This window comes from Quyinboa ferrireducens (genome assembly GCF_042436675.1).
Classification (GTDB): Bacteria; Bacteroidota; Bacteroidia; order Bacteroidales; family UBA5342; genus JBHJHP01.
Genome location: NZ_JBHMVA010000009.1, coordinates 115,344 through 173,014, shown reverse-complemented (window position 1 = coordinate 173,014; position 57,671 = coordinate 115,344). Strand labels below are relative to the sequence as shown.

General features: G+C 39.8%; 45 protein-coding genes. 19 read left to right on the top strand and 26 right to left on the bottom strand.

Annotated elements, in window-relative coordinates:
• The first annotated feature begins 245 nt into the window (after positions 1–245).
• The 4 genes from ACE01N_RS13560 to ACE01N_RS13545 all read left to right on the top strand — a co-directional run bounded on the left by ACE01N_RS13560 (position 246) and on the right by ACE01N_RS13545 (position 7,459).
• Entirely contained in the window at positions 246–812 is a 567-nt protein-coding gene (locus tag ACE01N_RS13560; protein WP_380589917.1) for a magnetosome magnetite crystal formation protein family, read from the top strand.
• Positions 813–884: 72 nt separating this feature from the next.
• Positions 885–2,132, top strand: coding sequence for a S41 family peptidase (locus tag ACE01N_RS13555; protein ID WP_380589914.1), 1,248 nt, complete (start codon positions 885–887; stop codon positions 2,130–2,132).
• A gap of 124 nt (positions 2,133–2,256) precedes the next feature.
• Positions 2,257–3,297: a tetratricopeptide repeat protein gene (locus tag ACE01N_RS13550; RefSeq protein WP_380589912.1), complete on the top strand. Its 1,041-nt coding sequence runs from the start codon at positions 2,257–2,259 to the stop codon at positions 3,295–3,297.
• Positions 3,298–3,415: 118 nt separating this feature from the next.
• Positions 3,416–7,459: an FG-GAP-like repeat-containing protein gene (locus ACE01N_RS13545; RefSeq protein ID WP_380589909.1), complete on the top strand. Its 4,044-nt coding sequence runs from the start codon at positions 3,416–3,418 to the stop codon at positions 7,457–7,459.
• A gap of 13 nt (positions 7,460–7,472) precedes the next feature.
• Here ACE01N_RS13545 and ACE01N_RS13540 read toward each other — a convergent pair whose 3' ends face one another.
• Positions 7,473–8,030 (bottom strand): ClpP family protease, encoded by a 558-nt coding sequence (locus ACE01N_RS13540; protein WP_380589906.1) that lies wholly within the window; start codon positions 8,028–8,030, stop codon positions 7,473–7,475.
• Positions 8,031–8,099: 69 nt separating this feature from the next.
• Positions 8,100–9,200: a pectate lyase gene (gene pelA, locus ACE01N_RS13535; protein ID WP_380589903.1), complete on the bottom strand. Its 1,101-nt coding sequence runs from the start codon at positions 9,198–9,200 to the stop codon at positions 8,100–8,102.
• Between the two features lie 280 nt (positions 9,201–9,480).
• Here pelA and ACE01N_RS13530 point away from each other — a divergent pair, with 280 nt between their 5' ends.
• From ACE01N_RS13530 to ACE01N_RS13505, 6 genes are all read left to right on the top strand, one after another.
• Positions 9,481–10,554: a hypothetical protein gene (locus ACE01N_RS13530; protein WP_380589900.1), complete on the top strand. Its 1,074-nt coding sequence runs from the start codon at positions 9,481–9,483 to the stop codon at positions 10,552–10,554.
• A 50-nt stretch (positions 10,555–10,604) separates the two neighbouring features.
• Complete coding sequence (locus tag ACE01N_RS13525; protein WP_380589897.1) at positions 10,605–12,383, top strand: aminopeptidase P family protein; 1,779 nt, start codon at positions 10,605–10,607, stop codon at positions 12,381–12,383.
• Entirely contained in the window at positions 12,353–13,507 is a 1,155-nt protein-coding gene (locus ACE01N_RS13520) for a glycosyltransferase family protein (protein ID WP_380589894.1), read from the top strand. Before ACE01N_RS13525 ends, ACE01N_RS13520 begins: the two co-directional genes overlap by 31 nt.
• A gap of 202 nt (positions 13,508–13,709) precedes the next feature.
• Positions 13,710–14,180: a macro domain-containing protein gene (locus tag ACE01N_RS13515; protein ID WP_380589891.1), complete on the top strand. Its 471-nt coding sequence runs from the start codon at positions 13,710–13,712 to the stop codon at positions 14,178–14,180.
• Between the two features lie 81 nt (positions 14,181–14,261).
• Entirely contained in the window at positions 14,262–14,891 is a 630-nt protein-coding gene (locus ACE01N_RS13510) for a hypothetical protein (RefSeq protein ID WP_380589888.1), read from the top strand.
• Positions 14,892–14,899: 8 nt separating this feature from the next.
• Positions 14,900–15,463 (top strand): GNAT family N-acetyltransferase, encoded by a 564-nt coding sequence (locus tag ACE01N_RS13505; protein ID WP_380589885.1) that lies wholly within the window; start codon positions 14,900–14,902, stop codon positions 15,461–15,463.
• Positions 15,464–15,474: 11 nt separating this feature from the next.
• Here the strand turns inward: ACE01N_RS13505 and ACE01N_RS13500 are convergent, their stop codons facing one another.
• A complete protein-coding gene (locus tag ACE01N_RS13500; protein WP_380589882.1) occupies positions 15,475–16,896 on the bottom strand; it encodes a glycoside hydrolase family 88 protein in 1,422 nt (473 codons plus the stop codon).
• A 345-nt stretch (positions 16,897–17,241) separates the two neighbouring features.
• Between ACE01N_RS13500 and ACE01N_RS13495 the strand changes: the two genes are divergently transcribed.
• Positions 17,242–19,260 (top strand): family 43 glycosylhydrolase, encoded by a 2,019-nt coding sequence (locus ACE01N_RS13495; RefSeq protein ID WP_380589879.1) that lies wholly within the window; start codon positions 17,242–17,244, stop codon positions 19,258–19,260.
• A 150-nt stretch (positions 19,261–19,410) separates the two neighbouring features.
• The gene (locus ACE01N_RS13490; RefSeq protein ID WP_380589876.1) at positions 19,411–20,808 is read left to right on the top strand and encodes a T9SS type A sorting domain-containing protein; all 1,398 of its coding nucleotides are present in this window, start codon (positions 19,411–19,413) and stop codon (positions 20,806–20,808) included.
• A gap of 24 nt (positions 20,809–20,832) precedes the next feature.
• Here ACE01N_RS13490 and ACE01N_RS13485 read toward each other — a convergent pair whose 3' ends face one another.
• Positions 20,833–21,144 (bottom strand): hypothetical protein, encoded by a 312-nt coding sequence (locus ACE01N_RS13485; RefSeq protein ID WP_380589873.1) that lies wholly within the window; start codon positions 21,142–21,144, stop codon positions 20,833–20,835.
• A gap of 434 nt (positions 21,145–21,578) precedes the next feature.
• Positions 21,579–23,612 (bottom strand): methionine--tRNA ligase, encoded by a 2,034-nt coding sequence (metG, locus tag ACE01N_RS13480; RefSeq protein WP_380589870.1) that lies wholly within the window; start codon positions 23,610–23,612, stop codon positions 21,579–21,581.
• Positions 23,613–23,794: 182 nt separating this feature from the next.
• On the opposite strand from metG, the gene ACE01N_RS13475 reads away from it, so the two are divergent.
• The 3 genes from ACE01N_RS13475 to ACE01N_RS13465 all read left to right on the top strand — a co-directional run bounded on the left by ACE01N_RS13475 (position 23,795) and on the right by ACE01N_RS13465 (position 27,634).
• A complete protein-coding gene (locus tag ACE01N_RS13475; RefSeq protein WP_380589867.1) occupies positions 23,795–24,520 on the top strand; it encodes an SOS response-associated peptidase in 726 nt (241 codons plus the stop codon).
• A 172-nt stretch (positions 24,521–24,692) separates the two neighbouring features.
• Positions 24,693–25,427, top strand: a complete 735-nt coding sequence (locus ACE01N_RS13470; RefSeq protein WP_380589864.1) for a DUF3667 domain-containing protein — start codon at positions 24,693–24,695, stop codon at positions 25,425–25,427.
• A gap of 914 nt (positions 25,428–26,341) precedes the next feature.
• Positions 26,342–27,634, top strand: coding sequence for a serine hydrolase domain-containing protein (locus tag ACE01N_RS13465; RefSeq protein ID WP_380589861.1), 1,293 nt, complete (start codon positions 26,342–26,344; stop codon positions 27,632–27,634).
• A gap of 559 nt (positions 27,635–28,193) precedes the next feature.
• Here the strand turns inward: ACE01N_RS13465 and hemH are convergent.
• The 11 genes from hemH to ACE01N_RS13410 form a co-directional block, all read right to left on the bottom strand.
• Positions 28,194–29,201: a ferrochelatase gene (gene hemH, locus ACE01N_RS13460; protein ID WP_380589858.1), complete on the bottom strand. Its 1,008-nt coding sequence runs from the start codon at positions 29,199–29,201 to the stop codon at positions 28,194–28,196.
• Positions 29,202–29,691: 490 nt separating this feature from the next.
• Positions 29,692–30,630: an oxygen-dependent coproporphyrinogen oxidase gene (gene hemF, locus ACE01N_RS13455; protein WP_380589855.1), complete on the bottom strand. Its 939-nt coding sequence runs from the start codon at positions 30,628–30,630 to the stop codon at positions 29,692–29,694.
• A gap of 41 nt (positions 30,631–30,671) precedes the next feature.
• Entirely contained in the window at positions 30,672–32,042 is a 1,371-nt protein-coding gene (gene hemG, locus ACE01N_RS13450) for a protoporphyrinogen oxidase (RefSeq protein WP_380589850.1), read from the bottom strand.
• A 1-nt stretch (position 32,043) separates the two neighbouring features.
• The gene (gene hemN / locus ACE01N_RS13445) at positions 32,044–33,423 is read right to left on the bottom strand and encodes an oxygen-independent coproporphyrinogen III oxidase (RefSeq protein WP_380589845.1); all 1,380 of its coding nucleotides are present in this window, start codon (positions 33,421–33,423) and stop codon (positions 32,044–32,046) included.
• A gap of 3 nt (positions 33,424–33,426) precedes the next feature.
• Positions 33,427–34,458 (bottom strand): uroporphyrinogen decarboxylase, encoded by a 1,032-nt coding sequence (hemE, locus tag ACE01N_RS13440; RefSeq protein ID WP_380589839.1) that lies wholly within the window; start codon positions 34,456–34,458, stop codon positions 33,427–33,429.
• A gap of 5 nt (positions 34,459–34,463) precedes the next feature.
• Positions 34,464–35,759 carry a glutamate-1-semialdehyde 2,1-aminomutase gene (hemL, locus tag ACE01N_RS13435; protein WP_380589833.1) on the bottom strand — a complete coding sequence of 432 codons (1,296 nt, stop codon included), beginning with the start codon at positions 35,757–35,759 and terminating at the stop codon, positions 34,464–34,466.
• A 26-nt stretch (positions 35,760–35,785) separates the two neighbouring features.
• A complete protein-coding gene (gene hemB / locus ACE01N_RS13430; RefSeq protein ID WP_375727364.1) occupies positions 35,786–36,754 on the bottom strand; it encodes a porphobilinogen synthase in 969 nt (322 codons plus the stop codon).
• 4 nt (positions 36,755–36,758) lie between these two features.
• Positions 36,759–37,550 carry a uroporphyrinogen-III synthase gene (locus ACE01N_RS13425; protein WP_380589825.1) on the bottom strand — a complete coding sequence of 264 codons (792 nt, stop codon included), beginning with the start codon at positions 37,548–37,550 and terminating at the stop codon, positions 36,759–36,761.
• The gene (hemC, locus tag ACE01N_RS13420) at positions 37,543–38,475 is read right to left on the bottom strand and encodes a hydroxymethylbilane synthase (RefSeq protein ID WP_380589822.1); all 933 of its coding nucleotides are present in this window, start codon (positions 38,473–38,475) and stop codon (positions 37,543–37,545) included. The genes ACE01N_RS13425 and hemC overlap by 8 nt, the downstream gene beginning before the upstream one ends.
• An 11-nt stretch (positions 38,476–38,486) precedes the next feature.
• Positions 38,487–39,734 carry a glutamyl-tRNA reductase gene (gene hemA, locus ACE01N_RS13415; RefSeq protein ID WP_380589819.1) on the bottom strand — a complete coding sequence of 416 codons (1,248 nt, stop codon included), beginning with the start codon at positions 39,732–39,734 and terminating at the stop codon, positions 38,487–38,489.
• Between the two features lie 105 nt (positions 39,735–39,839).
• A complete protein-coding gene (locus tag ACE01N_RS13410) occupies positions 39,840–40,190 on the bottom strand; it encodes a hypothetical protein (protein ID WP_380589816.1) in 351 nt (116 codons plus the stop codon).
• Positions 40,191–40,952: 762 nt separating this feature from the next.
• Here ACE01N_RS13410 and ACE01N_RS13405 point away from each other — a divergent pair.
• The 3 genes from ACE01N_RS13405 to ACE01N_RS13395 are packed head-to-tail and all read left to right on the top strand — an operon-like array spanning position 40,953 to position 48,958.
• Entirely contained in the window at positions 40,953–46,136 is a 5,184-nt protein-coding gene (locus ACE01N_RS13405) for a TIR domain-containing protein (protein WP_380589813.1), read from the top strand.
• Positions 46,137–46,175: 39 nt separating this feature from the next.
• Entirely contained in the window at positions 46,176–48,512 is a 2,337-nt protein-coding gene (locus tag ACE01N_RS13400) for a RyR domain-containing protein (protein ID WP_380589810.1), read from the top strand.
• Positions 48,513–48,526: 14 nt separating this feature from the next.
• Complete coding sequence (locus ACE01N_RS13395) at positions 48,527–48,958, top strand: lysozyme inhibitor LprI family protein (protein ID WP_380589807.1); 432 nt, start codon at positions 48,527–48,529, stop codon at positions 48,956–48,958.
• A 13-nt stretch (positions 48,959–48,971) separates the two neighbouring features.
• Here the strand turns inward: ACE01N_RS13395 and ACE01N_RS13390 are convergent, their stop codons facing one another.
• Positions 48,972–49,721 carry an endo alpha-1,4 polygalactosaminidase gene (locus ACE01N_RS13390; protein ID WP_380589804.1) on the bottom strand — a complete coding sequence of 250 codons (750 nt, stop codon included), beginning with the start codon at positions 49,719–49,721 and terminating at the stop codon, positions 48,972–48,974.
• A gap of 44 nt (positions 49,722–49,765) precedes the next feature.
• Complete coding sequence (locus ACE01N_RS13385) at positions 49,766–49,957, bottom strand: hypothetical protein (RefSeq protein ID WP_380589801.1); 192 nt, start codon at positions 49,955–49,957, stop codon at positions 49,766–49,768.
• 199 nt (positions 49,958–50,156) lie between these two features.
• Here ACE01N_RS13385 and ACE01N_RS13380 point away from each other — a divergent pair, with 199 nt between their 5' ends.
• Positions 50,157–52,223, top strand: a complete 2,067-nt coding sequence (locus ACE01N_RS13380) for a DUF6055 domain-containing protein (RefSeq protein ID WP_380589798.1) — start codon at positions 50,157–50,159, stop codon at positions 52,221–52,223.
• Between the two features lie 89 nt (positions 52,224–52,312).
• On the opposite strand, the gene ACE01N_RS13375 is transcribed toward ACE01N_RS13380, so the two are convergent.
• From ACE01N_RS13375 to ACE01N_RS13340, 8 genes are all read right to left on the bottom strand, one after another.
• Positions 52,313–52,741 (bottom strand): DUF3788 family protein, encoded by a 429-nt coding sequence (locus ACE01N_RS13375; protein WP_380589795.1) that lies wholly within the window; start codon positions 52,739–52,741, stop codon positions 52,313–52,315.
• 98 nt (positions 52,742–52,839) lie between these two features.
• Positions 52,840–53,136 (bottom strand): DUF1905 domain-containing protein, encoded by a 297-nt coding sequence (locus ACE01N_RS13370; protein WP_380589792.1) that lies wholly within the window; start codon positions 53,134–53,136, stop codon positions 52,840–52,842.
• Between the two features lie 71 nt (positions 53,137–53,207).
• Entirely contained in the window at positions 53,208–53,780 is a 573-nt protein-coding gene (locus ACE01N_RS13365; RefSeq protein WP_380589789.1) for a GNAT family N-acetyltransferase, read from the bottom strand.
• 67 nt (positions 53,781–53,847) lie between these two features.
• Positions 53,848–54,288 (bottom strand): GNAT family N-acetyltransferase, encoded by a 441-nt coding sequence (locus tag ACE01N_RS13360; RefSeq protein WP_380589786.1) that lies wholly within the window; start codon positions 54,286–54,288, stop codon positions 53,848–53,850.
• Between the two features lie 117 nt (positions 54,289–54,405).
• Positions 54,406–54,627 carry a DUF5652 family protein gene (locus ACE01N_RS13355; RefSeq protein WP_380589783.1) on the bottom strand — a complete coding sequence of 74 codons (222 nt, stop codon included), beginning with the start codon at positions 54,625–54,627 and terminating at the stop codon, positions 54,406–54,408.
• A 282-nt stretch (positions 54,628–54,909) separates the two neighbouring features.
• A complete protein-coding gene (locus ACE01N_RS13350) occupies positions 54,910–55,476 on the bottom strand; it encodes an FMN-binding protein (RefSeq protein WP_380589780.1) in 567 nt (188 codons plus the stop codon).
• Positions 55,477–55,484: 8 nt separating this feature from the next.
• Entirely contained in the window at positions 55,485–56,684 is a 1,200-nt protein-coding gene (locus ACE01N_RS13345; RefSeq protein ID WP_380589777.1) for a hypothetical protein, read from the bottom strand.
• 492 nt (positions 56,685–57,176) lie between these two features.
• Entirely contained in the window at positions 57,177–57,365 is a 189-nt protein-coding gene (locus tag ACE01N_RS13340) for a ferredoxin (protein ID WP_380589774.1), read from the bottom strand.
• Between the last annotated feature and the right edge of the window lie 306 nt (positions 57,366–57,671).

Below are 57,671 nucleotides of genomic sequence, written 5' to 3'. Positions count from 1 at the left end.
AAACCCAACAGATTCTATTATTTTTACTGAATACATATAAGTCTAACACCTTGTAAATATAGTATTTGATGCTTACTTTTGATAGTACACAAAATACTAAAACCATAATTATGAACCTGTTAGTCTTTATTACGAATATGAATTTCAGAATACAGGCACAAATGCCATAAAAATGTCATGCTTAAACCGTAACAGTTTAAACATTACCGTTATAATTTTGAAACCATATTTAAAAAGGAATTTCGGTGGAAACAATTGGCTCAAAAATTTCAGAAATAAGAAAACAAAAAGGATTATCCCAGGAAGAACTATCTGACAATGCAAATATTAACCTGAGAACACTTCAGCGTATAGAAAAGGGAATAAATCAACCACGGGGAAATACATTAAAAAACATATGTACGGTTTTGGAAATTAATATTGAGAACCTTCTTTATTACAATAAAAAAAAGGACTTAAAATTTTTACAGTATTTTCATTTATCTGTTTTGGCTTGTATCTTCTTCCCTCTTGGCAGTATCATACTTCCAATGGTGTTATGGCTAACCAAACGTGATAAAATAATTGATTTGAATGAACAAGGTGTTAATCTTTTAAATTTTCAAATTTTATGGAACCTGATATTCTATTCCTCTTTCATATTATGGTTCCTCCTAAAAATAAACCATTGGAGCAACAGTAATCTCCTATTCTATGTAATGAGTGTTCTGTATGTCATAAATATAGTTTATGCAATTACTATTAGCATATTAATTGGAAAAGGGAAGTTAAAAATGTACTATTTTAATATCTTTCAGTTTATAAAAATGTGAACCAATGAAACACACCGTCAATAAATCGCATACAATATTCAATGCAATACTCTAAAATTAAATTCAACTATTATGAAAAATACAATTCTTGTCCTGTATATTTTTATTTCAATTGCTTCCGGTGCACAAAACAGCAACATTGACTGGCAGGCTGATATCAACTATCTGAAAACCGAATTACCTAAGAAGCATTACAATTTATTTATGGTAAAAAGTCAAGAGGACTTTAACAATGGTCTGGACCTGATTGCTGCACAAAAGGATCAGTTATCGGATTTTGAAATGGCCGTAAAATTAAAACAACTGGTTGCGTCAATGGGTGACTTACATACACACGTTAGCCTTAGACAATTTTGGGACTCAAATCGTTTTTTACCACTTAATTTAATGTGGTTCAGTGAGGGCATAATTGTTCAGGGCACCACAAAGAAGAATGAAGCCATACTAGGAGGAAAACTTTTGGCATTAAATGGAATTCCCATAAATATAGTTATCGACTCACTTTCCACATTAGCAACCATAGATAATATGGCAACAATAAAAAACACCATGCCAAAAATGCTCCCTCTGATTCAGGCACTGGAGTATTTTGGAATTGCAACATCTGACACTGTTAATTTACAATTGAAAAATGAAAATGGTCAGACACTAAATTACATGATTAGTTCTGAGAGCACTAACCGCTCTAACGCTGTAGGAGTAATCCCTGATCCAATACCCCTGTGCTATCAAAATAGAAGAGCCTTCTTTTGGGATCATGCAGATAGCAAAAATAATGTCTATTATATTCAGTATAATCAATGTTGGAGCCGGGAACATGTACCTTCCGGATTCAGAGGAAATGTTCAGGATTTACCATCTTTTGCAGAATTTCAGAATCAGATTATTGATACCATCAAAGCAAACAACTTTAACAAAATCATTTTCGATATCCGTTTTAACGGTGGCGGAAACTCGGATCAGGGAACCCAACTGATTAAAGAATTATCAACGCTAAAAAAAGCCAATAAAAAGGGTAAACTATATGTCATTATCGGTCGCAAAACATTTTCCTCCGCGATTATAAATGCCATGGATTTCCGAAATATGACCAACGCTATTCTGGTAGGTGAAGAAACCTCAGGGAAACCAAACCATCTGGGCGAAGTAAAGCGAATGCAATTGCCATCTTCAGGTCTGTCAGTTCAGTATTCTACCAAGTACTTTAAACGAACAGACAAGGATCTGAACACCATCACACCCGATCATATTATCGAAGCCAGCTTTAAAGATTTTAAAGAAGGACATGATCCGGTTTATGAGTGGATCGTAAATCAGTAAAACATTATAGTTATTCATTATTGGAAAACTGATAGCTATGAGAAAAATTATCCTGATATCCGTTTTAATTACATTTGGGTTGACGGTGTTTTCCCAATCTAAACCTCATCTCAGATACGATGTATTGTATAATAAAGCATGGCATATCTATTCCAAATCTAAAGATAAACAAGAGATAAAACAGGCCTTTGAAATTTTTCAAGAATGTGCTAAGGTAAATTATAAACAAGCTGATTATTTTCTTGGCATGATGTATAAAAAAGGTAAGGGTACCCAAAAGAACTATAAAAATGCCTTTTCATGCTTCAGGCATGCTGCCAAAAGGGGAAATTCTCAGGCTGCTATCCAAATGGGACTGATGTATAAATATGGCCAGTATAAAAAGCAGAATTATAAAAAAGCATTTAAAATTTTCCAAAACGAAATTGATAGACCAAATCATGGATATGCATTATTCCAACTTGGAAATATGTACTATAAGGGCCTGGGGTGTGAACAGGATTATAAAAAAGCTTTCGATCTGTACTATGCTTCAAATAAAAAAAACAGCGTAAACGGCTCTAATGCTCTTGCTTTTTGCTATCGATATGGCCTGGGAACTGAAAAAAACTTAGAATCAGCCCAATACCATTTATCTAGGCTTTTGCAGGTTCAATACCCTTCTACAATTAAATCACTGGAATTAAGACCATCGCATGAACTTTTGCTAAATCCTGATCCTGAAGATCCCCTGTATAACTATATGGACAAAACTTTTACAACAATAAATCAGCCGTATAAACACGAGAATATCAGTGGAACTTATAAGGGACTTCTTTTAACATACGATTACAGTGGAAAAATTCTAATGAATCAACATGATATCAAATTAAAAATACAACAGAAGAATAAGAACATTAATATTCTGTGGATCGAGAATGATACACTGAAAGTAAATTTAATCGGAAAAATTAAAAAGTATGCTGTTGACTTTAGTAAAGCTGATTATAAAAGATTTGAGACTTCTGTTAAAAAATATCCGGTAAAATATGAATTTAGAAAAGCTACTTTTACAAAGTTAGAAGGTGAAAAGATAGTTTTAAAAGGAAATATTATATTTTATGTTCCAGGGCGATATGCCCTTGCTAATCCTATGAGTTTTGTTATTGAAAAAATTGAAAAATAACCTAAAAACTTTTTCAAGCTATCCCACATTTAACACTTTTTTTGATTTGCAATAAATTCCTTATTTTTAGATTCGAATGTAATATGATGCAGACAGTCACCGATGCTGTTTAAAATACATGAAAAGAACCGGATTTATACAACTACTTCATTCTCTTTCTGCACTTAGAATAATTGCTGCTTATATTTTTTTATCCTTTGGTTCATCAAATTTGCTGCATTCCCAGCCTTTCAGGGAAATAAGTTTACAAAGTCACTTATCATCGGCATTTAACAATAATGGTATTGCTGTGGCTGATTACGATGACGACAATGATCTGGACGTTTTCATTGTGTCGCGCTGGAACGGCATTACGAATATTCCAGTCGCCAGTCAGCTTTTCCGTAATAATAACAATGGCAGTTTTACGGATGTAACGGCAGAATCCGGTATTGTGAGCAGACACAATTATTTTGAAGAAACGGTACCTGGTCCTTTTGGTTTTGGGGAACAGATGAGCGCTTCGTGGGGTGATTACGACAACGATGGTTTTCCTGACCTGTTTCTGGCCAGTGCCTTGTTTTACGAGCTTTACCATAACAATCAGGACGGGACCTTTACGAATGTAACTAAAACAGCAGGATTTACAGAGAAAAACAGCTGCTACAGTACGCATGCCCTCTGGTTTGATTTTAACAACGACAGTTATCCCGATCTTTACATTACCAGCGTATTCAGCTGTTCCGGGGCATTGTACAAAAATAATGCGGACGGAACATTTACGAATTTCACCGACAGTGTTGGTCTGAATCCTTCCGGGCAGGCTTCATGGATGTCGATACCCTGGGACATTAATAGTGACGGTTTCCAGGACCTGTACATTGCAAAGGACTTTGATCTGCCAAACGAATTTTTCATAAACGATAAGGGTACTTTTTTCAGAGACAGTGCAGCGGAATACGGCATAGAAGACGAATTTAAAGACGGTATGGGATTAGCCCTTGCCGATTACAATAACGATGGCTATCCTGACATGTTTATTACGAGCATCAACGAGAGTGCACTCTATAAAAATATGGATAACAGATCATTTACAGATGTGGCACCTGCGTTGTATCTTGAAAAGACGGAATGGGCCTGGGCCTGTCAGTTTGCAGATTTTGACAACGACCTGGACCAGGATCTGATGGTTCTAAATGGCTATTTTCTGGAATTCCCGAATAAATATTATGAAAACCTGCTGAACACAGGCGAAGAAAAATTTGAAGAGAAAGCAGCAGCTCATGGCCTGGATGAATCTACGTATTCCAGCAGTCTTGCTGTGTTCGATTACGACAACGATGGTGACCTTGATATGCTGGTAGGAAGTACAGATAAACAAATTCAGTTCTTTGAAAACCAGCGCATCGAGACTGCACCAAAAAATACCGCGAACTGGGTCAGCATAGATCTGGAAGGGACAACTTCAAACCGCGATGCTATCGGGACACTTGTTCAGGTAAAAGTTAAGGATCAGGTCTTATCACGGTATAAACATGGCTCTTCGATTATGGCTCAAAGTCTGTTACCGGTTCACTTTGGCCTGGGATCCTATAATACCATTGAAGAATTAACCATAACCTGGCCCTCCGGTCTAAAGGAGACATATTACAACATTCCGGCAAATAAATCTTATTATTTTACCGAAGATTACGGGTATTATGAAATCTACATAAATACCAAAAAGATACCCGGATGTACAGATCCGGCTTCATGCAGTTACGATCCTGCAGCTACATTAGACGACGGTTCCTGCACATACCTTGAAAGTTTTGCAATTGAGGGCAATACTACGGCGGGTGTACTCACAGAACAGACCTATTCATATCCCTCAGCACCAGGAAGCACCTGTTACTGGCAAATTACAAACGGGAAAATCATTGAAGGTCAGGGTGATTCAGTGGTGACTGTGAGATGGGGAATTGCTGAAAAAGGTGGACTATCTGTCCGGGAAGTAAATGCATGTTCAAGTCTGCCCGTTGTACTGGATGTGAACCTTAATGCAACGGATGTACCGGATAATATTTCTGTCGCCCGTATGTGGAACGAATCCCTGTTACAGGCCATCCGTGAAGATTATGCCCGTCCCACCGTTCACGCAAGAAATCTGTTTCATACAAGCATAGCCTTATACGATGCATGGGCCCTTTTTGATGACAAGGCAGAAACCTATCTCATAGGAAAAGAACTGCATAATTTCATTAACAACTTCAACGGCTTTAGTACAGGTATCAACAAAGATGTTGCGGTAAAAACCGCCATGAGTTATGCCGCTTACAGGCTGTTAAGTTACCGGTTTAAGAATTCACCACATCATGATGAAACGCAACAGCGGTTTGATGCCCTCATGAAGCTGTTCAATTATGATATGGATTATACGTCATCCAACTATTCAGGAGGTGACCCCAGAGCTTTGGGAAATTTCATTGGCCAATCCATTATTGTTTACGGGTTAAGCGATGGCTCCAACGAAATTAATAAATACGTTAATACGTTTTACAAACCGGCTAATGAACCGCTGATTCCAAATTTGCCGGGGAACCCGTCTGTCACGGATCCAAACAGGTGGCAACCGCTGCAGCTGGAAATATTTATTGATCAGGCGGGCAATATCACATCCGAAAACACGCCGGCTTTTCTGAGTCCGGAATGGGGCAATGTAAAACCTTTTGCACTGAAAGATGAGGACGCGAGCAGTTATTCCAGAGACGGAAATCTTTATACCGTATATCATGATCCCGGTTCACCACCCATGCTCAACAAAATGAAGCTGAAAGAGTCAGATATGGATCTTTACAAATGGAACTTTTCCATGGTTTCTGTATGGAGTTCTCATCTCAATCCTTGCGACAGCGTAATGTGGGATATTTCGCCCGCTTCAATAGGAAACATTGATTTTAACACATTACCGAAAAGCATCACAGAACACAATGAATTTTACAATTTTTTAAACGGTGGTGATACCGGCAAAGGGCGAACGATAAATCCGGTAACAGGAAAACCCTATACGAGCCAGGTGGTTCCACGGGGAGACTACACCCGTGTTCTTGCCGAATTCTGGGCCGATGGACCTGATTCTGAAACACCGCCGGGACATTGGTTTGTATTGCTCAATTACATCAGCGACCATTCTGAGTTTAAGCGCATGTTCAAGGGACAGGATTTTTTTGGCGATCAGCTGGAATGGGATGTAAAATCGTATTTCACCCTTGGTGGTGCCATGCACGACGCTGCAGTGACATCCTGGGGGATAAAAGGATGGTATGACTTTATTCGTCCTGTTTCAGCAATACGATACATGGCTGACATGGGTCAGTCATCCAATGCACAAATGGATAACTATAACATTAATGGTATTCCACTGATTGAAGGTCTCATCGAAATTGTGCAGAAAGGTGATACCCTGGCGGGACCTCACGATGAAAATGTGGGTAAAATAAAACTGTATGCCTGGCGTGGTCATCACTACATCAACAATCCCGAAGTGGATCAGGCAGGTGTTGACTGGATCCTTGCGGAAAACTGGTGGCCTTATCAGAGACCATCTTTTGTTACGCCTCCTTTTGCCGGTTATGTATCCGGACATTCAACTTATTCGCGGGCAGCTGCAGAAGTTATTACCGCTCTTACGGGAAGCCCATATTTCCCGGGTGGCATGGGAGAATTTGTGGCAAAGAAAAATGAATTTCTGGTATTTGAAGAAGGCCCCAGCCAGGATATTACGCTTCAATGGGCTACCTACAGGGATGCTTCAGATCAGTGTAGCCTTTCCAGAATCTGGGGTGGCATACATCCGCCCTGCGATGACATTACCGGGCGGCTCATTGGAGAAACAATCGGAAAAGAAGCGTTTGCCTTTGCCGAACATTACTTTAATGGCGATGCTACAGGCATTCAGCTGATTAAACAAGGGAATAATTCAGAGATTTATCCGAACCCTGCCAGCCATGGGCTTGTATATATTACCAGTACCGGCACAAATCAGGATTTCAGACTTTATGATGTTAATGGTTCGGAACTGGGGGCACAACGAATCAAATACCATCCGGAAACAAATACGACTACGCTATCCGTAGATAATCTACCTAAAGGTTTTTATCTGTTAAAGTCCAGTCAGAATGTATGGAAAATTGTTATTGAATAGAATTTAAAGACCATTAAACCAGCTTATCCAGCTTTCCGTCTACTATGCCGTATTCAATGGATTCTTCAGCTGACATCCAGTAATCACGGTTAAAATCCTTCATTACCTTTTCTACCGGTTGTCCACAGTTTTCAGCAAGAATTTCTGCCCCCAGCTGTTTTGTCTTAATGATCTCACCCATCTGAATTTCAATGTCAGCAGCTACTCCTCTTGCACCACCACTCGGCTGATGTATCATCACACGGGCATGCGGCAGAACGAACCTGCGTCCTTTGGCTCCTGCCGAGAGTAAAATAGATCCCATAGAAGCTGCCAGACCGGTACAAATAGTTGAAACAGGACTGGAAATACCTTTGATGGCATCATAAATGGCAAAACCTGATGTTACATAACCACCAGGACTATTAATAATAAGCTGAATCTCCTTTCCCGGAGCAACCATATCAAGATACAATAAACGTTCGATAACGTGTTTGGCAGAATCATCATCCACCTCACCCCACATAAATACCTTGCGTTCATTCAGTATTTTAGAATCAATAATATCCTGTAATTTCATTTCTTTGTCCATATTTTTAAGCTTTATGTTTCAAATAATATTCAATAACGTTTGCCAACACAATATTGTTAGTTACAATAATTACTTACCTCCATATTTCTTCTGCCATACCGGATAATCCTCAGCTAAGAGCTGCTCCGGCCATCTGCCGTAATAGGCATATCCTCCACGTCGTTCCTGTTCAATTTCATTTAATTTGTAATGGATCACTTTATCACGTCCAATAAAAATTGGTTTATCTGTTTCAAGCTCATAAAACCGTGCCCAAAGTGGTGCCGCGTCCGGATCTGCTTCCACAAAGGCATCCGGCTTGCCATTTTCACCCCATTTATGATGATAAGCCAGACCTGTAATCTGTACATCCTTAAACCACTGAACGGCACCTTCAATGGCTGCTTTTACCTCTGGAGAAGGATTTGGTATTTCCATCAGGAACCGGACGATATCCACACTTTCCTCTCCTGATAATGAAGGTGGTTCAAAGTTACGTGCCCATGCAGGTTTCAGTGTATTCTGGTCATACTGGGCACACCATACGGTTAATCGACCATTTTGTTTTACCTGGGTCTTTAAAATACAATCTATCCCCTTCTCTACAGCAGACTCACTCTTTTCACGATGACTCTCATCCACAAAACCAAATGGTGCCTTTTTCTGAGCAATGTCACGCAATATAAACATCACGTTCATCATGGCGTTGTCGTTATACGTAATCTCTGAATAATAGCCATGCTTCCTGAGTGGATAAAACTGTGGCCAGCCACCGTTAGCATATTGAGATTCCAGCAAATAATCAAGGCCTTTCAAAAAAGATTCTTTATATTTTTTTTGTCCGGTTGCATCATACATCAATGCTAAAAACCGCATTGGACGTGTTGTAGCATTGTTATCAATGGTGTTGGCTTCCCCCTTTTCTTCAATTTTCTTAAATTCTTCCTTATCCGGTTTCTTAGACAGGTCGGTATTCTTAGGCCACGCGCCATATTTTGACTGGTACAGCAAAACATTATCTGCAATATCCTTTGCTTCCTTAGATTTATACCATTCAGGTGAACGGTGTAAAATAGATTCTCCCCATTTAAAATTTACCCCTTTAAATGTCCCCTGGGCATAAATCACCTCCGGTAACAACAGGATAACTCCCAATAAAAAGACTTTTACGACCTTAGTAAAATAATACATAACCGATACTTTTAGCGTTATAAAATTGTCCGTATTTCCTTTGCGACCTGTAAAATTAGACTTATAATTCAATAATGAAAATTCGTTTCAGTTGTTAAATTATTAAAAAACCTTAACAACCTGCATTTTTGTATATCTGTTAATCCGATTTTAACGTATTATTTAATAAACAGAGGATTACAAAAATACCGCTTGCTTAATTTATCTTATTCTCAAAATGAACAACTTCAATGGTTAAAATCTTATTATATTTGTAACTATGATGGATAAAATGGTATTCATGAAGAATCGCATAAAAGCCCGCTTTTTATTTATGCTTCTGCTGTTTACAACAGGGTTTTGCTCACAGGTATTTTCCGTGAATATTTCATATGAAAAAGATTTTGAGTACCCTGTTGATTCTTTGGCAAAAGTGCGTCTGAATAATCAGCACGGGAGTGTCAACATAACCTTTGCCGATATTGATTCCATTTACATCAATGTAAATCTTTCTGTAAACCTGGATCTTAATTCTGATTCTTCAACATTTTTTTCGCACATCAACTACGCTGTTTCCGGATCATCCCAAAAGGTTGACATAGAGTTAATTGTTGACCCGGATTACGCATCCAATTATTTATACGATTCTGAAATCAATATAAAGGCTCCGTCCTATCTTTTATGGAACCTTACAAACAAGTTCGGTGATGTATTTCTGAATGGTCCGCTTACCATACAAAATTTAACACTGGATTACGGCAAACTTCATGGGACAGATTTACTGTTTCAGCCTCAGCGCATTTCAAATCTCACATTCTTTCAGGCCGATGTAACCCTGCACTATATTGCCAATGCACTCATCCATTGCGAAAATTCAATTGTAGCCGTAAACCGCATCGATGAGGCCATTATTAAAAGTGAATTTTCCACCTGGACTGTTCAGGACGGTGACAATCTGAACATTTCTACCGAGACAGATAACTTTAATATCAATAATGCTGGTGATGTAAAACTTAATGGCATGTACTCTGAGTTCACTATTAATAATGTGACCCGGAATCTTGAAACGGTTTTAAATTATGGAAAGTTTCGGTTAGGCGATGAAAAGCCCGGTTTTCAGACTATCAATATTGATCATAGTAATGTGTTTACCAACCTGGTATTTCAACGGTCTGTCTCTTTTAATCTTAATGCAGATATAAAATATTGTGAACTGGTGGTTGACAAAAATCTTTCAGCTTCGGTTAAAACCATTGAAGACGGGGCATCAAGAATGATCAATGGTGTTGTTGGCAGCAATGCCGATACGGAATCTGCAGTAACGGTAATCGGACGTTTTGAAAATATCAACCTGAATCTGGCAGGCATCAAATAAAATATAACCTATATAAATACACAGAAGTTTTATTGCTTTAAACAACAATTATGAGTGAAGTAACAACACGGATTGAAAATCTCAGAACCCGGATGCGCGACCATAATATCCAGGTCTGGCTTGTTCCGGGGACTGATCCGCACATGAGTGAGTATCTCCCTGAAGAATGGTTGGAAAGGGCATATATATCAGGTTTTACCGGGTCAATGGGCTTCGTCGTTATTACCCTGAATGACGCAGGTTTATGGACTGATTCCCGCTATTTTTTACAGGCAGAAAAACAGCTTGAAGGATCGGGTATCAGATTGTTTAAAAAAGGAATTACCGGCACTCCTGAACCCATCAACTGGGTTAGAGAGAATCTTGATCCGGATCAGACAGTAGGTCTTAATGGTCTGATATTTCCTGCCGCAGAAGTGGAACGTATTCAAACCGTATTACAGAAGAAGAATATACATCTTGATACAACGCATGATTTACTTTCTGAAATGAGATCCGAATCAGGGGTAAAAAGCGTTAAACCTGCAATGCTTCTCAGCGTTGATTACAGTGGCGAAGCAACACAAAAAAAACTGGAGCGTCTGCGTAAGGCATACTCAGGAAAATGGATGGCTGTATATTCGGCACTTGATCAGATAGCCTGGCTCTATAACATACGTGGCAACGACGTGGTCTATAATCCGGTTATCATTTCTTACGCCATCGTTACTCATGAATCAGCTTATCTATTTGTTGATCCTAAAAAAATTGAAGACAGCGTTAAATCAAAGCTCAGTAAATCAGGGGTGACTATCTTACCATATGAGTCCATTTTTGATTTTATACGCCAACAGCCTACCGATATCAGACACATCACCGAAAAAAGTGCGTTAAACTATGCGGTATACAGCACCATGGCGGAATCCCATACAGTTGAAAATGAGGTATCGCTGGTCAACCATTTCAAATCCATTAAAAATAATGTTGAAATATCAGGGTTTAAAAAATCCATGGTCAACGACGGCATTGCCATGACCCGGTTCATGATATGGTTTGAAAAGGCGATGGCCAAGGGAAAAACCATAACGGAATATGATATTGGGGTTCAACTGAAGCATTTTCGTTCACTGCAGGAAGGATTTATGGACGAAAGTTTTAACACCATAGCCACATTTAATGAGAACGGCGGATTTGTGCATTATTCACCTCCTGCTGAAGGTAGTGCAAAAATTGAGAAAGATGGGGTTTTGCTGATGGACTCAGGAGGTCAGTATTTGTTCGGAACAACCGATATAACCAGAACCATTTCTACCGGAAAAGTGGATCAACAGGCCAAAAATGATTTTACAAGAGTACTACAGGGACATATTAACCTTGCAAATGCTGTATTTCCGGTAGGAACCAGAGGTGTTCAGCTTGATATCCTGGCGCGTGAAACCATGTGGCGTATGGGGCTTGACTATGGTCACGGAACCTGTCATGGCGTTGGGCATTATCTGAATGTACATGAAGGGCCTCAAACCATACGTAAGGAAGGAAATGATGTGGTGCTTGAACCCGGTATGGTCATTACCATTGAACCCGGATTATACCGTGAAGGTAAATGGGGACTAAGAGTGGAAAACATGGTGTATATTGCCGAAAAGATGACAACAGAATTTGGTTCCTTTCTGGGATTTGAAACCCTGACACTTTTCCCTATCGATCTGAGAATGATCAACATGAACCTCCTGGATATCAAAGAAATTGAATGGGTGAACAACTATCATAAATTGGTTTACAACGCTTTGTCATCACACCTTGAACCGGATGAGGTGACGTGGCTCAAAGAGAAGACACGACAGATTTGAACGAAAAGCGGATACATATAGTCGCTTTGGATATACCATACCCTGCAAATTACGGGGGTGTAATTGATATCTTTAACCGGATAAGGGCTCTAAATAATAGTGGGATCAGGATCACACTGCATGCCTTTTATTCAAACCGTCCGGAGGCGCCTGAACTTAAAGAATATTGCGACAGTATTTTTTATTATAAACGTAAAATGAGTATCAGCAATTTCTTTTCGTTTATGCCTTTTATTGTTAAAACCCGGATTGATAAAAAGCTGCTTTATAATCTTCTCAGGGATACAGATCCTATTATTTTCGAAGGACTGCACACCACTGCATACCTTAACCATACGCGATTGAAAGGCAGAATAAAACTGGTAAGAATGCATAATATTGAATATGAGTATTACTACCAGCTGGCAAAATCTGAGAAAAATGTATTGAGAAAATTGTATAACCTGCTGGAGGGTTTTAAACTTAAACGATATGAAAAAATTATAACGGTAGCGGATCATGTCGTCACCATTTCGCCGAATGATTACGATCATTACAACGCTACTTATCCCAATATAGAACTTATACCCTCGTCGCATTCCAGCCGCAAAATTGAAAGTCTGCCGGGATACGGAGAGTACATCTTTTATCATGGAAAGCTCAGTGTTCCTGAAAATGAAAATGCCGTAATGTTTCTGCTTAAGAATGTTTTTAGCCGAATAAAAACGCCATTTATCGTTGCAGGCATGAATCCTTCGAACAAGCTTAAACGAACAATAAAAAAACTGGACTATGTTACACTGATCGCTAACCCGCCGGAAGAAGAGATGCTGAAACTGATACGGGAAGCACATATCAATCTGATTGTAACTTTTCAGGCAACAGGCCTTAAATTGAAATTACTAAAATCGTTGTACAACGGACGGTTTTGTATTGTTAATTCCCCAATGGTTAGCGGTACGGGGCTGGAACCGTTATGCGAAATTGCCGATACTGCGGACGACCTGGTTAAAACGATTGACGAATTTATGCATATTAATTTCAGTCCTGATCATATTAAAATTCGTCATCAGAACCTTATGCTGATGTTTGATCCTGTAGCCAATGCAAAAAAATGGACCTCCCTCCTTTTCCCTGAAGAATAACAGACCTAGCCTGCTTTATTTTCCGTTTTAGCAATCCATTATTCCCGGACTCCAGTCTTCACATAAAACCTGAATCATTTTTTTTATGGTCAATTTATATCAGGGACCTACATAAATCTGTGTCTTGTGTCTTGTGTCTTGGTTCTTGGCTCATATTTAAACTTAATTTCGTAATTTTAATCTATCCAAAGTTGAGTCAGTTATGCAAACAATTACTTATGTAAAAGGTGACGCTACAAAACCACAAGGAAGTGGACCCAAAATAATTGTACATATCTGTAATGATATTGGAGGATGGGGTGCCGGATTCGTCCTGGCACTATCCCGGCGTTGGAAACTACCGGAACAAAATTATATGGAATGGTTCAGGAGTGGTAAAAATTTCAAACTGGGAGAAGTACAGATGGTTCAGGTTGAACCGGACATTTGGGTAGCCAATCTTATTGGTCAGAGAGACGTTGTACCGGATGAAAACGGGAAACCACCAATACGGTATAAAGCTGTTTACCTTGGGATGGAAAAACTGGAAAAAAAGGCCCAAAAACTGAAAGCCTCCGTGCACATGCCACGCATTGGTTGTGGTTTAGCCGGAGGTAAATGGAATAAAATTGAACCGATCATAACAGAGAACCTTTTAGAGCAAGGCATTCCTGTAGTTGTATATGATCTGTAAACTACCTGCCTTTGATAAACTTATATAATTTTGTATCTTGTTTACCTGTTTTTGAAATGCAATTTCCTAATACACAAAGTCATGACTGATCGATTCCTTAAAGCAAAACACTGGCAAATATTTCTGCTAACCTTCGGTATTCCTTTTTTAGTACAAATGGTTGTGATGATTAACGTGATGTCCGAGGTTTTTTCAAATCCGCAAGCACCTCCTGCAGATATCGTAGAACACCTAAGATTCATGCCAATTGTTATGTTTGTCTTCACTGCTATATTTTACGGCTGGATATGGTCCGTTGCTACTGGTCTGCAAAGTAAGCTTCCAGCAGGTGTAACAATGAAAGTCAACCGATTTAAAGTCTTCTTTTTTATTCCCATGGTATATCTGCTGCTTATAATTCTCGCAATTTCAATATTCTTAGGCGATCTGGCAACCATGGAAACAGAACCTGATCCTGCAAAAATACTTACACTTGTCCTAACCCTTTTACCATTCCATTTTTTTGCAATATTCTGCCTTTTATACATCCAGTATTTCGCAGCTAAAACAATTAAAACAATTGAATATCAACGGGAAGTATCCTTTGGCGATTTTATCGGTGAGTTTTTCCTGATATGGTTCTACCCTATTGGCATTTGGTTCCTGCAACCCAAAATAAATACTTTTGTCACTAATAATGCAAGCTCAGATGTGCTAACGCCTGAAATTTGATTCGCCTTATGAATGTTACCATTAAAGAACTTACACCAGAATTGCTGGTCGACTATCTCCGCTTTTTTGATACTATGGTGTTTACCGAAAATCCGGATTGGGCTAACTGTTACTGCTACGAATCTTATTTTACAGGGACTTCTGAGGACTGGACAAGGGATAACAACAGAACTGCCGTTATAAAACTGATTGAAAAAGGGACAATGACAGGTTACCTGGCATTTGATAAGGATAAACCTGTTGCGTGGCTTAACATCAACAACAGGAATAATTTCCCATCACTTGAACGCTTCAGGAAAATCAAGGTTGATCGGACAGAAAAAATCTGTTCAGTGGTCTGCTTTGTGATCCACCCCGACTACCGTAGAATGGGAATTGCAACACAGTTACTACAAAAAGCCATTGCAGATTATTCGGATAAAAATTTTGACTTTATGGAAGCCTATCCGGGTAACGGAGACCTGTCGTGCGAAAAACACTATAAAGGACCGCTCTCGATGTATGAAAAAGCCGGCTTCAGTTTATATAAAGAATATGAACATCTTTATGTAATGAGAAAGTCCCTTCAATGAAATTCTGTTACTTATCTTACCAGATTAATTTTTGTTGAAACAACGTTATCCTCTGATTTTGTTTGCAGAATATAGATACCTGAATTTAAAGCATCCGTTTTCAGGGATATCAGTTGAGGGCCTGCCATCAGGTTCTGATTAGTTATTACATCCTTTAATCTTCTGCCATTAATATCAAACAGCACCATGGAATAGTCTCCGGCATGATTAACCTGAAGCATGATCTGTAGATCAGATATGCTGTTCCGTACATTTACACTGAAAGGCACTGCAGAAAGGTCATTCAACGCAGAAGTAACCTGAGCCAGCTTATAAGTTTCGGCTCCGGCCAACAGAAATGCGCCCAGACCAAAATCTTCAAAGTTTGGTTCTTTGTCGTAAGATAAAGGTTGTCCATCTGAAGGTTGTTTTCCGGTTCCCTGAACCCAACCCAAAAATCCGTTATCATGCAATGCATCATTATGTAAGCCGTTCCAGCCCTTTATTACCGCAGGCATATACGTTTCTTTATCAAGAATCCCTTTGTTCATACCCCATGCCAGTCCGTATACAAAAAATCCGGTTCCCGATGTCTCTTTTCCGCCGTAATCATTTGGATCAACAAGACTTGGATTCCAGAATCCGTCCTCTCTCTGACAATTGATCAATGCCGCAGACATGGCTTTATACACATCAAGATATTCTGCATAATGTGTTTCTGTTTCGGGAATTACATCCAACACACGAACCAATGCTGCATACACCCAACCGTTGCCCCTTGACCAGTAACAGGCTTTACCATCAGGAGTGGTGTACGGTGGATCAAAATCCTTATCCCTCCACCACAAACCGTCTGTAGAATTGTACAATCCGTTTGTACCATGCTGGTTTTTCGTGTAACTGAACATTTCGTACATGCGGTTAAAATATTTCGGATCATCATGAACCACACCCAGTTTGGCAAAAACCGGCATTGACATCTGTATGGCATCAATCCACGACCAGTCATCAATTTTTGTGGTGTTGATCATATTATCAATATTTGTCGTGATAGGCGCTATTTTCTCCGGTTTAGGATCCAGTAAATACAATTCAATATAGGTTTGACCACAACACTGATGATCCCCGTCCCGGGTATACAAATTGCCGTAGGTTGGATTCCAGTCGTGGCTCTCAGCCCAATCAACTGCATACTTATATAAGGCATTATTTTCTGTTACAAAGTACATAGCCATCAAGCCTTCATAATATGTGGCACGGGTCCACAGATTACTGGGACGTGTTCTATCCGGGCTTACAATATCAGCTCCCGGATCAGGCCATTTTGCCATAAAATAGTTGTTTGCCAGCTCCATATCAGATAAAATCTCCGATGCGGGAGGCAGAGTCTGAGCAATGCTCAACACAGGAATCAAACCAAAGAAAATGCATAAAAGTGTACCAAAGCGTTTCATAGTGTATTTAATTAACAACAATTATTATAGTTAGCAACGTAATATTCAACGTCCAAAAAACCGTAACATTACTGAGCTATCACACTCAGAAATAAGGCCACAGCTGTTTTTATAAATGCAATAAAGGAATGACTTTCAGTATATTAAAACGATCTGAATTGAAGTATAAAACCAATCAAATTTGATACTCCGCATTAAAGATATAAAAGTTTGATTAAAAACGTAGCAACTAAGTGACTTTCAACATAAAAAATGAAGTAGAGAGAATTCAAATGCTTTTTATATTTTTGTAGTGGTGAACCATTGGATTAATTAAGGATAAACCAATACTATTACGTTATTGCTATGGACAGATTTAAACGCTTAACCTCCTACTTATCAGTAGTCTTACTGTATATTATAATAACTTCAGGCCTTCCTGTTTTTGCACAGAACTGGCCTGCCGGAATCCATGATCCTTCCAGCATTGTAAAATGTAAAGATGTTTACTGGATTTTCGGAACCGGCGATGGCATATATTCCATGTATTCCACAGACCTGGTCACATGGAAATCAGGCCCTACGCCCTTTACCAAAACAGACTTTCCATCCTGGATCCTGAATTATGCCAAAACATCCACAGCAGAGTTCGAGGGTAATTTCTGGGCACCCGATATCATTTACATGAATAATAAATACTATTTGTATTACTCATGTTCGGTATGGGGTACCATGAGTTCATGTATCGGTGTAGTTGTCAATAAAACGCTCGATCCCGCAGATCCTGACTTTGAGTGGGTTGATCAGGGCGATATTGGTATATATTCCAACGGAGGTTATATTAACGCGATTGATCCTTCCGTTATGCGCGGACCGGATAATAAAATCTGGCTGACCTACGGTTCATTTAACCGCGATGCCATCAATGTGTACGAAATAGATACCATCTCAGGACGCCCCAAACCAACCGGAAGATCGACCATTGCCAATTCATGGACCGGTCCCAGCAGCAATAATTATGGTGAAGGAGAAGGTGCCTGTCAGATATATCACGATGGTTACTATTATTTGTTCTATAATAAAGGAGGTTGCTGTAATGGGATAGCCAGTACCTATTACATTGTAATGGGGAGATCCACAAGTCCAAGAGGACCATTTCACGATAAGGCAGGAAAAGCTATGCGTGTGATTAGTGCGCCCAGCGGAGGCACCCTGTTTTTCAGGCATGATAACAGCCGTGGCCTGGATGACCGCTATTACGGTCCGGGTCATGTGGGATATTTTAAAGAAAACGGCGTTGAATATATAACGTTCCATTATTACTCCCCGAACGGCTATTATCCCAGCGAAGCAGCCAATTATATGGGCGGTCCAACGCTTGGATTCGGAATGATTGAATGGGGAGCAGACGGATGGCCTTCCATTTCATTCGATTTTTTGGATAAAGGGTATTATTCACTTAAAAATGCCAACAGCTCTAAAGCGCTGGATGCACAAAACCATTCTATTTCATCTACCAATCTGTATCAGTATGCATATAACTATGCAATGGAATCGCAGAAATGGATGTTTACTCCATTAGGAACAGGAGAATATACCATTCGTAGCTATGCTGATTCAACAAGGTATATTGAAGCAGCAGGCAACGACAATGAGGAGTCCATTCAGCTCACATCATCGTATACAGGTGCAATAAACCAGAAATTCAGACTTGTACAGTCACCAAATGGTAAAACACTGATTTATCCTTCCAGATCGGATAAGATCTTTGAAATTCCTAACGCATACACTACCGATTATCAGGTTAAATTGTGGTCAAATACAAACTCTGACTGTCAAAGATGGTATGCATCTTCCTACGAAGAAACCTTTGCGGTATCTCAGGAGAATGTAAATTTCAGTTATACCGATACCATTTATAAAGAAGTTTTTATAACAAGCAACGCAACCTGGAGCATCAGTGTGGAAGATCCTTCATGGCTGATATTTTCTCCATCTAAAGGCTATGGCGACAAGCAATTGCTTATTCTGGGCAGAGTAAATAATACCGGGGTTGCCAGATCCAATAAGATGACGATACGTACATATGGTGGTCAGGAAGCTGTGATTAATTTTACACAGGCCGCTGATACAAATACCGCTATTGAACATACAGCAGCACTGCAATTTGATGTGTATCCAAACCCATCAAACGGAATGCTTCACCTGATCAGCACAGTTAATGCCACTTACTCTGTATTCGATAATGCAGGGAAAGAAATACTTTCAGGTAAAACAACCTCCACAGCATCTATACTCGATTTAAGCCGACAGAATCCGGGAATCTATTTTATTAAAGTGACCGGTAAAAGGGAATCAGCCATTAAGAGAATCTGGATTAAATAGCATATGCGATAAAATTTTAGTTATCAGAAATTTAAGCTGACTTATACTGTGTAAAAATTATTTATTAAAACCACTCAAATTGTCATGAGATATAGGATAAAGAAATAAACATATTGTATATTTGTTTTAGAATTATTTATTTTTTATACCATGAAACCAATTTTTACCCTTGTTTGCCTTTTTTTATCAGTTATATTTTTAAATGCACAAACACACAAGCTGTTATTTGATGCAAAACTTACACCGTCTAAACATACACTTGAGCATACTGAATTTGTCCCAACGCAATTAGAGTCTACGGATTCAAAGACTGGAACGCTTGATAGTATTGTATATAGTGGATTTGTTGGAACTCCTCCAATATGGTTAGAAAGCCTTGAGAAATATGAATATAAATACGATCAATATGGCAAATTTACAACAGAAATTTTAAGTACAAAAGATACGATACTTAATGTTTGGGTTCCAGTTACAAAAAACGAAATCAGATTCAACGAAAATGGTAATATTGACATATATATTGAATCAGAATATGGAAGCGGAAATTATTTTGTATCGAATAAAACGGAATATTCTTATAATGACAAAGAACTCTTGATAAATGAAATAAAAACATATTATAGCTCCGGAGTTTTTAGCTATCAGTCTAAATCTATTTATGAATATGATGAAAACAATTTTATTATATCGAAAACAAACTATGAAAGAAATATTATTGATGGTTCATGGGAGTACCAGGGAAAGAATATTTACACATTAGATGTTGATGGTAGAATTACTGAAGATATAGTTAAAGATCGTGATATGAACGGTGATGCAGTTATTACTTCATTGGATTGGATGAAGATCAGCTTTGAATATGATGAAAATGGAAACAAAATAAAAGAGTCAAATTATTATTGGAAATCATCAATAAATGATTGGTATGAGTCATCTAAAACCGAATACGAATATGAGGGCAATTTAATGGTTAGTACAAAACATTTTCAACGCAATGGTGATTCTGAGTTTATCATAAACTGGTACGATGAATTTTTATATGATTCAAACGGCAATCAAATTTCATATATTACCAAGGACGTGGAAGATATTGAAGAAGAATCGTGGGATATGGGAGCTAAATATGAATATGACCTAAGTAAGCTTATTCTAGATTATTCAACGCCCTATCTTGAAAATATTGTGTTTTCGGATAATTTTAAATGTATAAATAAACCTGTAAGCATGAGTTATTATAATATCATGGATTTAGAATGGAATCTAAAATTTAAAAGTATTTTCTATTATTCTGATGATGTTGCAACCTCCGTCCCTCGGTTTAATAATATCAATGCCTTTTATATTCAGAAATCTAAAAATATTCAGTTTATCTGGGAAGGATCAAATGAAAATTTAATGCTTGAAATTTACAATATCTCTGGAAAAATAATTCTGGAACAGAAAATTGTTACGAATCAAAACATCAGTTTGGATAGTTTCTCAAACGGAATTTACATCTATAGGTTGAAATGTGGCCATAATATAAAATCAGGTAAATTTGTTCTCTGACGATTATTGCAACTTAACGAAAACCTACGAATCCAAAAATTTCAGGATTGCGGTATCAAAATAATTTAAAACAATCCAGACCAGTATTGCGGTTAGCACGGCTGCAATGGCAAAAGCGATAAAAATTTTTCGACTCCTGCTGGCTTCACTTTTCTTTACCATGGCACGTATAGCCAGGCGTTCTTCAATAGTGAGTTTTCTTGATTTACGTTTCAAGGGCCTGTGCTTGCCCCACTGCCCTTTCATATCAAATATGCGGATATGTTTTGGCCGAATTGATTGATTATACTTAAGCGACTGAATCATCGCCAGAACTGAACCACCAAATCCTCCCATAGCTCTTATAGTTTAAGGTAAATAATATATCCCAGTGCTAAAGTAATTATGCCAACAATGACAATCGCCCTGATCAACTGAACACGCTGTTGCTTACGAATTTTTTCTGAATTGCCTCGCGCTCTGATGACGTTAACTTTTTTCCCTTGTCTTTTATTTTGAGATTGGTTTTAAGATCATGCTCATAATCATAAATGTTTGGATGCCGGGAACGCATTTTTTTGTTATTCTCCAGGACATTTTTCATCGATTGGACAGATCCGAAACCTGACATAACTGGTAATTTTGAAACTAAAGATAGCAAATGTTATCCGTTTTTCAAATATATACGTTTCAAATTCAGGTTTTATTCTGTTCTGAATGAACCATATAAACTGAATTGCATAAAAAAGCCTCAACCGGATGGCTGAGGCTTTACTATTTCTTATATTTATTTACCTGACCACAAAACCATTTTTCATGGAATTTTCAGGTGCTACAAATTCAAGTTTACCTTTGTCATCCTCAGCCAAAAGGATCATCCCCTGACTTTCGATGCCACGGATTTTACGCGGTGCCAAATTGGCCAGAATTAAGACTTTTTTACCGGGTAGCTCTTCTGCCTTAAAATACTCTGCGATACCTGAAACTACTGTTCTCTGATCTATTCCGGTGTCCACTTTCAGTTTCATCAGCTTATCCGTTTTAGGAACACGCTCTGCCTCCAGTATGGTTGCGGTACGGATATCCATTTTCACAAAATCGTCGAATTCGATATTAGGCTTGGCCGGTTCCAGCTTTATCTCGTTGGCTGAGTTTGCTTTTTTTGTATCCATCAGTTTTTGGATCTGTGCCTCAACCACTTCATCTTCTATCTTCTCAAACAACAGTTCAGGTTTACTGATTGTGTGCCCTGCTTCCAACAAATCCGCATTACCCAGATCATCCCAGCTAAGTGCATCCACATTCAGGAACCCTTTTAGTTTGTCTGAACTGAACGGCAGGAACGGAGACAAGCCAATTGCACAGTTAGCCGTAATCTGCAGACTGATATTCATAATAGTTTTAACCCGTTCCGGATCAGTTTTCTGCAAGGCCCATGGTTCGCAATCCGCCAGATACTTATTCCCTAAACGTGCAATATTTATGGCTTCGAACAGTGCTTCACGGAACCGGAAGCTATCCAGGGACTTTTCAATCCTGGCCTTTGTTCCTTCCAGTTCTGTCAGAGTCTGTTTATCATAATCCGTCAATTCACCTGCAACCGGCACCTCACCTTTATAATATTTTTGGGTCAGCACCAAAGCCCGGTTCACAAAGTTGCCGAGAATGGCAACCAACTCGTTATTGTTGCGGGCCTGAAAATCCTTCCAGGTAAAATCGTTATCTTTTGTTTCGGGCGCATTGGCAGTCAATACATAGCGCAATACATCCTGTTTTCCGGGAAACTCTTCAAGGTATTCGTGTAACCATACCGCCCAGTTTCTGGATGTAGAAATTTTATCACCTTCCAGATTCAGAAATTCATTGGCCGGCACATTTTCCGGAAGGATATAATCTCCATGCGCTTTCAGCATAGTCGGGAACACAATGCAGTGGAACACAATATTATCTTTTCCTATAAAGTGCAGCATTCGTGTGCTTTCGTCCTGCCACCACGTCTTCCAGTCGTCAGTCAGTTCTCTTGTGGCAGAGATATAGCCAATAGGTGCATCAAACCATACATACAATACCTTCCCTTCAGCTCCTTCCACCGGAACCGGAACTCCCCAGTTCAGATCACGGCTTACCGCACGAGGCTGTAAACCCATATCGAGCCACGATTTACATTGCCCGTACACGTTGCTTTTCCACTCCTTATGGCCCTCAAGGATCCATTCTTTCAGAAACGGTTCATATTTATCCAGTGGCAGATACCAGTGTTTGGTTTCCTTCAGAACCGGTTTACTGCCCGAAATTACTGATTTAGGTTCAATCAAATCTGTTGCATTAAGCGATGAACCGCAACTTTCACACTGATCCCCATAGGCACCACCTTTTTTACATACCGGACAAATCCCGGTGATATAGCGGTCAGCCAGAAACTGTTTAGCCTCCTCATCGTAATACTGCTCACTGGTCTTTTCAATGAATTCCCCTTTTTCGTACAAGGTTCTGAAAATACCTGAAGCCTGATCGTAATGCGTTGGTGTGGTGGTACGTGAATAAATATCAAAGGTGATTCCGAAATCCTCAAACGATTTTTTTATAATCCCGTGATACCGGTCCACAATATCCTGAGGTGTGACACCTTCATTTTTGGCTTTTAACGTAATCGGCACACCATGTTCATCCGATCCGCCTATCAGCAATATATCCTCACCTTTCATGCGCATATACCGTGCATAAATATCGGCTGGAACGTAAACACCGGCTAAATGTCCGATGTGAACAGGGCCATTGGCATATGGTAAGGCTGTTGTGATAAGGGTTCGTTTAAAATCTTTCATGGTGTTTCCTGCGTTAAAATTTACAAAGCGCAAAGATAATAATAGTGACAGTATTTTTACAGCTTATATTACATTTTATAATAGTGAAGCATTTAACCGTATAGACTCTAAAAGTATGTTTTCAAACACCTGACTTACTGATTTATACAAAAATGTCATATATTTAAAAACAAATTTGATGTATGCCCTATCATTTATCAATAACAGCTGATGCCTTAACAATCTCGCAACGGTTTGGTGTGGGTACGGAACATATTAAGGATTTTACACCCAGAGCTCATATTAACGGATTCTCCTATCCTCAAATACCGGTTATCCTTTATCAGGATAAGATTATGGCGGTTATGGCAAACTGGGGATTGATACCGGAATGGGTAAGAACCATGGAAGAAGCCGGGAATATCAGAAACAACACCCTTATAGCGCGTACAGAAACAATTTTTGAAAAACCATCTTTTAAAACATCCATCCGTAATCACCGATGCATTATTCCGGCTACAGGATTTTTTGAATGGAAATTGTTTGAGAAGAAAAAATTCCCGCACCTTATCTATGTGAAGGATCAGCAGATATTTGCCATGGCAGGCATTTATTCCGAATGGGGAACTGATATGGGTAACAAATCATTTCACACCTTTGCCATTCTCACAAAAGAGGCAAACCCTTTAATGGCCGATATTCATAACACGAAGAAAAGAATGCCGGTTATCCTTTCTCCACAAAATGAGAAGAAATGGATGGATCCGAAACTGAACCATACGGAAATTATGAAGATTATAGCGAATGAAAACAATGATAATCTGGATTTCAGAACCATTCGCCATGATTTTATGCAGAGCTCTGAGCCGGCAGATAAAGTGCTTAAAACCTGGCACTATCCCGAACTGGATAATAATCTGTTGTTTTGAGAGATTATAATATCACAGCATATTCACCGGCTATTAAGTAAAACTATGAACCTAAAACATTACCAAAGCACCCTCAATTTGAGTTTGCGGTTGCACCTTGTTTATTTTTAATTTATTCCATAGATTTAAACATTCCAACTCATAACACCACTTAAACAAAAAAATTATTCGTATGTCAGAGCTTAGGGACCCCGACAAATGCAGACAATGCAACAGTGAACTTTATGGAAACTATTGTTCAAGCTGCGGACAGCCGCGAGAGTTAAAACGCATAAACGGGCATTATGTCCTTTCTGAAATAGGAAGCGTACTCAGCTTTGAAAAGGGTATTCTGTATTCCATCAAGGAACTGATGTTACGTCCGGGAATCAACATCAGGAAGTTTATCACCGAAGACCGTAACCGCCTGGTAAAACCCGTCGTTTTTATCATTGCCACATCGTTGATCTATACCATTTTTCAACAATTGCTGCATTTTGAAGACGGCTATATCAATTACTCCTTTGGAGGTGAAACGGCAGTAAGCACAATTTTTGAATGGGTCTCTACACACTATGGCTATTCCAATATATTAATGGCTGTTTTTATTGCTTTATGGATTCGGCTGTTCTTCAGAAAGTATAAGTATAACTTCTTCGAAATCCTTATCCTGTTGTGCTTTATCATGGGTGTAGGCATGTTAATCTTCACTGTTTTTGGAATTATGGATTCCATTTTCACGTTTAAGATAAGGGATAAAGGATACGTTATAGGCTTTCTTTATATTACCTGGGGCATCGGACAATTTTTTGACAAGAAGAAAATAATGAATTATGTGAAAGGATTATTCAGTTATTTACTGGGAATGATCACGTTTAGTATTGTTGCAGTTGCCTCAGGCCTTATCATTGATGCATTGAGCAAATAATTCAGGTTGAACCTGAGAACTATAAATGCTTGTATTGCAGCAATTCGTTTGGACGTGCGGTCGTACTTTGCATTTTTTTAATGATGTGATTTTAAAATCATCGCTAGGCGTAGTAGAGACGCGATTAATCGCGTCTCTACAACCGTTATTTCATTAGTCGTTTATATGCGGCCGTGCAGCGTTTCAATTTCAAAAGGGGTAACTCTCTCCGGCCTTGATTGACCTGCATAATTATTACCAGGGGTGGCATTCACTTCGTTCATTTACCCCGGGCTAAAGTAATACGACCCCTTCAGGGTCGATCTGGCTTATATCTATAAGTAACACAATGTATAATTGTCTACCCCTCTTTATTTCGAAGCAAAGCGAAGAAAAAGAGAGGGGTCAGTTTGATGTAAGCAAGTTGACCCCTCTTTATTTCGAAGCAAAGCGAAGAAAAAGAGAGGGGTCAGTTTGATGTAAGCAAGTTGATGTTCGGGTCCGGGGTGAGTTATTTTACTGCCAGTCACCCCATGTTGGACGTAGTGTCCACACTACGTCCTAATTCGATACCAGCTTTTTAAATCCTCCGTCCTGATTTCACACTGAGCTTGTCGAAGTGTCCTGATGCTCATCTCCCCGGAGGTTAGTCACCGGGTGAATATAGCAAAGCCGGAAGATTCACCAGATGACTTTACGCATGTTTGCGATATCCTGTCCCTAACGGGACATACACAAAGTTCACTATTCACAACCCTACCATCTCACATGATTTTCAATACCAACTCCCTGTAACAAAAGTCTTATGTCTTACATCTTGGCTCTTGATTCTTGATTCTTGTAAATATTAATCCAATTATCTAATTTTATCAACCGTCCTCCTGATCATGTCAGATATGATCTTCTTAACTTTGTATCTATAAAAATATTCAATTATGAAGAATGCCATCACTATTTTATTCTCAATTATCCTTACAGTTTCAGGATTCGCGCAGACAAAATCAATCCTTTTAACACCTCCGCTTTCAGAAGCCACAGCAGCAAGTGCCGGTATGTCTGAAGAAAGACTGGAACGCATAGATGACATGCTGATGGAGTGCATGAATCTAAACCAGATTCCTGGTGCTGTTGCACTGGTTGTCAGAAATGGTAAAATTGTCTATTACAAAAGCTTTGGAATGGCAGACGTACAAAGCAGGCAACCGTTTAAGCGGGATGACATTTTCCGTATCGCCTCACAAACCAAGGCCATCACATCTACGGCTGTTATGATGCTTTGGGAAGAAGGTAAATTCAGATTGGATGACCCCATTTCAAAGTACATTCCTGATTTTAAAGATGCCCGGGTCCTTGTTTCTTTTAACGACAGTGACACCAGTTATACCACCCGACCGGCAAATAAGCCCATAACAATTCGCCATTTACTGACACATACATCAGGTATAGGATATGGCTTTATAGATAACGATCAGTTTAGAAAGATTTATCAGAAAGCAGGAATTATTGACGCCTTCTCAAACAGAGCTGTGACCATAGAAGATAATATTAAAAAGCTGGCAAAACTGCCACTGCACCACGACCCGGGCGAAAAATTCACGTACAGTGAAGGACTTGATGTTTTAGGCTACTTTATAGAAATTATGTCCGGGATGCCTTTGGATCAGTTCTTTAAAGAACGAATTTTTGAACCTCTGGGAATGAAGGATACCTACTTTTATTTACCGGATTCAAAGAAACGACGGATGGTACCGGTTCAGACAAAAAAAGATGATAAATGGGTACGGTTCAAAGATACCACATATTATAACCCGGACTATCCGACTACCGGTGCCAGGATGTTTTTTTCGGGTGGTGCCGGTCTTTCCAGTACCGTAAAAGACTATGCCAATTTCCTGCAAATGTATTTAAGCAAAGGGGAGTTTAACGGTAAGCGTCTTTTAAGCAGAACTACTGTGCAGGTTATTATGGCGAACCAGGTTGGTGATCTGCTTGGAAATTCCGGTGCGTATTACGGACTTGCGTTCGGAGTACTTAACCAGGATGGGCAGAACATGGGTGGCAGAGGCAGTGCCGGCACGTTTGACTGGGGCGGTTATTTTAACACACAGTATTTTGCCGATCCCAAAGAAAATGTCATTGGTATTCTGTTTAAACAGACCCAAAACAGTGGCCCTGATGATACCGGCTGGAAATTCCGTCAACTGGTTGGGCAGGCCATAGATGATTAAAAAAGGAAACATCTGTCGTTAGATCAGGGAGCAATTCGTTTGGACGTGCGGCCGTGTATGGCATTTAATTCATGATGTGATTGTTAAAATCATCGTTAGGCTTAGTATAGACGCAATTAATCGCGTTACTACAACCGTTATTTCATTCGTCGTTTATATATGCGGCCGTGCAGCGTTTCAATTTCAAAAGGGGTGATCCTCTCCGGCCTTGATTGACCTGCATAATTATTACCCGGGGTGGCATTCTCTTCGTTCATTTACCCCGGGCTAAAGTAATACGACCCCTTCAGGGTCGATCTGGCTTACATCTATAAGTAACACAATGTATAATTGTCTACCCCTCTTTAATTCGAAGCAAAGCGAAGAAAAGAGAGGGGTCAGTTTGATGTCAGCGAGTTGATGTTCGGGACTGGGGTGAGTCATATTACTGCCAGTCACCGGGTGAATATTTCAAAGCCGGCAATAGTTACTTAATCACTATAATATATCTGCGAAAATCAGCGTAAAACATCTGCGCTCCCGATAGCTATCGGGACTGCGGGAACACTATAAATTTAAGTTATTCCACAATCTCCACAATCGCTTTGGCCCAGTCATCGGTATCGTTCAGACTGTGTACCAGGGTAAGTTTTTCGCCGCCGTGTTCCTTAAACAGATGCTGGTATTCTACTTCCAGTTCCACAAAGGTTTCCAGGCAGTCCGCCACAAACGATGGCGCCGTGATTAAGATGTTTTTGGCTCCTTCTTTTGCCTTTTGTTTAATGAGCTCATCGGTAAAGGGATTCAGCCAGTTTTTGGATAAGCGGGACTGAAAACCAACGGAATACCGGTCGCTTTTTAGTCCGGCAGCTTTGGCCAGCAAACGTGTAGTCTGGTAGCAGGTGGCTTTGTAGCAGTAGGTCCCCTGTTCCGGAAAATTGTTGACACAGTCGCATTCAGCGCACTGGTATTGCGGATGGATCTTATTGATCTGCCGTTCGGGCAAGCCGTGATACGAAAAAATAACATGGTCGTATTTCTCCGGTTTGTAAGATGCAATGCGTTTGGAAAAGGCCTCGACAAATGCCGGATGATCGTAATACTGATCTATAAAGCGGATGCCGGGCATAGCCTGCCATTTTTTGGCTTCGGTAAACACCAGGTCGAAGATGGAACCGGTGGTAGACGATGCATATTGCGGGAAGAGCGGAAAGACGATGATCTCGTTAAAGTCCTTATCGTGAATTTCGTTCAGCACTTTAGTCAGGGCCGGTTTGTCGTAGCGCATGGCCGCAAATACCTGCACCTCCTCTCCTTTCAGCTTCTGTACCTTCACAGCCAGCTTCATCAGGTTGATGAGCAAAGGTGAGCCTTCGTCGGTCCAAAGGCGCTGGTACAAGCGGGTGGAATTTTTTACACGAAACGGAATGATGATGAGGTTAACCAGCATTTTCTGCAGCAACCACGGAATATCGATCACCCGGCGGTCGTTCAGAAATTCGGTAAGGTAACGGCGCACGCTGGCCCTGTCCGGGTTGTCCGGCGTTCCGAGGTTTACAATGAGCAGTGCAGTTTTTTTATGTTTCATGATGTAATTGTGTTAAAATCAATATCCATCGTTGGGCGAAGTGTCCACACTACGTCGGTAATTCGATACCGGAGCTATTGATAATTGCCCTCGGTATGTCATATTTTACATCCTTCAAATAAAATCCTCCGTCTTCGGATCTAATGATCCGAAGCCACCTCCTTTACTTCGATACGTCCTGCCAAATCAGGACTACTCAGTAACCCAGGAGGACGTGTTCACAGCTCCAATAATGCAAATTACCAACTTTAATTCAAATGCTAAAAAAAACTCAATTCGTAATTTCAAATTCGTAATTATATGCGGCCGTGCCTCGTCTTTATTTCATTTGCGGTCACATTCCCCGGCCTTGATAAACATTGCATTCAATTCCCGGGGTGGCATTCGCATCGCTCATTTACCCCGGGCTACAAATATGTGACCCTTTCAGGGTCATTTTATTACTGTATCGTCCTGCCAAATCAGGACTACTCAGTAACCCAGGAGGATGTCATGATCGCAAATCTTGCGCCTTATGTCTTGCGTCTTGTGTCTTTAAATTCGTCCACTCTATCCCTTTCTTCAAAAACGCCACAGTTTTTTCCTCTTCCGAGCCGGGTTGCAGCTGCACATTAAAGTCCCAGTCCACCTCGGGTGGCATGCTGATCAGGATGGATTCGATATTGCCCTGGCTGGCCAGTCCGAATCTTGTGCCCCGATCGTACATCAGATTGAACTCCACATAGCGTCCTCTGCGGAGTTTCTGCCACTTTTTCTGTTCAGCACCGAACGGCTTTGAACCATTCTTTGCCATCAGCTCAGCATACATATGCGGATAAAGTTTAGCCAGATCGGAGGTGAATTTTAGCCAGTCGTCCAGGTCGTTGTTCTGATCGGGCGACTGATGATCGAAAAATATACCACCGATTCCCCGTGTCTCATCGCGGTGAGGCAGAAAAAAATAGTCGTCTGCCCATTTCTTAAAATCGGGATAATAAAGCGGATTATATTTATCGCAGACTGCTTTTATTTCGTTGTGAAACCACGCTGCTTCCTCCGGATCAACATACATGGGGGTAAGATCGATGCCGCCACCGAACCATTCTGCCTTGTCATCCAGAGCAAAATAGCGTACGTTCATGTGAATGGTTGGAACAAAGGGATTGGAAGCATGAATGATGGATGAGATGCCGGTCGCCAGAAATGTTTCGGCTTCCTGATGGAACAGCGATTTCATGGTTTCGGTCACCAGCCCGGTTACATACGAAAAGTTGACCCCTGCTTTTTCAATGATGTCGCCACCTTTCATCACACAGGTGAGGCCCGAACCAACTTCCTTTTCCCACGGATGGTCCTCAAAAACACCTTTTCCGTCGGCCTCTTCCAAAACACTGCAGATGTTATGGTGCAACATCCTGTACACCTCTTTTATCTTTTCACCGTTTTTCAAAGTATGGAGAGTTTAAAAACATTCACCAATTATAACCCGGATCAGTCTTTAAGGTTCAATGCTAATTTTGTGGCCTGCTTTACACGGTCGGCCATCCCAATGCCATCGTGTATGTTTCCGGCCAGGATCAGTCCCTGATATTGTTGCTGTACTGTCTCTATTGCTTCCAGACGTTGCGCCGTGCTGGCTTCGTACTGCGGTATGGCATGGTGATACCGGTATATGTTCAAAAGATCCGGTTTTTCACTGCACTGCAGTGTTTCGCGTATCTCTTTCAGCACAATTTCTTTAATCTCTTCGTCGGACATATCCACCATTTCAGGTTTACGCGATCCACCCATGAACAGTGAAATCACAGCGCCACCTTCGGGTGCTCGTCCGGCAAAAATAGACGACGGAAACAGGATGCCCAGTGCATTACGTTTTTCTTTCGACGGGATCAGGCCACCAAAGGCATTCAGCTTGATCCCCTTCCAGGCATTGAAACCAGCAATGGCCTGAACCACTTTAGCATAGCGGGCATTAGACAGATCCTTCATCGTCGATTCTTCCACAAAAGGCAACAGGTCCGGCAGGTTATTGCCCGAAACCGTGGTGATCACCTGGTGATACGTTTTTCTCACCTTCTTCCCTTCGCCATTTGTGAAGGTAATGGTGTATTTTTCGGTATCCGGCTGTACACTTAAATCCTGACATCCCGTAAGTATGCTGTCCTGTCCGATTTCTTCGGCCAGTGCTTTTATCAGCTCTTTCAGTCCGCCTTTAATGGAAAACACCTCGCGGGATACCCGCTTTTCAAGCTCCGTTCTTGGTTGTTTATGCTTAGCCACAGTGCCTTTAATAAAACTACCGTAATCCTGCTCCAGACGGTAGAGTTTTGGTAAGGCAAAGCGTGTGACCAGCTTGTGCGGATCACCGGCATAAATACCCGAAACAAACGGATCAACCGCATAATCCAGAAAACTGCGTCCCAGACGACGGACCACCATATCAGCCACCGTTTCGTCCGGATTTGTTCCCGGTTTACGAAAGGGTTCACCCAGTATCCTGAACTTATCCTTTAAAGTAAAAAGCTTCGTTGAGACTGAATGCTTATGGCCTGAAGGCAAGGCAAGCCATTTTCCGTTTTTCCATATCCAGCGGTTTTTAGACTCTGCATTCGCCGTCTCCACCTCTATTTTATCTTTCAATTCATCAAACAACAGGACCAGCTCCGGTGAACCAATCACACCCGTACTCGGCCCGGTCTCGAACAAAAATCCATCTTCATTCACACTGTTGATCACACCACCAACACGCACATCGCGTTCCAGAACAGTGACATCCTTACCGTATTTTTTAAGGTAAAAAGCCAGCGTCAGACCAGTCAGTCCGCCGCCAATTACTGCGTATGAAGATTTGCTTTTATCCATATTATACCGTTTTTGAATATTGCATGGGTTTGCTTTTATAGGCCGGATCAAACAGTACCGCCAGATTACGGATAAACAGTTTTCCACTTTCGTTCACCTGCAGTCTGTGATCGCCGTATTGAATTAATCCGTCGCTGATCATTTCGGATAAACGCTCTTCCTTAAACCCTGTGATCTCCAGGAATTGATCCGGTGAAATGCCATATTGTGCTGAAAATGCATTCATGTCAAACTCATCGTTACACATCACCTGCGTAATCACATCGCGCACAATCGCCTCATTATCTGTGAGTTCATATCCTTTCTCAACCGGAAGTTTCCCGTTTTCTATCAGTTCTTTATACTGTTTAATTTCCTTTACGTTCTGGGTGTAGCCATTCTCCAGCTGACTGATGGCTGACACACCGAAGGCATAAACCTGGCCTGTTGTTCGTTTGGTACAGTAACCCTGAAAATTGCGGTGCAGCATGTTATTTTCAAGCGCTATATTCAGCTCATCTTCTGGCAATACATAATGATCCAGACCGATAGCCTTATAACCGGCTTCCAGTAAAATATCGCGTGACCCCAGAAACATATCCATCTTTTCGCCGGGTCCCGGCAGTCCCTTTTTCTCCAGTATCTGCTGATGTTTTTTCATCCATGGCACATGGGCATATGAAAATGTGACGAGGCGATCCGGACGAATAGCCGCTGCTTTTCTGATGGTTTCCGTAAAGCTTTCCACAGTTTGTCCCGGCAGGCCGTAAATAAAATCAAGGTTAACCGAAATTCCGGGAGACAGCGACTTGATATATGTCACCAGCTCCTCTACCGGAACAGCCGATGGCTGACGATTCACCGTCTTCAACACCTCGGTATCAAAATCCTGAATACCCAGACTGAAACGGTTAAAACCTGCCGCTACCAGCTTTTGTATGTAGCTATTGTCGAGGTATGCCGGATTGCATTCAATGGCAATTTCCGGTTTTTCAATGGTATCAAATTGCCCCAGCAACTTACCGGTTATCGCAGTGAGGTAACTTACGTCCACCGCATTGGGCGTACCACCGCCAAAATGGATCTGTGAGATTTTACGGTTTTTATCCAGCCGTGCAATAATGCTGTCTATCTCCTTGTGAAGCGTCGTGAAATAGTCATCCACGGCATCATCGTTCCGGATGGTACAGGCGTTACAGCCGCAGTAAAAACAGATTTTTTTACAAAACGGCACATGAATATAAAAGGCAATCAGGTTGCTTTTATCGGCATCCGACTGCTCAATCATTTTAACATATTCCGTTTCGCCCACCGCATCGTTAAAAAAGTTTGCCGGGGGATAGCTGGTATAGCGCGGTACCGGTGCGTTATATTTTTCAATTAATTCACTTATCTCTTTCATCTTCTATCTCCTCCAGTCTGCATTCCGCAGCCAGTCTGTCATAAATTTTATCTTCTCATACGGTATTCCCGGAATAAACCCGTGCCCAAGGTTACAAATCCAGTTCTGGTTCTCCCTTCCAAATAGCACATATTCTTCCAGCACCTTCACAATTTCGTCCTCACTGCCAAACAACATGCGCGGATCTATGTTCCCCTGCAAGCCAATTTCAGGATGAACCAGTTCGCGTGCCGTTTTAATCGGCGTCTGCCAGTCGATGCTCAGAAAATCGCAATAATCCGGGGTGATCTCTTTTATGCCTGATCCCACATCTTTAGGGAAATAGATGAACGGAATGTTCAGCTGCCGAAGCTCTACAGCCACCTCCCTGACCATGGGTAAGAACAGCTCCTTATACAGGTTGAACGGTATCAGGCCGGCATGCGTCTCAAACAGCTGAAATGCACTGATGCCATGTTTTACCTGGTTGCGGGCATAAATTATGGTGAGATCTTTTATGGCGTCCACCAGCTTTTTTGTGGTGGCTTTATTTTCATAAATGAATTTTACGGCACTGGCAAAACCGGTCTTGCTGCTCAGACCTTCCAGCATATAACATAAAACCGTCAGCGGACCGCCGCAAAACCCGATCAGTGGAATTGATGCCGGTTTGGTTTCAATGATCTGATCAATGGCATTGTAGATGTACTGCAACTTTTCCGGATCGGGATGCAATGCTGCCAGCGGATCTGCTTTTTGGATCAGCGCTTCATCAAACTGCGGCCCGTCATCTGTAAAGTCCAGTCCCATTCCCATGGCATACGGGATCACCAGGATATCGGAAAACAGGATGGCTGCATCCACCTTCAGGTCTTCTACCGGTAATAGTGTGACTTTAGCCGCCAGTTCCGGATCTTTCATCATCTGCCAGAACGAATATTTTTCTTTTAATGCCAGGTAGGACGGCAATACACGGCCTGCCTGCCGCATGAACCAGATTGGCGGACGTTCGGTATATTCTCCGTGAAGGGTTTTCAGCAACAATGGTTTATCCATATATCTTATTTTTTCAGGCCTTTCAAAACCTCAAAATTCTTTTTTATTGTCATCTCAATATCCTCGTCACTGTGCGCCATCGACACAAAAACAGCCTCAAACTGCGATGGAGCATAATAGATACCCTGCTGAAGTGATCCGTTAAAATAGTCCGCAAACAGGCTGGTATCACAGGTCTGCACGTCGGCAAATGAGCTCACCGCCTCATTGCGTGTAAAAAACACGGTAAACATGGAACCTACCCTGTTGATAACCGCCGGAATTCCAAGTTCTGTAAGGTTGTTCCGGAAGCCGGTCACCAGACGATCGGATTTTTTCTCCAGTTCGTCATACAGCTCGGGCCTGTCGTTGAGTGTTTTCAGCGTGACATATCCGGCTGTCATGGCCAGCGGATTTCCCGACAGTGTTCCGGCCTGATATACCGGTCCAAGAGGTGCCAGTTGCTCCATGATCTCACGTTTTCCACCGTAGGCACCTACAGGCAGACCACCACCGATAATTTTACCGAAAGTAGTTAAATCGGGTTTAATACCACAAATGCCCTGTGCGCCACTTCGCGAAAGGCGGAATCCGGTCATTACCTCGTCGAAAATCAGCACAGCACCGTAGGTATCACAAAGATTTCTCAGTCCGGTAACGAATGATTTTTTAGGCCTTATCACACCCATGTTTCCGGTAACAGGTTCAAGGATAACGGCGGCAATGTCTTTTCCTTTTTCAGCAAATACCTTCTCCACAGCATCCAGATCGTTGTAGGCTGCCATCAATGTATCGCGTGCTGTTCCGGGCGTAATACCGGGTGAATCGGGTGTTCCCAGCGTCAGCGCTCCTGAACCTGCTTTAATCAGAAAACTGTCGCCGTGACCGTGATAACAGCCCTCGAATTTCAATACCAGGTTGCGTCCGGTATAGCCACGCGCCAGGCGTAGGGCACTCATGGTAGCCTCGGTTCCTGAGTTAACCATCCGGATCATCCCCACCGACGGCACCATCTCTTTTATCAGTTCCGCCATGGTGGTCTCTATTTCAGTCGGAGCGCCATAACTTGTACCACGCATCGCTGCTTCCTTCACCGCCTCAATGACCGGTTCATACGCATGACCCAGTATCATCGGGCCCCACGATCCCACATAATCAATGTAGGTGTTACCATCGATATCCGTGATTTTGGATCCTTTGGCACTGCTGATAAATACCGGATTGCTTTTTACGCTTTTAAAGGCCCTTGCCGGTGAATTTACACCGCCCGGCATGGCTTTCTGAGCCTCTTCAAATGCTGTTATACTTTTGTCAAATTGCATTGTTTTCAGTTTTTCGTCGGATTGAATTACAGTTTCTCAATAATATCCTGTGTAAAGTAGGATATGATGATGTCGGCACCTGCCCGTTTAATGGAGGTCAGCATCTCCATGGTCAGCTTTTCCTCATCTATCCATCCATTTGCTGCCGCTGCTTTGACCATCGAAAATTCACCGCTCACATTATAGGCTGCCAAAGGCAGATTGAAATTATTTTTAACGTCGCGGATAATATCGAGGTAGGACAATGCCGGTTTCACCATCAGGATATCAGCGCCCTCTATCACATCCTGCTCCGCTTCACGCAGGGCTTCCATGCGGTTGGCAGGATCCATCTGATAGGTTTTACGGTCACCAAATTTCGGTGCACTTTCGGCAGCATCTCTGAACGGACCATAGTAGGCCGAAGCAAACTTCACCGAATACGACATGATGGGTGTATTCTGAAAATTCGCTGCATCCAGCGCTTCACGGATCGCCTTTACACGGCCGTCCATCATATCGCTCGGAGCCACCATGTCCACACCTGCTTTTACAAGCGATACGGATTGTTTTGCCAGGGTCACCAGGGTGAAATCGTTATCCACATCACCGTCTATCAGTGTTCCACAGTGCCCATGTGTTGTGTATTCACAGTTGCAGATGTCAGCAACCACATAAAGGTCGGGCACCGCTTTTTTAATAGAATGAACCGCCTGCTGCACTATGCCGTGATCATGACAGGCCACCTCGCCGGTTTCATCCTTGTGTTCAGGAATACCAAACAGTAAAACAGATTTTACCCCTTTATCATACAATTCCTTACATCTTTCAGTCAGCACATCAACCGACATCTGGTAATTGCCCGGCATGGATGCAATTTCGTTCTTTACGTTTTTGCCATACCTCACAAACAGAGGCATGATCAGATCATCCCGCGTAAGTTTGGTTTCGCGTACCAAATCTCTTATCACCGGTGTTTTTCTTAATCTTCTCAATCGTGTTACAGGAAATGCCATGATTTTATTGTTTTTTGTGTTCGTTGTATGTAATGCTTTCTTCAATCAGTGTTTCAGATTTGGGTTCAGAGGCAATCACCAGCGGTTCTATGCCGTGCGACCTGCAGGCTTTGGCTGTCACCTTACCGATACAGGCTGCTCTGACCTCATTCATTTCAATATCTTTTTTAAACAGTGGTGCAAAATGATGCACCGCCGAAGGGCTGTAAAACAGGATCAGTTTATAATGCCCCTGAATAACACGCTCTTTAATACGACTGTCTGCAAAATCCGGCGATATGGTGTTGTACAAATCTAACCGTGTCACGCTGCAGAACCCTTCGAGTTCATCCGTAAACTTTTGGTCAGCCAGCTTTCCGGTTGACCACAAAACCTTGTCGTTCGTATCTAATACCTGTTGCTTCAGTTGTTTTGCGAACTGAACAGAATCCTTAGTATTACTGATAAAGTCCGGTTCTGTGCCGTATTCCTTCAGTGCCTCCGCAGTTTTATCACCGATCACGGCCGTTTTAAGCCCTGAGGGCAAAGCCGTTTTCAGGCGATCAAAAAAGTATTTCACCCCGTTAGAACTTGTGAAAACAAGCCATGAATACGACTGCAGCTGATCCGGAATGATGCCGGCACCCTGGTCCGGTTCAACCGGTACCGTTTGGATCAACGGCAATTCCAGCAATTCATAACCGGAACCGGAAAGCAATGGTTTCAGGGCTTCTGAATTTCCTTCAGCCCGTGTGGAGATAAAGACCTTCTCTCCTGCTTCAGTGCTTACACTATGTACAGATGAACGCTTATCCATTCACTCTTATTTCGTCCAGAATATCTTTACCACCCCTTCCGATGAGTTTTTCTGCCAGCTCAATTCCCAGGTTCTCAGCCTGTGCTGCGTCTCCGGAGAGAACTTCCGAAATATACCTGGAACCATCCACCGATGCAACAAAGCCTTTCAGGGTTAACCGGCCTTCTTTTAGTTCGGTGTAACACCCCACAGGAACCTGGCAACCACCCTCCAGGGTACGCATAAATGCGCGCTCCGCAGTGATGGATATCCATGTGTCTTCGTTGCTTATTTGCTGCATAACGGCATCCAGTTCGGGTCTTCCGGTGACCGTCTCCACGCCGATGGCTCCCTGGCTCACGGCCGGAATCATAATATCGGGAGAAATAATTTCCGACACATGCTTTTCCAGTCCGAGGCGCTTCAGTCCGGTATAGGCCATAATCATGGCATCGCAGTAACCGTCTTCCATCTTTTTGAGCCTTGTATTTACATTCCCCCTGATATCGACAATGGTAATATTTTTATTGTAATTCAGTAGTCCCGCCCTGCGTCTCAGACTTGATGTTGCAACGCGGTCTTCCGGAGTTAAATCTTTTAGTTTTTTGCCGGTAAAACTCACCAGGGCATCGTTAATGTCACCCCGTTCGCTTACGGCTGCCAGTTTCAGACCTTCGGGCAGCTGTGTCGGCATATCCTTCAGGCTATGCACGGCAATATCGATTGTACCGTTGATCAGTTCAACCTCCAGCTCCTTTGTAAAAAGCCCTTTATCGCCAATTTTTGATAACGAAACATCGAGTATTTTATCCCCTTTGGTCTTAATAATCTTAATTTCAACAAGTAACTCAGGAAAGTTTTTTGACAGGATATCCTTCATATAGTTAGCCTGGTAAAGCGCCAGCTGACTTCCCCGTGTACCTATAACCAGTTTTTCAAGTTGCATAAACAAATGCCTTAATCATTAAATAAAAACAAAGACTGAACTTTCTCTATGATGCTGTCATCCTTTTCATTTGTTGATAAGGCTTTCAACTGTTTGATCACATTCCTGGCATATTTCTGAGCAAGACGTTCGCCATACTCATCCATCAATTTAATTTCTTCGTCACCATAAAACTTTCTGGAATTTTCAATCTCATTTTTCTGTATGGTATTGAAATTCTTTGTAATGGAATTGATGACAGGCCTTAATCGTCTGTGTTCGAACCATTCCTTGAATTCATCTGTCATTTCCCTGATGATCATGCTGGCCTTATCCAGACTGTCAAAGCGCATTTTATTGGTATAATCCACTGAACCTTGCAGGTCATCCACAGAAACAACTTCTGCATTCTGCAACTCTTTTATACCATCATCAATATTTCTGGGAACAGAAAGATCAACAAAGATATTTGGTTTGCCGTTAATGTATTTTTCAACGTCAGATTTAGTAATCAGATGATTTTTAGCACTCGTTGCGGTAATTACAATATCGCAGTCAGGAAGATGTTCTTTAAAATTCTCAAAGCGGATTGCATTTCCTTTATACAGTTTGGCAAACTTTTCTGCTGTTTCGTAGGTGCGGTTCACCATATAAAAGTTTTTGGCTCCCTTATCACTTAAATAGTTAAGTGCTATTTTCCCTGTTTCGCCTGTACCGATTAAAAGAATATTTTTCTGGGATAAATCACCGAGTCTTTTGTAACACCAGTCGATCGCTACATAACTTACAGATGTGGCGCCCTGCTGTATTTTTGTTTTGGTTCTGACTTTCTTACTCGTTTCGAAGGACTTCTGGAATAAACGCATCAGTATGGCTCCGGTAAGGGCCGCTTTGGTGCTTCTCAGATAGCATTCTTTCACCTGATTTACAATCTGATTCTCTCCTAAAACAAGTGAATCAACTCCTGAAACCACCTCAAACAGGTGTTTGATAGCCTCGTCGTGTATGTATACGTAAAATGAATTATTGAAATCCTTTTCAATGTGTTTAAACTCTTTGAGGATCTCGACAATTTGTTTTATGGTTCTGTTCTTACACGATCTGTCACGGTAGAAATAAATTTCGGTCCGGTTACAGGTGGATAAAATGACGATCTCTTTGACGTCGGTTTGATCTATAATAAGTTCTGATAATGGTATCACCTCATTCTCAGCAATATAAAACGACTCGCGAATTTCAATGTTCGCTGTCTTATGGTTTATTCCTAATACACCAATCATGACTTATAGAAATATTAATAAAAAATTTGAAAATTCATAAAACCAGCCGGCTATTACAATATCCATACGGGTATATTGAACCGGTAATAATTCAGCAATCCGGAATTATGAATATATTGGAGGTGGATTTGGAAACAAGGAAAAATCATCATATGCTTCATCAGCATAGTAGTCCCTGTTCTTTGGTGGACTGAAATTACCTGTATACACCGGAAGTACATAATCCAATCCTGTTATACTGATAACCTCAGACATCGCATATTGTACATCTGTATAATGAATGGTATCTTCTGATATTTCCTGTTCAGAAGACTCCATATAGATGCTTTTGGCTTCAACCTTTTCGACATGTGATTTACTGTGCTTTTCAACAGATAATGTTATCATAAACACCGAGTAGATCACGGCGATGATGACATATGGTAATAGTGTTGAAAATGCTCCAAAGAAAAACATATACTTAAAATTGAGTCACAAATTTAGTATTATTTGGTTAATGCACACATAATTGATAACATCAGTTAACCAAATATGTTATAAAATATATGTTTTAATATGTGTTAAAGATTTTAATCATTTAATAAATTGAGATATATCAACGAAGCAGTTATTTTCTCTCATTCAAGGGCACAATAAGGGATATTATGAATAAATCATAGCGATTATTCCCGGATAATCTCCCGGATAGGTTTTGAAACTTAAATATGAAAATCCATAAGGATCATATACTCAAAAACAGTCTGTCGTACTATTATCAAAATCTAAATTCCATATGACTCTTAGCCTAAAACATATAAGATGCAGTTCAGGTAAAACATACGTTAAGTGTAAACTTTTCAATAGTTTAAATACACAAAAGAATAAAACATATTGTACTCTGGAAACAAGTAAATATAACAATTGCATTTTTATTTAACTAAAAATCTAAAACTTTAATACGAATTACGTTTTTTAACTATCTTTATGCATCAAAAGTTTGTTTTTAACATTAGATTGATAATTGAAGAGACGCCTGTATAACAAACTTAGACTTTAACACATACTTGCAATTATATCAGTTCATTATCTACAGCTTTCGGTGTAATAATTCATATACGTAATTCTATATGTCCGGGGCTAAATAAGTGGGTAGGAATATTGGCATGATGGGCATGTTTTAACTTCATTGCGAATTTATATAGAAATATTGATCACTTGAAACAGTAAATCATTAATCTCATGAACCCCCAAAACTTTCAGTATTACGCCTTTATCAGTTACAGCAGAAAAGATGAGAAATGGGCAAAATGGTTACAGAATAAGCTTGAGACTTATAAACTTCCAAGCATCATCAGAAAAGAGACGGGCAATCATATACCCAAACAGATAAGACCTGTATTCCGGGATAAAACAGATATTGGAGTCGGAAGTCTTACCCAATCCTTAAAAGAGGAACTGGAAGATTCAAAATGTCTAATTGTGGTTTGCTCACCCAACAGTGCAAAATCTGAATGGGTAAACCATGAAATAGAAGCTTTTAAAAAGATGGGGAGAAGTGATAAAGTCATCCCTTTTATAGTAGATGGAATACCTGATGAAAATAATGATGACCGGAACTGTTTTCCTCCGGCCATTTCTTTGGACACACTTGGAGCATCTGTTACAGAGTTAGGTAGGGATAAAGCTTTCGTAAAAATAGTAGCCGCTATCCTGGGATTAAAATTTGACCAACTATGGAACCGGCATAATCGTCTTGAGCGCAAAAAGAAAATTATTCGTCGGAGTATAGCCATCGGTTTATTTATTATGTTTGGAATAGGTGGATATTTATCATGGGATTATTATATCCCAAAATATGAATATTACGTAGACTATGTTGACAAATGGGGTATTCCGGAGGGAGTAATAAAACTATCAAAAAAAGAGCGTGCCGTTAGAAACAGGTTTTATCAATTTACTTATGAAAAAGGATTATTGCGCTCAGTGATGCACTGCAACTCTTCGTTAAGCCCTTTAGAACACGACCATTCAGAATATACTGACAGGCCAACCAAACAATTTATTATTTATAACAGCAAAAAGCAACTCAGTCAGGTTGACTTTGCCGATCGAAATAATAAAGTTTTGATGAGCTATAAATATGCAGGGAATAAATTTGATGAAGTAGATTTAAAAAACGCCCAGGGGAAAGATGCGGTATTAGCCAATAATATGACAAGTATTAGAGAAAATCTTTTAAATTCCACACTTAACAAAAGTAAAATAAACCATTATTCCATAACGCGAAATGATGAGGGATATGCTACTTCCGTCTATTATAAATATGGCGGATTAGAAAATGTATGCGATGCCAACGGTATATTTGGGAAAGCTTTCTCACTTGATGAAAAGGGAAGAATAATAAGCATATATTTTTTAGATGTTAATGGCGATACCCTGACCAACCGTCAGGGACTTGCAGGGAAAAAATATAATTATGACAAATTTGGGAATATTTGCAAAGTTGAATATGTAAACCTTAAAAACCAACTAACTATAAATGAAAAAGGCTACGCCTGTGAAATTATGGAATCAGATATGAATGGTAATATCTCATCTTTTTGTGAATACAATGATAGTATGCAACCTGTTAATTGCGATGATCTTTATTTTAAAATGATTATTCATTACGATGAAAAGGCCAACATAAATGAATATCAGTTATATAACACGAATAATGAATTATGTACAGGTAAAGAGGGCTTCGCCATAAAAAAAATCATCTCGGATGAGTATGGATATCCACGTAAAATTTATGCATTTGATGAAAAACAACAAAAATGTACAATAAATCAGGGTATATTTCTATACGAACATTTCTATGACAAAAATGGCAATTTACGAATTGAAAAAGCTTTTGATAAAGAAGAGAACTTAACCTATTGTACAGATGGATACGCCAAATCGATAATAACATATAACGATAAATTTGAAATTATAAACATATCCTTTTACGGGATCAATAATAAACCGTGTCTTTTAAATGGTGGCTATTCATCCTTTTCAAAAGAATATGATGAAAATGGAAAAATAATTAAGGAATCGTATTTCGACATTGACAGCAAGCCTGTTTTAATTTCAGAAGGATTCGCCATATACAATGCCCGGTATGACAGCAGGGGCAACCTCATAGAATATTTTGTTGAGGATACTGCCGGTAATCCCTGCTACTCAAAAGAAGGCATCTACCGGGGAGCATATGAATACGATCTCGCAGGAAACAGAACTAAAACAAGTTGTTTTGATACCAACAATAAACCAACAGCTTTAAAAGATTGTAATTATGCCAGTTACACCTCCGCTTATGACAAACGAGGAAATGAAATTGAAACTGCATATTACGATGAAGACGGTAACCTTGTGCTAAACAATACAGGCTATGCCATTGTGCGTAATGTTTATGACATTAAGGGTAATGATATTCAAACTACACATTACGATACAGATAAAAACCCGGTTATAACAAATGAGGGATGTTTTAAAATCATTTCAAAATTTAATACCAGTAACTTAGAAACAGAACAAGCTTACTATGATTTAAATGAAAATCCGGTAACTGCTTCAAGGGGATACCATAAAATGATATCAGAATATGATGAAAGAGGTAATTTGACGAAACAGACTTATTTAGATATTGAAAATAAGCCTGTCAAAAGTAATCAGGGATTTTACGAATATACTGCGAACTATGATCTATCGGGCAGACTTCTTGAAGTAAATTACGCAGATAAAAACAAAGAAGAAATTCATAGCAATGAAAATGATGATCCGGGCTGTAAGTATGACGATGCCGGAAGGCTTATAGAAAAAATCAATCTGAATGAAGACGGTAAATGCGTTATGAATGAAGAGGGATATGTTAAACTTAAGAACAAACTTGATGGCAACGGAAATATTGCGGAGCAAACCTATTACGATGCCGATGATAATGCAATACTACACAAAGATGGGTACGCAAAACTACGTTTCACATATGATGAACATGGGAATATTGTCGAACAGAGCTGTTTTGGAATTAGTGATAAACCTGTAATTTGTAAAGCCGGTTATGTAAAATATAAGGCTATATACGATGCCTACGGCAATATTACGGAAATGAAGTATTTTGGTTTTGATGACCATCTCCGGCTTATTAAAGATGGTTATGCTGGTTATACCGCCAAATACGATAAAAGAGGAAACCAAATTGAACAGCATTTTTTTGGTGTTGATGGAAATCCGTGTTTTAATTCATCAGGATACGCTTCTGTTTTCAGAAGATATGTTGATAACAACCCTACTTATATTGAATTTAAGGATCTGAATAACACTATCGACAATTTAAATGAAAGTATTGCGATTGTTGAAAATACATACGACGACAATGGAAACCTTGTTAAAAAAGCCTTTTTCAACAAAGATCATCTCCCCTGTACAAATTCGGCAGGTGTATCTTCCAAACAGTCCGTTTATGATAATAAAAATAATGAGATTGAAACATCTTATTGGCATAATAACCAACTGGTATATCCTGGTTCAGATGGCTATGCGTTAATGAAATCTGTGTTTAACGAACATGGACAGGTGACAGAACAAACTTATTTTGGATCACAAAGAGAACCAATAACCGGTAATAATGGATATTTTAAAGTCAGGATAACGTACGACGAAAATGATTATGAAAAAGAAAAGAGGTTTTACGATACAGATGATAGCTTAACTTGTTGCAATTACGGCTATGCTATTATAAAATCAAAACATGACAAAGAGGGCAACTTACTGGAACAATCCTATTTTGATAAACAGTCATCACCCACACAATACAAATATGAAGGTTATTCAAAAATAAAATTTAAGTACGATAAAAGAGGCAATGTAACCGAGAGTACCCTATTGGATTCGGATGGAAATAACTGTACTGGTTTATCGGGTTTTGCAAAAATTATTAATGAATACGACATCTATGGGAATAACACAAATGTTGCATATTATGATACCGCAGGGAAACTTGTAAACCACAGGCAAGATAATTATGCCAGGCAGGTATCCAAATACACACCAGAGGGATTACTATTAGACGTGACCTATTATGGCCCCGATGGGGAATACGCATTGTTTCAGAACCATTATTCAGCAATTAAGTTTGTTTATGACGAGTACGGTAACATGGTAAAAGTTAGTTTTTGGGGTGCAGATTCTTTGCCCTGCTTCAACGAAGATGCAGATTATTATTTTTCATCATCAACATCTTCCTATGATCTAAGCGGCAACCAGACAGAACAATGGTATTATGATATTGATGGACAGCCAAGTGTTGATGTTAGCGGGATACATGGCTTTAAACTGAAATATAACAAAAGAAATAAAGTAATTGAAAGAGCATACTTTGGCATTGATCGCAAACCAATATTAAACACTGAAGGAATCGCAAAAAAGGAGATAGAATATGATGAACGTAATAATATGACCAAAGTTAGATTTTATGATGTTACTGGAAACCCATGTAAGACTAAAGAAGGCTATTCGAAATTCTCCTGTATCTATGATAGTTATCAAAGGGTAACAGAACAAAAATTTTACGATGAAGAAAATAATTTATGCAATAGTGCTGAGGGCTATGCCAAATTCACAAAAATGTACGACAGCAGAAGTAATCTAATTGAAGAATCCTTGTATGATGAGAAGAATAGCCTAACGGTTCCTCCCAAATACAAGTATGCAACAAGAAGATTAAAGTACAACGAAAAAAGCCTTCTTATAGAAGAATCATCTTTAGATACAGATGGCAATTTAATGATTCAGGATGATGGGAATGCCTTTATCCGATATAAATATGATGACCGGGGTAATAAAACTGAAACCAGCCTTTATGATGTTAATGATCAACCATGCAATTCAAAATCAGAAGGTTTTCATACTATAAAAAATGTGTATAACTGCAGGAATAAGATTAAAGAGATGATATGTTTGGATCTCAATAATAACCTTATCTGCGGAACGCTTAGTTTTGCCAGAGCTGAATTAAAATATAACATATTCGGACAAATATCGGAACGATTGCTATATGATGAGACAAACACCCTCATTGAAAACAAAGAAATTGTTTATATAACTAATATTATTCCTGAAACCCAAGCCAGCAAACTGGACTTTCAGAAAAATTCTATACTGTGTGCTTATGGAAGCTGGGATATGACAATGACAAGGGAAGAATTAATAAAGGTGACTGCTCAGGAAAAAAATTTAGATAAAAAAATAATAATCTGTCTGTGGTCAAATAATGAATTTTTAGAATATGACTTCAAAGCCGGACAGGTTGGTTTTTACCATATAAAATATGAAGTCCCTGCTTTTAAATACGACGAAATATTGTTGAAATATAAAGAATACATACATAATTATTAAACTTTCATTATCATCCGTTTTTCTTCTCATCATAACATCATGAAAAAATTATTCGATAAACTCATATTAAAATCGTTTTGGGTTCAACTGGCAGCATTGATTGGCTTGATCGTAATACTGGCTTCTGTTTTTTTACTTTTCAGTAGCAGGCTTTCTCTGGGCAGCGAAGTCGTTACACATATTGAAAAGCTGATAACACCGGTTCCTTCAGATTCATTAGTCTCGCAACAGGTTGATCCGATCAAATCCAATGCCCATACACCTCCACCTGTAAAGGACAGAGTATGGTTTATTGTTAGCAGGTTAATCGATCCTGGCTATCTGAATGACAGCGAAGACAAACTATTTACACTTATAGTTACTATTTTGGGGTGGATACTTTGTGGCGGAATAATGATTGCAATCATTACCAATGCGTATTTTGAACGGATTAAAAAACTTGAGAATGGTCTTGTCCGGTACAAGTTTAAAAACCATTATATTCTGTTCGGTTATAATTCTATGACGGCTGACTTAATTCAGCAGATTTACAACTGGAAAGGATATCATACCAACGAGGTAATCGTGATTCACTCAGATCAGGATGCAACGACGATAAGAGCTGCACTCAGGGCAAGTATCAATCATAAAATCCTCAAAAACATATATATATATCGTGGTGACAGAAGTTCTCAGGAAGAGTTAAGTAAATTAGGTCTTGAACATGCTAAACTTGCCATCGTTACGAATGAAACAAACGAAACCGGATCAGATGCAAAAAACATAGATTGCTTTGATAAAGCAGCAAGAATGATCCGTTCCAAAAAAAATGATACAAGAAAGATTCCTTTTTATGTATACTTCAATGAATCTCAAACCTTTAGGATAGCTAAGGATTTTAACGTGGATCCGGATTATAATGATTGTGTGAGCTTTTATCCAATCAGTTTCTATGAACAATGGTCGAAACATATTTTTGTCAACTTTGCCACGTTCTTTAATGATGAACCGATCTACCCACCTCTGGACCAGGAACCTATAACCAAAAACAGCAACTTATTCGTTGATCTTTATATCCTGGGATATAATAAAATGAGTTTGGCATTAATAACGCAGGCGGCCAGAATATGTCATTTCCCGAATAAAGAAAAAACAGTTATTTCTGTGATAGACAAAAAAGCTAGTGAGATAGAACAGACTTTTAATGCAGAATTCAGAGGAAAGGACCGTCTTGATGACCTGGAGATAAAGTTTTATGATTATGATGTTTACTCAGAAGACACACACAATTTGTTCCATCACAGCATTAATAACCCACAGGCAATGACTTATATTGCAGTTTGTTTCTCGGATCCTGACTTTGCCCTTTCTGTTGGATTAAGTCTGCCACTGGAAATTTTTACGCAACGGATTCCTTTACTTATCAGACAAAACGACAACCACAATCTTCATAAGAACTGTCATCCCAATGTATGGTATTTTGGCATGCAGGATAAAAACTTCATTTTTGATGATATGACAGACATTATGGCCTCCAAAGCAAACGAAACTTATAATGCGTTGGTAAATAAACCCGACTCATTTACACATCATCAACACCAACTTTGGGATGATTTATCTGAAACTTATAAATGGGCTAACAGATACCTTGTTGATAGTTACCCTATAAAATTAAGAAGTCTTCATCTTTCTGAAAAAAATATTGGCAAAGGACAGGCTAATGAACTAATTTCATCAGAGACAGAACACCGTCGATGGATGGCTGAACGCGTAATGTCTGGATGGACTTACGGAGACAAACGAAATGACCGTTTAAAAGTACATCCACTTCTGGTTCCGTATAAAACCTTAAATCAGGATGAAATTGAAAAAGATAAAATGTTGCATGCGCAAGTTGTAAAAACGATGATTAATCTCAAAAGTGAATATGATAATTTCAAGCGGTATACCGAGGCCCCTGAGACTTATGTTAAAACAGCGAATATCCGAGCTAAGAAGCTTGATAATACTGTTACCATCAACAGCCTTGAGAACAGCGAATTAACAGGCAAAAAAGGAGAATATTTATGTATTGGCTCTGAAGGCGAACAATGGATTATGACGGAAAATAATATAACTGAAAAGTACCTGTTAATTCCAGCCTCTGCTGATAACGAAGGTTTTAGCACATATAAGCCAATTCAGGACAAACACATCGTCTCGGCTAAACGGCTCACCACCAAAAGAGCAATAAGAATTTCGGCAAACAATATTCTTTACGGTAAAATAGGTGATATGTTGCTGCAACCATTAGCACCAGGGAATACATCTGAGCAATGGATCGTAGATGCAGATATTTTTTCAAAAACATATGTCAAAGTAAATCATTCGAACCGTGTTTCTAAACATAAACCTTAAAACTATTTAATCCCATGCACTTATTTCGGAATACCTTAACAAGCATAATGATTATGTTGTTTCTTCTGGCTTTTGCACAATCTACAAAATCACAAACACAAGCAGAAATGAACCAGGAAGCTTTTGATAGTTTTGCGGAAGCTGATAGCGTTCTAAATGTTATATATCAGCAAATATTTATCGAATATGCAAATGATAGAACATTTCTGGAGAACCTGAAAAAATCGCAACGCCTTTGGATAAAATTCAGGGATGCCGAAATGGAAGCCAGATTTCCAATGGATGAACGAAGTCATTATTATGGAAGTATGTTTCCAATGTGCTATGCGGCTATCAAAAAATCATTGACGGAGGACAGGATTCGGCAGCTAAGGGTATGGATTGACGGTCTTCCTGAAACTGAAGGCTGTACAGGGTCCGTAACAAAAATAAAAGAAGAAGAGTAGGTTAATATAAATTTTACCTGATTTCTTCAAAGTACTCAAAGGCATCTATAATATCCAGGTAAACACCATCAAATCCGGCAGCGATAACCTTATCCAGGTAGGCATCATTGCTTCCAAAAATAATTTTCTGCCATTCCGGATCCCAGTACCAAACCTTGTAGTTACCTTCCCAGTCCGGGTTTTCTTTGTAGAGCCATTCCGGTGGACTTTTAAGCCACATATTATTCCAGTAGTACCTGTAATCTTCGGCTTCCCCAATGCTCATGTAGCATATTACGAGACGCGTCCCTCCATTCTTTTTTAATTTCAGTTCTGCGGTTTCCTGCGCAGTAAAAGGCACATCCTCATGAAACAAATCCATGATAATGAGATCGTAATTTGTAGCAGATACAGCCTCGATAAAATCCTGTTTGGTGGCAAATTTCCCGCTGTTAATCAGGTATAAAAAGTTTCTAGCATCAGCCACTGACCCAACATCGTTACTGTTTACATTGTACGGTTCATTGGGATAATCCGGAATATCGTTTAATTCCCTGTTAACTGCGGCAAAAGAGATAAATCCATTAGTATTGCTCCTGGCATATGAATCATCCATTTTAATATGCGTTGAACAATAATCTGTCACTAAAACCTCCACACCATTCTGATCATATAACAGACAATAATCCAGCATATATTGCATTTCAGATGTTGGAGTAGCTTCGTTATCTTTATTATACCCATAAAATAAGTCTTCGCGACCAACGGCATTAATAGCGTTCAAATAGGTGGTTTCCAAAACACCATTAACCTCACCATTATTTGTGATCAGTTCCTGCCATTCTGCGGTATGACAATAAAACCCGGCACTTTACTCCGGGCATAATCGGAAATACTCATCACAAAATTCCGCATCTCCTGACGAAAATCAACATTATCAGGAAGATTGTTTTTTTCACAGGAACTCAGCCCTATCACAAACAAATAAATTATCAGAATCTTAGACCCGGCCTTCATCATTTTATGGTTATTATTAGGATCTCACATAAATAATTACATAATAAACATGCGTACAGCGACATAGTTTATCTTTCCATAAGAATTATTCTTAAGCACTGCCCTTATAAATAGCACAAATTCGCAAATCTTTTGCACTTATGTTTGCTGTTCTTGTACCACAAGAGGATTTAATTTAAGTTTGCTGCAAACAAATGTAGAAATGCGATACACAGGCATAAAGATTTTAATACTGTTTTTATTGGTTTTGGGTATAATTCCCTTAAACGCCGAGACTCAGGAGAAAGCAATTTACAAACCGTCTTCCTTTGGCAATATGGATCTTAACAACGAGTCCAGCCAATGGTGCTACCAACGAAGTGTGGAATCAGAGAATTTTATTATTTTCTGGGAAGCCGGTTATGGATCGAACCCGAAAACATTAGCCAACACAGATTACAGAGTTAATACCGATGCTGTTCTGGCCATTGCCGAAGACGGTTTTGCCATGTATCGTGATTCCATGAAATTTATTATTGAAGGACAGTCTAAAACAGATCAGTATAAAATGATCATTCTGCTGTTTTATACCACCGACTGGATTGCCAGTGGATCAGGTGTAGATGATATGATCGGACTGCTTAATCTGAGTGCCTGGGCTGCCCAGGCTTTGGGCGTAACTGTGGCGCACGAAGTTGGTCATTGTTTTCAATACCAGGTACATTGTGACGGATTCCCCGGCGGATGGAGATATGGGTTCGGATCAAACGGATCCGGTGGAAACTGCTGGTGGGAGCAATGTGCACAATGGCAGGCATTCAAAGTATTTCCGGATCAACAGTTCAGTGACTACCGCTTCAGTGAATACCTGAATAATACCTACAGAAATATTCTGCATGAGTCACCGCGCTATGCCAACTATTTCATCCAGGATTACTGGACCTATCTTCATGGATTTGATTTTATTGGATACTTATGGAGGGAATCACAATACCCCGAAGATCCGGTTGAAGCCTATAAGCGACTGACTAATACATCGCAGTCAGAATTTAACGATGAGATGTACGATCGTGCAGCACGGTTTGTCACCTGGGATATTCCGGTACTGCGGGACAGAGGTAAGAACTATATCACATCACGTTCGTCCAACACAGTGAGTCCTTCGGATGATGGCTATCTCATTATCGATCCGAACGAATGTTTGGAAAACTACGGCTACAATACTTTCCGACTGAATGTACCCGATGCCGGCGAACCGGTTACGGTTTTCTTTGAAGGCAAAGCAGGTTCAGATGGTTACCGGAATGTAAAAAACAAGGCTTATGCAGGATGGCGTTACGGACTGGTTGGCCTGAATGCAGATGGAAGCAGGTTCTATAGTCCAATGAAATCGCCGAGTTATTTAGGATCGCTTGATAATCCCAAAGACACTTTAACCGTTCTCTGTCCGGAAAACTGCACAAAGCTATGGATGGTTGTGACCGGTGCACCGTCCCAACACTGGCGTCATCCCTGGGACGATGATGATTCAAACGATGAGCAATGGCCATACCAGGTAAAATTTGCAAATACCAATTTGTATGGCACCTTCAATTTTACAGAGGAAGATGTGCCACATGATGCCACCATTACACAACATGTAAGAATGATACCCTTTGTTGGCAGTGCCAATCCGTATCCAAGTACACCGGTTCAGCCAAACATGGAAACCATCTGTAAGGCTTTCTGTCTGAACCTTTCGGACGTTAAAGCTGCATTCGGTTCAACCATTAAATACTGTGCCATTAACCCGGATGGAAGCAAAAATTACACCTCCACGGCCAATGCCCCCGGTCACTGGTTCGGCAAAAGCGGAAATGTAACCAGTTGGGGAAACAGCAGCTATATTTTCTCGGAACTAAACTCAGGAACGCTGACTTTCAACATCGGGCAATACCCAAATCTGTGTAAGGAAGGCGATGAATTTACTATTAAACAGGGACTGGTTTACACACCGGCTGGAGGCTCACCGGTTACGGTGACCTTTGTATTCAACATTCTGGTAACATCGGATATTACTGCCGGGATAGATGAAAAACAGGCAAATCAACCGGATTCTCCCGTTTTGAATAATCATGTCAGCGATTATATCGTTCTGAATAAATCGTATGAGAAGGTCATCATCTATAATATGAATGGGCAGGTTATAAAATCAGCATCAAATACCAGTAGAATAAATTCAGCCGATTTAGCATCCGGCGTTTACCTGGTATATGTTAACGGAATGACGGAAAAGGTGGTGAAATTATGATCTGATAAACTGCAGTTTATAATAAAATAGCAGAGACACGATTATATTTAGTTTATTAAACGTTCCATCTCAAAAAAAATATTAGTGATTTATTTCAACCCCTTCTTGTATCCCGTTACCTCCAGGAGATCTGCCAACTGCTGCGATTCGGTAATTTGAAATTCCAATGGAATTAGTTTTCCAAATGTCTTTGTGGAATACAGGCTTTTTTTCAGATCATCATTAATGCTGAGTTCAGTAACACCAGGTCTGGTCTTTTCTGTAAAATAAAAGGCCACCCTAAAATATTTATCCCAAACCGATAACCAGAATATGGTCTTCTTTTTATGCACCACCTTACACAACCAGGCACCACCATCCTTGTAATACTGCCACATGAATTCCAGTCCATAGTCGTTGATTGCAATTTGTCTTAATTCTGAAAAAACGGGATATACACTTTCGCCTAACACTTGTTTTAATACATCATCGGTTGGTTCAATCTGTGGATCGCGGAGTTGAGGTTTTTCTGGAGTCATTTTGAGAGTTTTAGAGGTTTTGTAAGCATCAAATTTAATAAAAATAAACGATAATGAATCTATAGAAATTCCGCATCAGACGTTACCCGGCACTTTGGTTAAATCCAGATAATGACATCCACACGTTTACCTGCCGAAAGGTTCTCTGCGGCCCTTATTTCTGCTTTTAACGGTAAGGAATATGCATTTGTTTTGGTGTCAAACCATATGGCGCTTTTCCACTCGCTTTTCCCTACTCTTGCTGTTGCTTTTAGTCTGCCCCAGCCTTCCTCTTCTGATTTAAATATTGTTCTGATTTCTTCTGATAATGCTATCGGTAATGTAACAAAATACCAACCACCGGAAGTACCGTATTGCCATGGTTCAGCTGAAAATGTATATTTTATTCCCTTCATTGTTTCCAATCATCTTTGATATTTCAATACTTTAAATTGTAGCCGATATGAGATTTGTTATGGTGTGGTAGTTATACTTTTTTATAATAGGCTGTTATAAATCCACCAAATACTTCATGACTGAATTCAAATCCGAACCGCTTATAAAAATCCACGACCTCCTCATTCCCGTTGGATACATAAACATATATACCTGTTATTCCCTCCATGCTTTTCATCCACTCTATCACCTCATTGCTTAGTTGATAACCAAGCTTTAATCCTTGATATTGTGGTTTAATATAGATATTATTAAACGTTCCCAGCCTGGAAGGCAGTTTCTGTTCGTCAGGATAAAATATAAGTTGTCCTTTTTCATAAATAGAGCTGGCCCAGTCAGGAACATAATACTTCAAATCTTCTGTCACATCTGATACCTCTGCATATACATAGCCAACCGGAGTATCACCATCAAAAGCTACCAATACCTTCTTCATTTGAGCACTTTCGAAACTTGGCTTTAGTCTGTTGTCAAATGTCATTTCCTGCAACACATCCGTTCTGAAATGAGACTTATCAGCCTGATAAGTCATTAATTCATTACAGAGTTCCCTGCATATCTCAATATTACCGCCGCTTATATCCTGTATTCTTATCTTTGCCATTTTAAGGATTCTGTTTGTTTTTGTTTTACTCCATCATAATAGGAAATCGCAATGTACCCGATTCTGTTTAACTTTTATCTTTCCAGTTCTCAAAGGTCATTTCAAATTTTATTTCTCCTTTCCCATGAGTTCCAATTTCAGTCCATCCAATCTTTCTATAAAACATCTCCGCTCTTGTTTTCGGTGAGGTACCCAGCCAAACGCTGGTCCTGGTTTGTTCAAAATACCAATTAAGCATTAGGTCATGAAGTCTCCTACCAATACCTTGACTCTCAAATTCAGGTTTTAAAAACAAAGCCCAAATATTATTATTTTTTAAGTCAACAATTGAAAATCCGATAACTTGCTTATCAATTTCACAAACCCACCCTTTTCCTCTCTGAGTTATAAATTCAATACAGTCCTCATCCGTAATCAAATTTGGATTCGATAACGTATTTTCAGTCACCAAATTTCTTACAATTTGAATTTGTTTTATGTCATTAACATTAGCTTCTCTGAAAATCATATTTGTAAAAAGCCTTTATTATAAATACTCATGTGGTTTAGTTTAAATTACTGCCAACAGATCCATGCCCTCAATAAGGAATATATTTCTACACGATCCTATTAAAAAAAAAGATCTTTAATGTTGGATTTCTGCCTTTCCTCTTTGCATTAAGATATATACTATGGGTAAAATGCCTGCGGTATTAAAAACGGCAATACAGATAAACCAGGCCAGGTGGTTATTCCGGGCTGATTTCCACAATGCGATTACCTTCCATACTGCTTCCCACAGCATAACAACGATTAGAACCGGTAAAAGCCAGGGAAATGAATCATGTAATTGTTGTAAATTTTCCATGGTGAATAATTTTGCGATAGAGATAATTGTTTCAATTTTGGTGGATTAAAGATATGGAATTGATGGGAATATTTCAAGGCTTTTTATAGATACAAGAATCAAGACACAAGATCCAAGATTTTAAGTGTAGCATACAAAAACCCTTGTTATGGCCATCAAATGTGCTCCGGACAGTCCTTCTTGTAAAGTCCTGATTTACGGGAGAGGTGCTGACGGATACCTCCTTTTCTAAAACTTGGATTTGTGGATGTATTCTTAAATGATCTGGTAGGAATAGAATTGCTATTTCATTCGCTGTAAGATACCTGTCTTTTCCTGAACATCAAATGTTAGAGCATTCACTGAAATTGTAGCACCGGAAATGGCATCGATATTTTTTCCTACATCAAGGTTATCTGTACCATCAAATCCGGCAAACTGCTTCAGCCAGCCATGCGCGGTGACTTCCTGACCGTGTGTAGCCTGATAATTAAATACTTTCACAAGACGGACAGTTTTGTCCGGATCAAAAAACATGAAATAGTCAAAATATTCTGAATCACCGTCATGATTTTTATTGCCGTTGATGGAACATCCTCCTGCCCTGCAGCTTAAGACGCGTCCAACATACACAAAACGGATGGTCGCCTCAGGATCATCCACTATCCGGAAAAACTTACCACTAACCACATGCGTTTTGTTTAAGGAGTCAGATAAGGCAATTTCTCTAAGGTGTTTAACAGAAGATATTTCATATTTTTGAAGTGCCTTTTGCAGGCTTTTATGTTGAAAATCAACAGCATTTTGCGCAGGCACTCCAAAAACTGAAACGATTGCTATAATTCCGATTATAATACTTTTAAAAAGCATACTCAATTTTAAAACATTACCCCAACCCCGGCATTAAAAACCTTACTGTAAGCATTACCACTTCCGTTTTTCACAAACTGCATATCAGCCTTAACCACGGCTCCTTTTGTCAGCCCCAGTGTCAATCCGGTGGTAATAATATTCTTCTCATACGCAGGATTCGCCGTGATGGATGATTCAACCTGTTGGTGTGTGTTCAGATATTCATAGCGAATAAAAGGAACCAGTTCATTTTCCGTATTACAAAACCGGAATACATTATACCCTGCTTCGACATACCAGCCGGTCATGGCACGTCCTAAATCATTAGGTTTTCCGTTTGAATCTGCAGTAAAGGCGTTGTACTGAGCCGTATTGCTTAAACCGGTGTAATAAAACTGCCCCCGGAATTCAAATCCACTTAAGGAATACCGTGCATCAATACCAAACATTGTAATCCCAACAATTGATGAGTCTGCCCGTGCAAGTCCTGCTACATCACTTTTATCAACACCATTATAGAGCGTACTCTCGGTTGAACCTATGTAACCTGAGACGCCCACATTTAATCCCCTGATGCCGTAGTATTCAAGTTTCAGAGCCAGATCCGGAGAGCTGATAAATGACTCAGCTCCCTTCTGCCGCCCTTTTCTTAAACCGTTTGAACCGTTCAAATGCGCTGATCCGTCATACCCGTTAAAGCCATTCATCAGGTATGCCTGATACTTTAAGGAAGCCGGCAGAATATTTCCGGTGATACCGAATCCTATTTCACGCCAGGTGGTCGGTGCTATGGTATTGTCAATTACAGGGCGTTCCACACCGTTAAAGGTTGTCGGTTCATGGTATTCATTGGTGATCCCCATGGGAACAAGAATCAGTCCCGCTCTCAGATTGATGTAGTTGTTCAGCCGGTGTTGTAAAAAAGCCTGTTCCACATAAACTTCTTCCACATGTTCAAATTCCAGTTCAGAAACAAACTGTGTTTTACTGCTAAAATTATAACCCAGTAACATAACCAAACGGTGTACATCAAGCTTGCCGTTATTCCTCACATCTGCATCAAGCGGCTGATTATAATGAACCTCACCGTAACCGCCAATCACTAGCCTGCCATCAGTTGATAAGAGTTTTTCTGCAGAATTAATATACTGATTTGTCCCGTTTTCCTGTGCAAACGTTAAGCCGGTCCACACCAGCACTGCCATCAAAAGCCCTGTCCTTTTCATTGCTATTTTAATTTATTCTAAATATAGATTTCCGATGCAAAACTACCAAGTCAGTAGGAAACAGCAATCATAAGATGTTATGATTTTATGGAACAGAATTACGTTTCAGGGCTATTTACAGAAAAGGTAGGTGGACCTCAGGAATATGGTTCAGTAGTATTATTTGAAATATCAGGACGGAGGGGGATATTAAAATGGTAACTTATCGCCGGAATTCAAACCGTTACACAGGTAGTGTGCCGGAACCCAAGCACAATTTTGCAGATCGAAAGTCAAAATAAACACGAATTCCCCAAACAGAAACGATGCGTTATCTGCCCTGGAGATTAAGAAATTAAATGCCGTTGTGTACCGATGTTGAAATACAGGCGAGGAATAAAATACCGTTTATATAAAAGCAAATTTGCTTTTATATAAACGATATACCAACTTCATATGTTTCCTGAACATGCCTTATTAATGAATATTCAATATCAAGGTGAAGAGGTTTTACTACTCAAATTTTATGACTTCAACCGGACAGCTTTCAGCCGCTTCCTTAATATCGTTTTCATTGGAGGCAAAATCAGCACCATCTTTCACTACTGCTTCGTCTTCCATTTCAAATACATCGGGACAAATTTCTTCGCACAGTGCACAGGCTGTACATCCCTCTTCGATCCATACTTTCTGAATTGACATAATATAAATTTTTAAGTGTTAAACAATTAGTTTTAAAATGTTTATATCCTATCTCATTTTAAGTCCGGCAACATACAAATGTAACAGAAGTTTATTTAAGGTGTTCAAACAAACCTGTATCCTAACACTATTTAATACTCCAATTCCACTTAGCTAATCCTTTCAATTATTTGACAGACATTATTTTGTTTTTTTCCATAATATTTAAATATGTCAAATATGCCGGTTATTTATTTGTTTAATTCTGTTGCACAAAGTTTGCACAAACTACTATTTCATTCTATATTTACACTAACTGAACGTCTA

Bases quoted from the DNA above. Each gene is read 5' to 3' on its own strand.
- ACE01N_RS13555 (WP_380589914.1), top strand. From the start codon at position 885: ATGAAAAATACAATTCTTGTCCTGTATATTTTTATTTCAATTGCTTCC.
- ACE01N_RS13545 (WP_380589909.1), top strand. From the start codon at position 3,416: ATGAAAAGAACCGGATTTATACAACTACTTCATTCTCTTTCTGCACTT.
- ACE01N_RS13540 (WP_380589906.1), bottom strand. From the start codon at position 8,030: ATGGACAAAGAAATGAAATTACAGGATATTATTGATTCTAAAATACTG.
- pelA (WP_380589903.1), bottom strand. From the start codon at position 9,200: ATGTATTATTTTACTAAGGTCGTAAAAGTCTTTTTATTGGGAGTTATC.
- ACE01N_RS13530 (WP_380589900.1), top strand. From the start codon at position 9,481: ATGAAGAATCGCATAAAAGCCCGCTTTTTATTTATGCTTCTGCTGTTT.
- ACE01N_RS13525 (WP_380589897.1), top strand. From the start codon at position 10,605: ATGAGTGAAGTAACAACACGGATTGAAAATCTCAGAACCCGGATGCGC.
- ACE01N_RS13515 (WP_380589891.1), top strand. From the start codon at position 13,710: ATGCAAACAATTACTTATGTAAAAGGTGACGCTACAAAACCACAAGGA.
- ACE01N_RS13510 (WP_380589888.1), top strand. From the start codon at position 14,262: ATGACTGATCGATTCCTTAAAGCAAAACACTGGCAAATATTTCTGCTA.
- ACE01N_RS13505 (WP_380589885.1), top strand. From the start codon at position 14,900: ATGAATGTTACCATTAAAGAACTTACACCAGAATTGCTGGTCGACTAT.
- ACE01N_RS13500 (WP_380589882.1), bottom strand. From the start codon at position 16,896: ATGAAACGCTTTGGTACACTTTTATGCATTTTCTTTGGTTTGATTCCT.
- ACE01N_RS13495 (WP_380589879.1), top strand. From the start codon at position 17,242: ATGGACAGATTTAAACGCTTAACCTCCTACTTATCAGTAGTCTTACTG.
- ACE01N_RS13490 (WP_380589876.1), top strand. From the start codon at position 19,411: ATGAAACCAATTTTTACCCTTGTTTGCCTTTTTTTATCAGTTATATTT.
- ACE01N_RS13485 (WP_380589873.1), bottom strand. From the start codon at position 21,144: ATGGGAGGATTTGGTGGTTCAGTTCTGGCGATGATTCAGTCGCTTAAG.
- metG (WP_380589870.1), bottom strand. From the start codon at position 23,612: ATGAAAGATTTTAAACGAACCCTTATCACAACAGCCTTACCATATGCC.
- ACE01N_RS13475 (WP_380589867.1), top strand. From the start codon at position 23,795: ATGCCCTATCATTTATCAATAACAGCTGATGCCTTAACAATCTCGCAA.
- ACE01N_RS13470 (WP_380589864.1), top strand. From the start codon at position 24,693: ATGTCAGAGCTTAGGGACCCCGACAAATGCAGACAATGCAACAGTGAA.
- ACE01N_RS13465 (WP_380589861.1), top strand. From the start codon at position 26,342: ATGAAGAATGCCATCACTATTTTATTCTCAATTATCCTTACAGTTTCA.
- hemH (WP_380589858.1), bottom strand. From the start codon at position 29,201: ATGAAACATAAAAAAACTGCACTGCTCATTGTAAACCTCGGAACGCCG.
- hemG (WP_380589850.1), bottom strand. From the start codon at position 32,042: ATGGATAAAAGCAAATCTTCATACGCAGTAATTGGCGGCGGACTGACT.
- hemN (WP_380589845.1), bottom strand. From the start codon at position 33,423: ATGAAAGAGATAAGTGAATTAATTGAAAAATATAACGCACCGGTACCG.
- hemE (WP_380589839.1), bottom strand. From the start codon at position 34,458: ATGGATAAACCATTGTTGCTGAAAACCCTTCACGGAGAATATACCGAA.
- hemL (WP_380589833.1), bottom strand. From the start codon at position 35,759: ATGCAATTTGACAAAAGTATAACAGCATTTGAAGAGGCTCAGAAAGCC.
- hemB (WP_375727364.1), bottom strand. From the start codon at position 36,754: ATGGCATTTCCTGTAACACGATTGAGAAGATTAAGAAAAACACCGGTG.
- ACE01N_RS13425 (WP_380589825.1), bottom strand. From the start codon at position 37,550: ATGGATAAGCGTTCATCTGTACATAGTGTAAGCACTGAAGCAGGAGAG.
- hemC (WP_380589822.1), bottom strand. From the start codon at position 38,475: ATGCAACTTGAAAAACTGGTTATAGGTACACGGGGAAGTCAGCTGGCG.
- hemA (WP_380589819.1), bottom strand. From the start codon at position 39,734: ATGATTGGTGTATTAGGAATAAACCATAAGACAGCGAACATTGAAATT.
- ACE01N_RS13410 (WP_380589816.1), bottom strand. From the start codon at position 40,190: ATGTTTTTCTTTGGAGCATTTTCAACACTATTACCATATGTCATCATC.
- ACE01N_RS13405 (WP_380589813.1), top strand. From the start codon at position 40,953: ATGAACCCCCAAAACTTTCAGTATTACGCCTTTATCAGTTACAGCAGA.
- ACE01N_RS13400 (WP_380589810.1), top strand. From the start codon at position 46,176: ATGAAAAAATTATTCGATAAACTCATATTAAAATCGTTTTGGGTTCAA.
- ACE01N_RS13395 (WP_380589807.1), top strand. From the start codon at position 48,527: ATGCACTTATTTCGGAATACCTTAACAAGCATAATGATTATGTTGTTT.
- ACE01N_RS13385 (WP_380589801.1), bottom strand. From the start codon at position 49,957: ATGATGAAGGCCGGGTCTAAGATTCTGATAATTTATTTGTTTGTGATA.
- ACE01N_RS13380 (WP_380589798.1), top strand. From the start codon at position 50,157: ATGCGATACACAGGCATAAAGATTTTAATACTGTTTTTATTGGTTTTG.
- ACE01N_RS13375 (WP_380589795.1), bottom strand. From the start codon at position 52,741: ATGACTCCAGAAAAACCTCAACTCCGCGATCCACAGATTGAACCAACC.
- ACE01N_RS13370 (WP_380589792.1), bottom strand. From the start codon at position 53,136: ATGAAGGGAATAAAATATACATTTTCAGCTGAACCATGGCAATACGGT.
- ACE01N_RS13365 (WP_380589789.1), bottom strand. From the start codon at position 53,780: ATGGCAAAGATAAGAATACAGGATATAAGCGGCGGTAATATTGAGATA.
- ACE01N_RS13360 (WP_380589786.1), bottom strand. From the start codon at position 54,288: ATGATTTTCAGAGAAGCTAATGTTAATGACATAAAACAAATTCAAATT.
- ACE01N_RS13355 (WP_380589783.1), bottom strand. From the start codon at position 54,627: ATGGAAAATTTACAACAATTACATGATTCATTTCCCTGGCTTTTACCG.
- ACE01N_RS13350 (WP_380589780.1), bottom strand. From the start codon at position 55,476: ATGCTTTTTAAAAGTATTATAATCGGAATTATAGCAATCGTTTCAGTT.
- ACE01N_RS13345 (WP_380589777.1), bottom strand. From the start codon at position 56,684: ATGAAAAGGACAGGGCTTTTGATGGCAGTGCTGGTGTGGACCGGCTTA.
- ACE01N_RS13340 (WP_380589774.1), bottom strand. From the start codon at position 57,365: ATGTCAATTCAGAAAGTATGGATCGAAGAGGGATGTACAGCCTGTGCA.